This is a genomic window from Pseudomonas grandcourensis (assembly GCF_039909015.1).
In the GTDB taxonomy this organism is placed as follows: domain Bacteria; phylum Pseudomonadota; class Gammaproteobacteria; order Pseudomonadales; family Pseudomonadaceae; genus Aquipseudomonas; species Aquipseudomonas grandcourensis.
Window position 1 is genome coordinate 1 of sequence record NZ_CP150919.1, and the last position, 57,671, is coordinate 57,671.

The 57,671-nt window shown below is 53.3% G+C and carries 42 protein-coding genes and 4 pseudogenes (1 of these 46 running past the window's edge); 31 read left to right on the forward strand and 15 right to left on the reverse strand.

What is annotated here, in order from left to right:
- The 9 genes from dnaA (at position 1) to AABM52_RS00045 (ending at position 18,258) form a co-directional block, all read left to right on the forward strand.
- Positions 1-1,521, forward strand: a complete 1,521-nt coding sequence (gene dnaA, locus AABM52_RS00005; protein WP_046038773.1) for a chromosomal replication initiator protein DnaA — start codon at positions 1-3, stop codon at positions 1,519-1,521.
- Positions 1,522-1,560: 39 nt separating this feature from the next.
- Positions 1,561-2,664, forward strand: coding sequence for a DNA polymerase III subunit beta (gene dnaN, locus AABM52_RS00010; protein ID WP_007969885.1), 1,104 nt, complete (start codon positions 1,561-1,563; stop codon positions 2,662-2,664).
- 20 nt (positions 2,665-2,684) lie between these two features.
- The gene (recF, locus tag AABM52_RS00015) at positions 2,685-3,788 is read left to right on the forward strand and encodes a DNA replication/repair protein RecF (RefSeq protein WP_347909847.1); all 1,104 of its coding nucleotides are present in this window, start codon (positions 2,685-2,687) and stop codon (positions 3,786-3,788) included.
- Between the two features lie 5 nt (positions 3,789-3,793).
- Complete coding sequence (gene gyrB, locus AABM52_RS00020) at positions 3,794-6,211, forward strand: DNA topoisomerase (ATP-hydrolyzing) subunit B (protein ID WP_347909848.1); 2,418 nt, start codon at positions 3,794-3,796, stop codon at positions 6,209-6,211.
- Positions 6,212-6,763: 552 nt separating this feature from the next.
- Positions 6,764-10,300, forward strand: a complete 3,537-nt coding sequence (locus tag AABM52_RS00025) for a helicase-related protein (protein WP_347912710.1) — start codon at positions 6,764-6,766, stop codon at positions 10,298-10,300.
- A gap of 10 nt (positions 10,301-10,310) precedes the next feature.
- Entirely contained in the window at positions 10,311-10,772 is a 462-nt protein-coding gene (locus tag AABM52_RS00030; RefSeq protein WP_347912711.1) for a retron system putative HNH endonuclease, read from the forward strand.
- 17 nt (positions 10,773-10,789) lie between these two features.
- Complete coding sequence (locus AABM52_RS00035; protein ID WP_347909849.1) at positions 10,790-13,687, forward strand: DUF1156 domain-containing protein; 2,898 nt, start codon at positions 10,790-10,792, stop codon at positions 13,685-13,687.
- A gap of 15 nt (positions 13,688-13,702) precedes the next feature.
- Positions 13,703-15,421: a DUF262 domain-containing protein gene (locus AABM52_RS00040; protein WP_347909850.1), complete on the forward strand. Its 1,719-nt coding sequence runs from the start codon at positions 13,703-13,705 to the stop codon at positions 15,419-15,421.
- Positions 15,418-18,258: a DUF499 domain-containing protein gene (locus tag AABM52_RS00045; RefSeq protein ID WP_347909851.1), complete on the forward strand. Its 2,841-nt coding sequence runs from the start codon at positions 15,418-15,420 to the stop codon at positions 18,256-18,258. Before AABM52_RS00040 ends, AABM52_RS00045 begins: the two co-directional genes overlap by 4 nt.
- Before the next feature lie 79 nt (positions 18,259-18,337).
- Here AABM52_RS00045 and AABM52_RS00050 read toward each other — a convergent pair whose 3' ends face one another.
- The 3 genes and pseudogenes from AABM52_RS00050 to AABM52_RS00060 all read right to left on the reverse strand — a co-directional run bounded on the left by AABM52_RS00050 (position 18,338) and on the right by AABM52_RS00060 (position 20,155).
- The gene (locus tag AABM52_RS00050; RefSeq protein ID WP_347912712.1) at positions 18,338-18,640 is read right to left on the reverse strand and encodes a hypothetical protein; all 303 of its coding nucleotides are present in this window, start codon (positions 18,638-18,640) and stop codon (positions 18,338-18,340) included.
- 164 nt (positions 18,641-18,804) lie between these two features.
- Positions 18,805-19,039, reverse strand: a pseudogene (locus AABM52_RS00055) (hypothetical protein).
- Between the two features lie 168 nt (positions 19,040-19,207).
- Entirely contained in the window at positions 19,208-20,155 is a 948-nt protein-coding gene (locus AABM52_RS00060) for a hypothetical protein (RefSeq protein ID WP_347909852.1), read from the reverse strand.
- A 301-nt stretch (positions 20,156-20,456) separates the two neighbouring features.
- On the opposite strand from AABM52_RS00060, the gene AABM52_RS00065 reads away from it, so the two are divergent.
- The 3 genes from AABM52_RS00065 (at position 20,457) to AABM52_RS00075 (ending at position 23,158) form a co-directional block, all read left to right on the forward strand.
- Positions 20,457-20,600, forward strand: coding sequence for a hypothetical protein (locus AABM52_RS00065; protein ID WP_347909853.1), 144 nt, complete (start codon positions 20,457-20,459; stop codon positions 20,598-20,600).
- A gap of 50 nt (positions 20,601-20,650) precedes the next feature.
- Positions 20,651-22,627: a hypothetical protein gene (locus AABM52_RS00070; protein ID WP_347909854.1), complete on the forward strand. Its 1,977-nt coding sequence runs from the start codon at positions 20,651-20,653 to the stop codon at positions 22,625-22,627.
- Between the two features lie 177 nt (positions 22,628-22,804).
- On the forward strand, positions 22,805-23,158 hold the full coding sequence (locus tag AABM52_RS00075) for a hypothetical protein (protein WP_347909855.1): 354 nt from the start codon (positions 22,805-22,807) through the stop codon (positions 23,156-23,158).
- A 247-nt stretch (positions 23,159-23,405) separates the two neighbouring features.
- Here AABM52_RS00075 and AABM52_RS00080 read toward each other — a convergent pair whose 3' ends face one another.
- The 4 genes from AABM52_RS00080 to AABM52_RS00095 are packed head-to-tail and all read right to left on the reverse strand — an operon-like array spanning position 23,406 to position 25,520.
- Positions 23,406-23,744 (reverse strand): hypothetical protein, encoded by a 339-nt coding sequence (locus AABM52_RS00080; protein WP_347909856.1) that lies wholly within the window; start codon positions 23,742-23,744, stop codon positions 23,406-23,408.
- The gene (locus AABM52_RS00085; RefSeq protein ID WP_347909857.1) at positions 23,741-24,529 is read right to left on the reverse strand and encodes a hypothetical protein; all 789 of its coding nucleotides are present in this window, start codon (positions 24,527-24,529) and stop codon (positions 23,741-23,743) included. The genes AABM52_RS00080 and AABM52_RS00085 overlap by 4 nt, the downstream gene beginning before the upstream one ends.
- 3 nt (positions 24,530-24,532) lie before the next feature.
- Positions 24,533-24,877: a hypothetical protein gene (locus AABM52_RS00090; protein ID WP_347909858.1), complete on the reverse strand. Its 345-nt coding sequence runs from the start codon at positions 24,875-24,877 to the stop codon at positions 24,533-24,535.
- Between the two features lie 10 nt (positions 24,878-24,887).
- Complete coding sequence (locus AABM52_RS00095; RefSeq protein WP_347909859.1) at positions 24,888-25,520, reverse strand: hypothetical protein; 633 nt, start codon at positions 25,518-25,520, stop codon at positions 24,888-24,890.
- Between the two features lie 513 nt (positions 25,521-26,033).
- On the opposite strand from AABM52_RS00095, the gene AABM52_RS00100 reads away from it, so the two are divergent.
- Both AABM52_RS00100 and AABM52_RS00105 read left to right on the forward strand, forming a co-directional pair.
- Positions 26,034-26,735, forward strand: a complete 702-nt coding sequence (locus AABM52_RS00100; RefSeq protein ID WP_347909860.1) for a hypothetical protein — start codon at positions 26,034-26,036, stop codon at positions 26,733-26,735.
- Positions 26,725-27,726: a hypothetical protein gene (locus tag AABM52_RS00105; protein WP_347909861.1), complete on the forward strand. Its 1,002-nt coding sequence runs from the start codon at positions 26,725-26,727 to the stop codon at positions 27,724-27,726. The genes AABM52_RS00100 and AABM52_RS00105 overlap by 11 nt, the downstream gene beginning before the upstream one ends.
- 88 nt (positions 27,727-27,814) lie before the next feature.
- Here AABM52_RS00105 and AABM52_RS00110 read toward each other — a convergent pair whose 3' ends face one another.
- From AABM52_RS00110 to AABM52_RS00125, 4 genes and pseudogenes are all read right to left on the reverse strand, one after another.
- Positions 27,815-28,006: a plasmid partitioning protein RepB C-terminal domain-containing protein gene (locus AABM52_RS00110; RefSeq protein ID WP_347909862.1), complete on the reverse strand. Its 192-nt coding sequence runs from the start codon at positions 28,004-28,006 to the stop codon at positions 27,815-27,817.
- Positions 28,007-28,051: 45 nt separating this feature from the next.
- Positions 28,052-28,576: pseudogene (locus tag AABM52_RS00115) on the reverse strand (reverse transcriptase domain-containing protein); the annotation flags it as partial.
- Positions 28,577-28,608: 32 nt separating this feature from the next.
- A complete protein-coding gene (locus AABM52_RS00120) occupies positions 28,609-29,016 on the reverse strand; it encodes a hypothetical protein (RefSeq protein ID WP_347909863.1) in 408 nt (135 codons plus the stop codon).
- 10 nt (positions 29,017-29,026) lie between these two features.
- Positions 29,027-31,123, reverse strand: coding sequence for an ADP-ribosylglycohydrolase family protein (locus AABM52_RS00125; protein WP_347909865.1), 2,097 nt, complete (start codon positions 31,121-31,123; stop codon positions 29,027-29,029).
- Here AABM52_RS00125 and AABM52_RS00130 point away from each other — a divergent pair.
- The gene (locus AABM52_RS00130) at positions 31,122-31,337 is read left to right on the forward strand and encodes a hypothetical protein (RefSeq protein WP_347909866.1); all 216 of its coding nucleotides are present in this window, start codon (positions 31,122-31,124) and stop codon (positions 31,335-31,337) included. The two genes, AABM52_RS00125 and AABM52_RS00130, sit on opposite strands and share 2 nt — an antisense overlap.
- Positions 31,338-31,419: 82 nt before the next feature.
- Here the strand turns inward: AABM52_RS00130 and AABM52_RS00135 are convergent, their stop codons facing one another.
- The gene (locus AABM52_RS00135; RefSeq protein ID WP_347907057.1) at positions 31,420-32,958 is read right to left on the reverse strand and encodes an IS3 family transposase; all 1,539 of its coding nucleotides are present in this window, start codon (positions 32,956-32,958) and stop codon (positions 31,420-31,422) included.
- A gap of 523 nt (positions 32,959-33,481) precedes the next feature.
- On the opposite strand from AABM52_RS00135, the gene AABM52_RS00140 reads away from it, so the two are divergent.
- The 4 genes from AABM52_RS00140 to AABM52_RS00155 all read left to right on the forward strand — a co-directional run bounded on the left by AABM52_RS00140 (position 33,482) and on the right by AABM52_RS00155 (position 37,999).
- Entirely contained in the window at positions 33,482-35,392 is a 1,911-nt protein-coding gene (locus AABM52_RS00140; protein WP_347909867.1) for an AAA family ATPase, read from the forward strand.
- A 355-nt stretch (positions 35,393-35,747) separates the two neighbouring features.
- Positions 35,748-36,869, forward strand: coding sequence for a helix-turn-helix transcriptional regulator (locus AABM52_RS00145; RefSeq protein ID WP_347912713.1), 1,122 nt, complete (start codon positions 35,748-35,750; stop codon positions 36,867-36,869).
- Positions 36,866-37,465 carry a hypothetical protein gene (locus tag AABM52_RS00150; RefSeq protein ID WP_347909868.1) on the forward strand — a complete coding sequence of 200 codons (600 nt, stop codon included), beginning with the start codon at positions 36,866-36,868 and terminating at the stop codon, positions 37,463-37,465. Before AABM52_RS00145 ends, AABM52_RS00150 begins: the two co-directional genes overlap by 4 nt.
- Positions 37,466-37,609: 144 nt before the next feature.
- Positions 37,610-37,999: an antitoxin Xre/MbcA/ParS toxin-binding domain-containing protein gene (locus tag AABM52_RS00155; protein WP_347909869.1), complete on the forward strand. Its 390-nt coding sequence runs from the start codon at positions 37,610-37,612 to the stop codon at positions 37,997-37,999.
- Positions 38,000-38,492: 493 nt separating this feature from the next.
- Here AABM52_RS00155 and AABM52_RS00160 read toward each other — a convergent pair whose 3' ends face one another.
- Entirely contained in the window at positions 38,493-40,781 is a 2,289-nt protein-coding gene (locus tag AABM52_RS00160; RefSeq protein ID WP_347909870.1) for a DUF262 domain-containing protein, read from the reverse strand.
- A 275-nt stretch (positions 40,782-41,056) separates the two neighbouring features.
- Positions 41,057-42,016 (reverse strand): hypothetical protein, encoded by a 960-nt coding sequence (locus tag AABM52_RS00165; protein WP_347909871.1) that lies wholly within the window; start codon positions 42,014-42,016, stop codon positions 41,057-41,059.
- Between the two features lie 321 nt (positions 42,017-42,337).
- On the opposite strand from AABM52_RS00165, the gene AABM52_RS00170 reads away from it, so the two are divergent.
- The 11 genes and pseudogenes from AABM52_RS00170 to AABM52_RS00215 all read left to right on the forward strand — a co-directional run bounded on the left by AABM52_RS00170 (position 42,338) and on the right by AABM52_RS00215 (position 56,258).
- Positions 42,338-43,060, forward strand: a complete 723-nt coding sequence (locus AABM52_RS00170) for a TnsA endonuclease N-terminal domain-containing protein (RefSeq protein ID WP_347909872.1) — start codon at positions 42,338-42,340, stop codon at positions 43,058-43,060.
- A complete protein-coding gene (locus tag AABM52_RS00175) occupies positions 43,057-44,988 on the forward strand; it encodes a Mu transposase C-terminal domain-containing protein (protein WP_347909873.1) in 1,932 nt (643 codons plus the stop codon). The genes AABM52_RS00170 and AABM52_RS00175 overlap by 4 nt, the downstream gene beginning before the upstream one ends.
- Positions 44,985-45,947, forward strand: a complete 963-nt coding sequence (locus tag AABM52_RS00180; RefSeq protein ID WP_347909874.1) for a TniB family NTP-binding protein — start codon at positions 44,985-44,987, stop codon at positions 45,945-45,947. The genes AABM52_RS00175 and AABM52_RS00180 overlap by 4 nt, the downstream gene beginning before the upstream one ends.
- Positions 45,944-47,839, forward strand: a complete 1,896-nt coding sequence (locus AABM52_RS00185; protein ID WP_347909875.1) for a TniQ family protein — start codon at positions 45,944-45,946, stop codon at positions 47,837-47,839. Before AABM52_RS00180 ends, AABM52_RS00185 begins: the two co-directional genes overlap by 4 nt.
- 603 nt (positions 47,840-48,442) lie before the next feature.
- Positions 48,443-48,841, forward strand: coding sequence for a hypothetical protein (locus AABM52_RS00190; RefSeq protein WP_347909877.1), 399 nt, complete (start codon positions 48,443-48,445; stop codon positions 48,839-48,841).
- Between the two features lie 422 nt (positions 48,842-49,263).
- On the forward strand, positions 49,264-49,998 hold the full coding sequence (locus AABM52_RS00195) for a metallophosphoesterase (RefSeq protein ID WP_347909878.1): 735 nt from the start codon (positions 49,264-49,266) through the stop codon (positions 49,996-49,998).
- 370 nt (positions 49,999-50,368) lie between these two features.
- Positions 50,369-50,734, forward strand: coding sequence for an antitoxin Xre/MbcA/ParS toxin-binding domain-containing protein (locus AABM52_RS30540; protein WP_367576101.1), 366 nt, complete (start codon positions 50,369-50,371; stop codon positions 50,732-50,734).
- 58 nt (positions 50,735-50,792) lie between these two features.
- Positions 50,793-51,251 (forward strand): annotated as a pseudogene (locus AABM52_RS00200) (transposase); the annotation flags it as partial.
- A 140-nt stretch (positions 51,252-51,391) separates the two neighbouring features.
- Positions 51,392-52,387, forward strand: a complete 996-nt coding sequence (locus tag AABM52_RS00205) for a GTPase (protein WP_347909879.1) — start codon at positions 51,392-51,394, stop codon at positions 52,385-52,387.
- Between the two features lie 50 nt (positions 52,388-52,437).
- Positions 52,438-53,076: a GTPase gene (locus AABM52_RS00210; RefSeq protein WP_347909880.1), complete on the forward strand. Its 639-nt coding sequence runs from the start codon at positions 52,438-52,440 to the stop codon at positions 53,074-53,076.
- A gap of 809 nt (positions 53,077-53,885) precedes the next feature.
- Entirely contained in the window at positions 53,886-56,258 is a 2,373-nt protein-coding gene (locus AABM52_RS00215) for a DEAD/DEAH box helicase family protein (protein WP_347909881.1), read from the forward strand.
- A gap of 406 nt (positions 56,259-56,664) precedes the next feature.
- On the opposite strand, the gene AABM52_RS00220 is transcribed toward AABM52_RS00215, so the two are convergent.
- Positions 56,665-57,381: a response regulator transcription factor gene (locus AABM52_RS00220; protein WP_347909882.1), complete on the reverse strand. Its 717-nt coding sequence runs from the start codon at positions 57,379-57,381 to the stop codon at positions 56,665-56,667.
- 170 nt (positions 57,382-57,551) lie between these two features.
- Between AABM52_RS00220 and AABM52_RS00225 the strand changes: the two are divergent.
- Positions 57,552-57,671 (forward strand): annotated as a pseudogene (locus AABM52_RS00225) (sensor histidine kinase) (it continues 1,417 nt past the right edge of the window).

The following is a 57,671-nucleotide window of genomic DNA, read 5'->3' on the forward strand; positions in this document are numbered from 1 at the left end:
GTGTCAGTGGAACTTTGGCAGCAGTGCGTGGAGCTTTTGCGCGATGAGCTGCCTGCCCAACAATTCAACACTTGGATCCGTCCACTACAGGTCGAAGCCGAAGGCGACGAGTTGCGTGTCTATGCGCCCAATCGTTTTGTTCTGGACTGGGTCAACGAAAAGTATCTGGGGCGTGTTCTCGAATTGCTTGATGAGCACGGCAATGGCATGGCGCCTGCGCTTTCCCTATTAATAGGCAGCAAACGCAGTTCGGCACCCCGTGCCGCGCCCAATGCTCCCTTGGCTGCTGCGGCTTCCCAGGCCCAGGCTGCTCAAGCGCCCGCCAGTCCGCCGCCAGCACCAGCTGCCGCGTCGACCAAGCGTGCGACGCAAAAAGTGGCTGAGGTCACCGAGGAAGAACCTTCCCGTGACAGCTTCGACCCAATGGCCGGTGCCAGTTCGCAACAGGCACCTGTGCGCGCCGAGCAACGCACCGTGCAGGTCGAAGGTGCGCTCAAGCACACCAGTTACCTGAACCGCACCTTTACCTTTGAGAATTTCGTCGAAGGTAAATCCAACCAGTTGGCGCGCGCCGCCGCCTGGCAGGTGGCAGACAACCCCAAGCACGGTTACAACCCGCTCTTCCTTTATGGTGGCGTCGGCCTGGGTAAAACCCACTTGATGCATGCTGTGGGTAACCATCTGTTAAAGAAGAACCCGAATGCCAAGGTGGTGTACCTGCATTCCGAGCGTTTCGTGGCCGACATGGTCAAGGCCCTGCAACTGAACGCGATCAACGAGTTCAAACGCTTCTACCGTTCGGTGGATGCGTTGCTGATCGATGACATTCAGTTCTTCGCCCGCAAGGAACGTTCCCAGGAAGAGTTTTTCCACACCTTCAACGCCCTGCTCGAAGGTGGACAGCAGGTCATTCTCACCAGTGACCGCTACCCGAAAGAAATCGAAGGGCTTGAAGAGCGCCTCAAATCCCGCTTTGGCTGGGGCCTGACCGTAGCGGTCGAGCCGCCGGAGCTGGAAACCCGCGTGGCGATCCTGATGAAGAAGGCCGATCAGGCCAAAGTCGAGCTGCCTCACGACGCCGCGTTCTTCATTGCCCAACGCATTCGCTCCAACGTCCGTGAGCTGGAAGGCGCGCTCAAGCGCGTGATCGCCCACTCGCACTTCATGGGCCGCGATATCACCATCGAGCTGATTCGCGAATCCCTTAAGGACTTGTTGGCGTTGCAGGATAAACTGGTATCTGTGGATAACATTCAGCGCACTGTCGCCGAGTACTACAAGATCAAGATCTCCGACTTGCTGTCCAAACGCCGTTCGCGTTCGGTCGCTCGTCCGCGTCAGGTCGCCATGGCGTTGTCCAAGGAACTGACCAACCACAGCCTGCCGGAAATCGGCGATGTGTTTGGCGGTCGCGACCATACAACGGTCTTGCACGCGTGCCGCAAGATCAACGAACTTAAGGAATCCGACGCGGACATCCGCGAGGACTACAAGAACCTGCTGCGTACGCTGACCACTTGATGAACACCAGCGCAGCTTATTAAGGCAAGGGACTAGACCATGCATTTCACCATTCAACGCGAAGCCCTGTTGAAACCCCTGCAACTGGTCGCAGGCGTCGTCGAACGCCGACAGACCTTGCCGGTACTTTCCAACGTGCTGCTGGTTGTCGAAGGCCAGCAATTGTCGCTGACCGGTACCGACCTGGAAGTCGAGCTGGTCGGTCGTGTTCAACTCGAAGAGCCGGCGGATCCGGGTTCCATCACTGTGCCGGCGCGCAAGCTGATGGACATCTGCAAAAGCCTGCCGAACGATGCGCTGATCGACATCAAGGTCGACGAGCAGAAGCTTGTGGTCAAGGCTGGCCGTAGCCGCTTCACCCTGTCGACACTGCCGGCCAACGACTTCCCTACCGTGGAAGAAGGCCCGGGTTCGCTGACCTGCAGCCTGGAGCAAAGCAAGCTGCGTCGTCTGATTGAACGCACCAGCTTCGCCATGGCCCAACAGGACGTGCGTTACTACCTCAACGGCATGCTGCTGGAAGTTTCCGCTGGCGTGATCCGCGCCGTGGCCACCGACGGTCACCGTCTGGCCATGTGCTCGATGCAGGCCGATATCGGTCAGCCGGATCGTCACCAGGTCATCGTGCCGCGCAAAGGTATCCTCGAACTGGCACGCCTGCTCACCGAACCGGACGGCAATGTCAGCATCGTGCTGGGTCAGCACCACATCCGCGCCACCACCGGCGAGTTCACCTTCACTTCGAAGCTGGTCGACGGCAAATTCCCGGACTACGAGCGTGTTCTGCCTAAAGGTGGCGACAAGCTGGTACTTGGCGATCGCCAGGCTCTGCGCGAAGCGTTCAGCCGTACCGCGATTCTGTCCAACGAGAAGTACCGTGGTATCCGTCTGCAACTGGCCAGCGGTCAGCTGAAGATCCAGGCGAATAACCCGGAGCAGGAAGAAGCGGAAGAAGAAGTGGGCGTTGAATACAACGGCGGCTCTCTGGAAATCGGCTTCAACGTGAGCTACCTGCTTGACGTGCTGGGCGTGATGACTACCGAGCAGGTTCGTCTGATCCTGTCCGACTCCAACAGCAGCGCGCTGGTGCAGGAATCGGATAACGACGACTCTGCCTACGTTGTCATGCCGATGCGTCTGTAATCATGCTCAGCAGAAGCTAGATGTCATTAAGTCGCGTCTCGGTCACCGCGGTGCGCAATCTGCACCCGGTGACCTTCTCCCCCTCCCCCCGCATCAATATTCTTTACGGCGCCAACGGCAGCGGCAAAACCAGTGTTCTGGAAGCCATCCATCTGCTGGGGCTTGCCCGTTCGTTTCGCAGCACCCGTCTGTTGCCGGTCATTCAGTACGAACAGCTGGCGTGCACGGTCTTTGGCCAGGTTGAACTGGGGGAGGGTGGGCATAGCGCTTTGGGCATCTCACGGGATCGACAAGGCGAATTCCAGATCCGTATCGATGGGCAGAATGCGCGCAGCGCCGCGCAACTGGCCGAGATCTTGCCGCTGCAACTGATCAATCCGGACAGCTTTCGATTGCTGGAAGGTGCGCCGAAGATTCGCCGACAGTTTCTCGACTGGGGTGTGTTCCACGTGGAACCGCGCTTCATGTCAACCTGGCAGCGCTTGCAGAAGGCCCTGCGCCAGAGAAACTCTTGGCTGCGACATGGTACACTTGACGCCGTTTCGCAAGCGGTTTGGGACAGGGAACTGTGCCAGGCCAGCGCTGAAATTGATGAATACCGCCGCGCTTATATCAAAGCCTTGAAACCAGTCTTTGAACAAACCTTGAGCGATCTGGTTGAGCTTGAAGGCTTGACGCTCAGCTATTACCGCGGCTGGGACAAGGACCGCGAACTGAGTGCTGTGCTCGCCGGGTCTCTTCAGCGGGACCAGCAAATGGGGCATACCCAGGCCGGACCACAACGTGCTGATTTGCGTCTCAGACTGGGCGCGCACAACGCCGCGGACATCTTGTCCCGTGGCCAGCAGAAGTTGGTGGTTTGCGCATTGCGGATTGCCCAAGGGCACTTGGTCAGCCAGGCTCGACGCGGTCAGTGTATTTATCTGGTGGATGACTTGCCGTCCGAACTGGACGAGCACCACCGTCGCGCGCTTTGCCGCTTGTTGGAAGACTTACGCTGCCAGGTCTTTATCACCTGTGTAGATCACGAATTATTGAGGGAAGGCTGGCAGACGGAAACGCCAGTCGCTCTGTTCCACGTGGAACAGGGCCGTATCACCCAGACCCACGACCATCGGGAGTGAAGGCATTGAGCGAAGAAAATACGTACGACTCAACGAGCATTAAAGTGCTGAAAGGCCTGGATGCCGTACGCAAACGTCCCGGTATGTACATTGGTGACACCGACGATGGCAGCGGTCTGCACCACATGGTGTTCGAAGTGGTCGATAACTCGATCGACGAAGCTCTCGCCGGCCACTGCGACGACATCAGCATCATCATTCACCCGGATGAGTCCATCACCGTTCGTGACAACGGTCGTGGCATCCCGGTAGACGTGCACAAAGAAGAAGGTGTTTCGGCAGCCGAGGTCATCATGACCGTACTGCATGCCGGCGGTAAGTTCGACGACAACTCCTACAAAGTATCCGGTGGTCTGCACGGTGTAGGTGTGTCGGTGGTGAACGCACTGTCCAAAGAACTGGTCTTGACCGTTCGTCGCAGCGGCAAAATCTGGGAACAGACTTACGTCCACGGTGTTCCACAAGAGCCGATGAAAATCGTTGGTGAGAGTGAAACCACCGGCACCCAGATTCACTTCAAGCCATCGGCCGATACGTTCAAGAACATCCACTTCAGCTGGGACATCCTGGCCAAGCGGATTCGTGAACTGTCCTTCCTCAACTCCGGTGTCGGCATCGTCCTCAAGGATGAGCGCAGCGGCAAGGAAGAGTTGTTCAAGTACGAAGGCGGCCTGCGAGCGTTCGTTGAATACCTGAACACCAACAAGACTGCGGTCAACCAGGTGTTTCACTTCAACATTCAGCGCGAAGACGGCATCGGTGTGGAAATCGCCCTGCAGTGGAACGACAGCTTCAACGAGAACCTGTTGTGTTTCACCAACAACATTCCACAGCGCGACGGCGGTACTCACCTGGTGGGTTTCCGTTCCGCGCTGACGCGTAACCTGAACACCTACATCGAAGCAGAAGGCCTGGCGAAGAAGCACAAAGTCGCCACCACCGGTGACGATGCCCGCGAAGGCCTGACCGCGATCATTTCGGTGAAAGTACCGGATCCGAAGTTCAGCTCCCAGACCAAAGACAAGCTGGTTTCTTCCGAAGTGAAGACCGCGGTCGAACAGGAAATGGGCAAGTACTTCTCCGACTTCCTGCTGGAAAACCCGAACGAAGCCAAGCTGGTCGTCGGCAAGATGATCGACGCGGCCCGTGCCCGTGAAGCGGCGCGTAAGGCCCGTGAAATGACCCGTCGTAAAGGCGCGCTGGATATCGCCGGCCTGCCGGGCAAACTGGCTGACTGCCAGGAAAAAGACCCTGCCCTTTCCGAACTGTACCTCGTGGAAGGTGACTCTGCTGGCGGCTCCGCCAAGCAGGGACGTAACCGTCGGACCCAGGCCATCCTGCCGCTGAAGGGCAAGATCCTGAACGTCGAGAAGGCGCGCTTCGACAAGATGATCTCTTCGCAAGAAGTGGGCACCTTGATCACCGCGCTGGGCTGCGGCATTGGCCGCGACGAGTACAACATCGACAAGCTGCGTTACCACAACATCATCATCATGACCGATGCTGACGTCGACGGTTCGCACATCCGTACCCTGCTGCTGACCTTCTTCTTCCGTCAGTTGCCTGAGCTGATCGAACGCGGCTACATCTACATCGCTCAGCCACCGCTGTACAAGGTCAAGAAAGGCAAGCAAGAGCAATACATCAAAGACGACGAGGCCATGGAAGAGTACATGACGCAGTCGGCCCTGGAAGATGCGAGCCTGCACCTGAACGAAGAAGCACCTGGCATCTCCGGTGAAGCGCTTGAGCGTCTGGTGAATGACTTCCGTCTGGTGATGAAGACCCTCAAGCGTCTGTCGCGCCTGTACCCACAGGAGCTGACCGAGCACTTCATCTACCTGCCAGCGGTGAGCATGGAGCAACTGTCCGATCACGCAGCGATGCAGGATTGGCTGGCTCAGTACGAAGTTCGCTTGCGCACCGTAGAGAAGTCCGGCCTGGTTTACAAAGCCAGCCTGCGTGAAGATCGTGAACGTAACGTCTGGCTGCCAGAGGTCGAACTGATCTCCCACGGCCTGTCGAACTACGTCACCTTCAACCGCGACTTCTTCGGCAGTAACGATTACAAGACTGTCGTTTCGCTAGGCGCTCAACTGAGCACCCTGCTGGACGACGGCGCGTACATCCAGCGTGGCGAGCGCAAGAAGCCGGTGACCGAGTTCAAGGAAGCCCTTGAATGGCTGATGGCTGAAAGCACCAAGCGTCACACCATCCAGCGATACAAAGGTCTGGGCGAAATGAACCCGGATCAGCTGTGGGAGACCACCATGGACCCAAGCCAGCGCCGGATGCTCAAAGTGACCATCGAAGACGCCATTGGCGCGGATCAGATCTTCAACACCCTGATGGGTGATGCGGTCGAACCTCGTCGTGACTTCATCGAAAGCAACGCCCTGGCGGTGTCCAACCTGGACTTCTGATTCCTGTCGACGGGCGCACTAAATGTCGCACTTGAGCGGAATTAGTGTCGCATCCTAAGACTTGAGAGCCCCGGCGAATGCCGGGGTTTTTCTTTATAGAGTCTAAGTTTGGACAGGGCCCCTGCTTATCAAAAGCTAGAGAGACGCCAGGCTCTGGGCGCTTTTCGGAGGATTTGATGGGTGAGGTGATGGAACATGGTTGTGGTTTCATCGAAACCAACCGCATTATTGCTTGGCTGCTTGGCTGCTTGGCTGCTTGGCTGCTTGGCTGCTTGGCTGCTTGGCTGCTGTAGGTGGGCAAAGTTAATCACCACATCGGCCAAAATTAAACGGTTCGGTCAAAGTTAATCGTCGCCTAGGTTTAAAACAAACCCCCGGTAGATCATCATCTGTCGGGGGGGGGCTTTTTATAATCCAATTCTGGGCATATAGCCTATTTAGAAATATGCTCAATGAGAAAGCTCATGCAGTCAGCTGGCAGCTGTTAAAATTCCAGAACCTGCGGGGATGAGCAGCCTGACCCTGAATGCACGGACGTTGAAAGGATTGCCGATGCTGAAACTTGAAGACATCAAAAAAGACACACAAGTAATTGGCATTCAGACCAACGAGATCGTGCGTATCGTTACTGTCGAGCCTGTTGGCGATAACGCCATTACCGTCTATTTCAAGGACAGTCAGGGCCGTCTGGGCGAGCAGATGTTGTTTCGTTCGGATGAGCTGCGTCTTGAGCTTGCACAGGCAGGTAAACCTTGGGCGTTTGATGCACAGGGTTCTGACTTTAAGCTTGCTCTCGAAGCCTGGCGCATTCAGCTGGCGTATTTATTTGATCCGATGATGGCGGTGCATACCTCTAACGTCGATCCGCTACCGCACCAGATATCTGCTGTTTACGAGTCCATGCTTCCTCGCCAGCCGCTACGTTTCGTTCTGGCCGATGATCCTGGTGCCGGTAAGACCATCATGGCTGGTCTGTTGATTCGCGAGCTACTGATGCGTGCGGATGCTCGACGTATTCTTGTGGTCTCGCCTGGCTCGCTAACTGAACAATGGCAGGATGAACTGCTAGAAAAATTCGGCGTTAAATTTGAGGTGTTCAGCCGTGAGAAGCAGGAGCAATGTGCTTCTGGCAATTACTTCGAAGAAAGTAATTTACTCATTGCTCGCCTCGACCAACTGTCTCGCAATGAGGACTACCAGCAGAAACTCAAGAATACGGAGTGGGATCTGATCATCGTTGACGAGGCCCATAAGCTTTCTGCCAATTACTTCGGAAACAAGGTTAACAAGACCAAGCGCTTCGAACTCGGCGAGCTTCTGGGCTCCATTACGCGTCATTTTTTGTTGATGACGGCCACGCCGCATAATGGCAAAGAAGAAGACTTTCAGATATGGCTGTCGCTTCTCGATGGAGACCGCTTTTACGGAAAGTTCCGCGAGGGCGCACACAAGGTCGATGTTTCCGACATGATGCGCCGCATGGTTAAGGAGGATTTGTACAAGTTTGACGGTACGAAGCTGTTTCCTGAACGCTTTGCCTATACCGCTAACTACCAACTATCAGACCTGGAAGCGGCGCTGTATCACGACGTTACGGACTACGTTCGCAACGAAATGAACCGTGCAGATCGTCTCGACGGCAAGCACAAAAACAACGTTGGGTTTGCTCTTACACAATTGCAGCGACGGCTAGCTTCTAGCCCTGCGGCTATCTATCAGTCTCTGCTTCGTCGGCGCAAACGGCTCGAGGCGCGCTTAGACGAAGCCAAGCTTATGGCTCGCGGACAGAGCATTAGTTCGTCGATGGGCGATTACCTGGTAAAAAAACAGATCGACGTTCCGGATAATATCGACGACCTCGAAGAAGAGCTTAGCGCTGACGAATATGAGATATACGCTGAGCAGCTGGTCGACCAGGCCACAGCTGCGGAGACTATTCCTGAACTAGAGGCTGAGATTTCCATCTTGGCTCACCTCGCTCGTCAGGCGCAGGTACTGGTAGAGTCTCGCAATGATAAAAAGTGGGAAGAGCTTTCATACCTTCTGCAAGACGCTCCAGAGATGTTCACTAGCAATAGTACGCGGCGCAAGCTAATCATTTTTACCGAGCACCGTGACACGCTAAATTATTTGATCGAGCGCATTGGCGCCATGCTTGGCCAACCCGAGGCGGTGGTTACCATTCACGGCGGCACTAATCGTGATGCTCGACGCCAAGTGCAGGAAGAGTTTCGCAATAACCCTAACGTACAGGTGTTGATTGCTACGGATGCTGCTGGTGAAGGCGTCAACTTGCAGAACGCTAACCTTATGGTCAACTACGACCTACCGTGGAACCCTAATCGCCTAGAGCAGCGCTTTGGTCGTATTCACCGCATCGGTCAGACTGAGGTTTGCCATCTATGGAATATCGTCGCCAATGAAACTCGAGAAGGCGAAGTGTTCCAGAAGCTATTCGACAAACTTGAAATCGAAAAGAAAGCTCTCGGCGGTAAAGTGTTTGATGTGCTCGGCGAAGCTTTTGACAACGTCTCACTCAAAGAGTTGCTGATTCAAGCCATTCGCTATGGAGATTCGCCTGAAGTGCGCGCCAAGCTTACTCAAGTGATTGAGGGCGCACTGGATACCGAGCACCTAAAAGAAATTCTTAGTCGTAACGCTTTGGTCGAGCAGCACATGAGCCTGACTGATCTGTATGCAGTCAAGGAAGAGATGGAAAAGGCTGAAGCACGCAAGCTTCAACCCTACTTCATCCGTGCCTTTTTCACTGAAGCGTTCACCACTCTGGGGGGCGAAATGCGCCCACGGGAAACGGGTCGCTATGAAATTCGTCACGTGCCTGCAGCCCTGCGCGAGCGTGACAGAGTGATTGGTGAAACACGTACACCAGTGCTCAAGCAGTACGAACGCATCTGCTTTGAAAAGCAGCATGTTCGTCTGCACGGCAAGTCCATGGCTGACCTTATTCATCCTGGCCATCCGTTGATGATGGCGAGTACCGATTTGATTCTCTCGGCCCATCGCAGCAAGCTCAAGCAGGGCACGGTGATGGTTGATCCAAATGACGACAGCACAAGTCCGAAAGTCTTGTTCATGGTTGATCACAGCGTGCGAGAAAATCTGTCTCAAGGCGGCGTACAAACCAAAGTTGTTTCCCGCCGTCTGCAATTTGTCGTCATTGATCAGCACGGCAATGCTATTCATGCAGGCTGGGCTCCGCACCTGGATCTGCAGCCGATAGACCAAGCCGATTTGAAGCTGGTCGGTGATGTGCTCAATGCTCCCTGGATTACTCAAAACCTCGAAGCTATGGCTCTGAACCATGCTTCAGAACATCTGGTGCCAGAGCACTATCAAGAGGTTAAGTTTCGCCTTGAACGTCAGGCTGACAAGATCCTATCGGCGGTTAACGAGCGACTGGTCAAAGAGATCAACTACTGGTCGGATCGTTTCATCAAGCTGAGCGACGATGTCAGTGCGGGCAAGCAGCCACGCATGCAGCCGGAAAATGCCCGCCGCCGGGTTGATGAACTCACGGCTCGCCTCAGCCAGCGCAAGCATGAACTGGAGGCCATGAAGAACGTGGTATCCAGTACCCCTGTTGTTTTGGGTGGAGCTTTAATTATTCCGGCTGGATTGCTAGCTCAACGCAAAGGGGACAATACTTTCTGTGCCGACGCTGAAGCCCGCTCGCGTATTGAATGGGCAGCTATGCATGCAGTCATTGCCGCCGAGCAGGCGTTGGGTCACACGATCAAAGATGTCTCTGCGCAAAAGTGTGGCTGGGACATTACTGCTCGCCCCGCAGTGTTGAGCGACGGCAGCATCAAGGATGATCGTCATATCGAGGTAAAGGGTCGAGTCAAAGGCTCGACCACTGTTACTGTTACCAAGAACGAAATATTCTCCAGCTTCAACCAAGGCGAAAAATACATACTGGCGATTGTTTTGGTCGATGGCGATCAGGTCGACGGGCCTCACTACATCAAGTACCCATTCAAGACTGAACCTGAATTTGGTGTGGCCAGCGTCAACTACGACCTGCAAGAACTGCTGATCCGAGCAATTAAACCGGAGGCAAGTTTGTGACACTGAGCAAATTGCGTTTGGAAAGCTACATTTCCGCCATCGCGGTCGTTACCCACAAGGCACTTTCGATTGGGTCAATCTGTTCAGCTCCTGTAACCGTGCTGAGAGTTGCGGGAAGCACAAGGATAAATGCGGCTATACCCCCGCATACCTCATCAAGCCGGATGTTGATGAGCCGGATGACTATTTCGTATTTGTCAGTGACGGCACCATAGTGCCTCGCGCCGATTTAAGTCTAGCCCAGCAGCGGGCCACCGAAATACTGCCCATCTTCAATATTGATGCGCAAAATTGCGGTCTGTGCCATATGTGCTGTTTTGCTATTACTGGCTATCTACAAACCGCTGACGAGCTACGCGAGCTGGCTGAGCACTCCACCGAATCCGATTGGTTGCCGTTACTATATAGCGAGCTGGTAGCCAATGCCCATTTGCCTTTTGCCACTGCTAATCGTCACGCCTTTGTTGGTTGATAGCAGTTAGGAAGCCCATGTATCCCATCAAAACCCCGAAAAAACTGATCGAAGTCGCTCTACCGCTCGATGTCATCAACACAGCTTGCGCCCGTGAAAAGTCCATTCGTCACGGCCATCCTAGTACTATGCATCTATGGTGGGCTCGGCGGCCACTGGCTGCGGCTCGTGCCGTCATTTTTGCGCAGATGGTTAATGATCCGGGTGGTGAGCGTGGTTATTACGCCGGTATGACCAAAGCGCAGGCACAGATCGAGCGCGAGCGATTGTTCAAAATTATCGAAGATTTGGTTCTGTGGGAAAATACTAACAACGAAGAGGTACTTGAACGGGCTCGTGCGGAAATCAGAAAAAGCTGGCGTGAAACCTGTGAGCTGAACAAGAGCCATCCTCAGGCAGCCGATCTGTTCAACCCGGAAAAACTTCCGGGTTTCCATGATCCTTTTGCCGGAGGTGGAGCTATACCATTGGAAGCCCAGCGCCTCGGTTTGGAAAGTTACGCGTCCGACCTTAATCCTGTGGCAGTAACCATCAACAAGGCGATGATCGAGATTCCACCGAAGTTCGCCGGACAACCTCCTATAGGGCCTGAAATTGCTGCGAACAAGGGCAGCAAGAAGAGGGCTACTCGCGATGTTTTCGAGGACTGGTCGGGCACCAGAGGTCTAGCCGAAGATGTTCGTCGTTATGGAGCTTGGATGCGTGAGCAGGCGCAGCAGCGTATTGGTCAGCTGTATCCCCCCATAGAGGTGAGCGCTGAAATGGTCGCCGAACGCCCCGAACTGGCTCTTTACCAAGACGAAAAGCTTACTGTGATTGCCTGGCTTTGGGCTCGTACCGTTCGCAGTCCTAACCCTGCTTTCAATCATTCCGAAGTGCCACTTGTCTCAACATTTGTTCTTTCTAGCAAGACTGGAAAGGAGGTCTATGTTGAGCCTGTTATTGATGGTGATAACTATCAATTTACCATCAAAGCAGGTGTGCCTCCCGAGTCTGCAACGAACGGAACTAAGCTGTCACGCGGTGCAAATTTTCAATGTTTGCTTTCAGACACGCCTATTGAGCCGAAATATATCTATAGCGAAGCTAAGGCTGGGCGTATGGGTGAGCAATTAATGGCAATAGTCGCGGAAGGTAGTCGCGGTCGAGTGTATCTGGCACCGACTGCGGAGCAAGAAGTAATCGCTCGGCAGGCACAGCCGGAATGGAGACCAAACGTAGAAATGCCTGAGAATCCACGCTGGTTCTCTCCACCAAACTATGGCCTGACAACCTATGGTGATTTATTTACTCCACGTCAGCTGGTCGCTCTAAACACTTTCTCTGATCTGGTGCATGAGGCCATTGCCCGCGTGCAAGATGATGCGCTAAATATTGGTATGGCTGACGATGGCTTAGAGCTTGATAAGGGAGGTTCGGGGGCAGTTGCGTATGCACAAGCAGTGGGGGTTTACTTGGCGTTGGCAGCAGACAGAATGACTGACTCTCATTCGTCATTGGTATCTTGGACAAATCAACGAGAAACGTTACGTAATACATTTGGCAGGCAAGCACTTCCAATGGTATGGGATTTTGCAGAGGCAAATCCATTTTCAGATTCAACAGGGAACTTTACGGGCTCCCTAACTTGGGTTGAGAAAGCGATTGATAGCTTCCCTGCCTGCCCTGCTGGGTTTGTCAAGCAGTTTGATGCGCAATCCCAGAAAATCAGTGCTGATAAGGTAATTTCAACTGATCCCCCCTACTACGACAACATTGGTTATGCCGATTTGTCTGACTTTTTCTATGTTTGGTTGAGGAGGACACTGCGGCCTATTTTCCCAGGTCTGTATGCCACTCTTGCGGTGCCCAAAGCGGAGGAGTTGGTCGCAACTCCCTACCGCCATGGAAACAAAGACAAGGCCGAAGCTTTTTTTCTCGATGGCATGACTGCCGCAATGCACAACCTTGCCGAGCAGGGCCATCCCGGCTACCCAGTGACTATTTACTATGCTTTCAAGCAAGCGGAAACCAAAAGTGAAGCAGGAACTCACAGCACAGGCTGGGAAACTTTTCTTGCCGCAGTGTTGAAGGCCGGTTTTGCCTTAAGTGGGACTTGGCCTATGCGTACAGAGCGTGGAGGACGCACGATTAGTGCAGGTACAAATACCTTGGCTTCTAGCATCATTCTAGTTTGTCGCAGGCGAGCTACTGATGCACCGACCATCTCCCGCCGCGAGTTTATACGGGAGCTTAACGCCACCCTGCCTGGAGCCCTCCTAGATATGACTCGTGGCGGCGTGAACTCTCCTGTGGCGCCTGTGGACTTATCACAAGCCATCATTGGCCCAGGCATGGAGGTGTTCAGTAAATACAGCGCAGTCATGGAGGCGGACGGTACGGCTATGAGTGTGCGCAGCGCCTTGCAACTGATCAACCGCTTTCTTGGTGAAGATGACTTCGACCACGATACTCAGTTCTGTCTTGCTTGGTTCGAACAGCACGGTTGGGCCGAAGGCACGTATGGCGACGCCGATGTATTGGCCCGCGCCAAGGGAACAAGTGTCGGCGGCTTGGTCGGTGCTGGCGTAGTGGAAAGTGGTGGCGGCGATTTGCGTCTTTTGAAATGGGCTGAGATGCCACGTGACTGGTCACCAGAAACTGACAGCCGCGTACCAGTTTGGGAAGCCTTGCACCAGATGATCCGCGCCCTCAACCAAGATGACGAAGCAGCTGCCGGTGCCTTGTTGGCGCGTATGCCTGACAAAACTGCTGACCTTATTGCGCTGACTTACCGCCTCTACACGCTATGCGAGCGCCAAGGTTGGGCTGAAGAGGCTCGCGCCTATAACGAACTGCAAGGCGCATGGATCGGCATCGAACAAGCCTCCCATGAAACAGGCCACGTCGGTACTCAAGGGCAGATGGATATCTGATCAAGGAATTGGATTATGCAAAATAAGAAGCTGTCGATCCGAAAAATAGTTTCTTACCTCAATGACTCCGAGTCCGAGGGTGGTGGATTTTGGTTGCCGAACATCCAGCGGCCTTTCGTTTGGGGTGAGGAACAGCTTAGCCGTCTGTTCGACTCCATCATGCGGGAGTACCCCATCAGCACTCTGCTGGTGTGGAAAACCCGTGAAGAGGTCAAACACCGCAAGTTCATCGACAACTATCACCGCGATATCAAACTGACTGATTATCGGGTGCCCGATAACACCCGCTCAAAGATGATGGTGCTGGATGGCCAGCAGCGCCTACAAAGCTTGTTCATCGGTCTGAAAGGCAGCTACAGCGGACGAGAGCTTTATTTTGACGTGCTTAGCGGTGGTGACATGGCGGCACCTGAAGACATACGTTTTCGCTTCGCCTTTAAGGAGAAAGGCAGTGCTAGATGGCCTTGGGTGCGCTTCAAGGACATGGTGTTTATCAACAACAAACTTGACCTTCAGATCGTGCAGGAGCTAGCCAAACTCGCCCCTGACGAGTTGACGACGGATGATCAAATTACCTTGCAACTCAATGTCGGACGGGTACGTAAGGAGTTTGTCAACGATGACAATATTACCTTTCAGGAGTTGGATGGAGTCGACAATCCGGATGCCTACCGGGTGGATGACATCGTCGAAATATTCATTCGAGCCAACTCCGGTGGCACCAAGCTGGGTAAGTCTGATCTGCTGTTCTCGCTGCTGACCTCTAGTTGGGATGAGGCGGATGGTGAGATTGAGTCCCTGCTGGAAGATCTCAATCAAGGAGGGTTCGATTTTGATCGTGACTTTGTACTCAAGTGCTGCCTGACCGTTCTCAACAAGGGCGCACGCTATGAGGTAGAGAAGTTCCGCGATGGCAAAACTAAGGAGGAGATCATTGCCCAGTGGCAGGTAATCGCTGATTCCATCAAGGATGTTCGTGACCTTGTGGTTGCCAAGACCTATATCCGTAGCGACAAGGCCCTGCCCTCCTATCTAGCACTAATCCCGCTAATTTATTTTCGCTATCAGTACCCTGAAAAGTTCAAGGCCAAGCCTGGGCTTGCAGAATACTTACTCCGTTCGCTTGTCAGTGGTGCCTTTGGCGGTAACCCTGACCAGCTAATCGACAAATTGGTACGTAACATCCAAGAGCAGAATGACTTCGTCACCAGCGAGGTATTTGGTGTGATCCGAGCCGATGGTCGTAGCCTGGAAATTACCCCTGAAGTGATCTTCAACCAGTATTACGGGTCGCGCTCACTGCACCTATTTTTCAACCTGTGGTATCGCGACTTCAACTACGCCCCCGCTTTAGGAGCCAATGGCCCTCAGGTCGATCACATCTTCCCGCAAGTCCTGTTGAAGTCAGTCAAGGACATCAATCCAGACAGCGGCAAGCGTAATATCTTGCATTACCGCGCAGAGCACAGGGATCAGATTGCCAACTGCATGTTGCTGACAGCGGATGAAAACGGGTTCAACGGCAAGTGTGCAATTTCGCCACATGAATGGTTTGACCGAAGCCGGTTCAATAGCGATCAAGAGCATGCGCAGTATTTAGACATGCACTTAATACCAAAAGATGAAGCACTCTGGCAACTCGATAATTATGGGGCTTTTATCGACGCCCGTAAGCAACTGATTCAGGAAAAATTCAGCTATATGCTGCGTACTGCTCAGGGAGACCATGTATGAACCTCAAGCCTTGGCGCGTGATCGCCGAACCCCATGAAGACGTGCGTAGTGGCACCTTTATTCAAGCTGAGTTTGCCGCTGATATCACCCGAGTGCATACTGGCTCGGCGACCTCTGAATATCAGAACCCAACGCTGTTCTTCGAGCGCACCTTTATCACTGAAGGCATGAAGCTGTTGCTGGACTCAGTGATCAAGCGTCTTTCTGGCAAGGGCGGCGATCCAGTAATCCAGTTGCAAACCGCTTTCGGCGGGGGTAAGACTCATACCATGCTGGCGGTCTATCACTTGGCCAGTGGCAAGGTGCCCACCAGTGAGATGCAGGGTATTGGCGATATTCTTAATCGCGCAGGGGTCACCGAGCTGGCTCCTGCACGTATTGCCGTGCTTGATGGCATCCAGGCTTCGCCGAACCAACCGGTTAAGCGTGGCTCGATCAGTGTTCACACGTTGTGGGGCAATTTGGCCTGGCAGCTGGGTGGTGAAGAGGGTTATGCACTGGTGGCCGAGGCTGACCTTTCGGGCACTTCGCCGGGCAAAACGGTGCTGGAGAACTTGCTGGCGCGTTTTGCACCTTGTGTGATCCTGGTCGACGAATTGGTGGCCTACGTTCGTCAGTTCGAGGAAGGAAAAACCCTCACAGGGGGTAGTTTCGACACCAACTTGAGCTTTATCCAAGCGTTGACTGAGGCGCTGAAGGCCGTGCCAACAGCTGTGATGTTGGCGTCGCTACCTGAGTCGGAAAAGGAAGCGGGTAGTCAGCGCGGCGTGCGAGCTTTGGAAGCGTTATCGCACTACTTTGGCCGCGTGCAGGCATTGTGGAAACCTGTGGGCACCGAGGAGGCGTTTGAGATCGTTAGACGCCGGTTGTTCAGTAATATCAGCGACAAACTAGCGGCTGAGGCCGTGTGCCGCAGCTTTGCTGATTATTACATCGCCAATGGCAATGATTTCCCGGCGGAAACTCAGAAAAATAGCTATTACGAGCGGTTGTTGCATGCTTATCCAATCCACCCCGAGGTCTTCGACCGTCTATATGAGGACTGGTCATCACTGGAAAATTTCCAGCGAACCCGTGGCGTGCTGAAGTTAATGGCCAAGATCATCTTCAGCCTGTGGAAGGACGGCAACAACGATCCATTGATCATGCCTGGTAGTTTGCCATTAGCCGATTCAGACTCACGCAATGAGGTCACCTACTACCTGCCTGCCGGCTGGGATCCAGTGGTTGAGCGCGACATCGATGGCCCTCGTGCAGAAACCACTGCGATTGAAAACCACAATGCTCGTCTTGGCAGCGTGCAAGCTTGCCGCCGCGCTGCGCGCACTATATTCCTGGGTAGCGCTCCGACCACTGCTAATCAGACAGTGCGTGGTATTGAGCTGGAGCGGATTCTGCTTGGCGCGGCGCAGCCCGGTCAGCCTGTGGGTCTGTTCAAGGATGCTTTGCGCAGCCTAGCGGACAAACTTCACTATCTGAATAGCGCCAATAACCGTTACTGGTTCGATACTCGGCCTAATCTGCGCCGTGAAATGGAAGAGCGTAAAAAGCGCTACAAGGATAAAGAGAATGTCTTTCCCGCTATCCGTAAGCGTGTGCAGGAAAGCTTTGCCAGCGGTGTGTTTGGTGGCATTCATGTCTTCACCGACAGCGTGGATGTGCCAGATGACTTTCAACTGCGGTTAGTGGTGCTGGCTCCTGATTACGGTTACAGCAAGAGCGGGCCTAGCCTGGCCATTGGCAAGGCTGCTGAAATTCTAAAGAGTCGTGGCGAGCAGCCACGTCAGAAACAGAATCGATTGGTGTTTCTTGCCGCCGATAGCGACAGTGTTAGTCGTTTGAAAGATCAGGTGCGCTCGCTGCTAGCGTGGGAGTCCATCGTCAACGATTACAAAGAAAATCGCATCACCCTAGATAACCTGATGGCGAAGAATGCCTCCGCCAGTTTTGATCAGGCTAGCGATGGTCTGAAGCGGATGATCCGAGAGACCTACAAATGGTTGTTGGCGCCAATGCAGACTGTCTTGCCTGGAAAGGGGTTGTCGGATGTGCAGTGGGAACACTTTCCGGTTAATGCTGGGGCTGCCAACCTTTCCACGGAAATAGAGCGACTACTTAAGGAAAACGAGCTGCTAATTACCGAATGGGCGCCATACCATCTCGCGCACATGCTGAAGAGCTGGTTTTGGAAGGAAGATGCCAAGGAAGTCGGGGCATTGGATGTCTTTCAGAAGACTTGCTGTTATCTGTATTTACCGCGTCTACGCGATGACACAGTGTTTGTCCGCACCCTTAGTACAGGCGTAGAAAGTCGCGATTTCTTTGCCATTGCTCAGGGTAAGGATGGTGAGCGTTATCTGGGTTTTGTTTTCGGCAAGACATCCTCGGTGTTTCTGGATGCCACGCATCTTCTGATTGAGCCCACAACTGCCAGCGCCTACGCCGATGCGTTGCGAGCGAAGGAAGACGCAGAACGGGCTAAACGTGAACAAGTTGTGGATGCGACACCTGACACCTCAAGATCAAGTGGGGATAGCGGAGTCACAGGGGGAACTCAAGGTTCGGGTGGAGGTCAGGTAGATCCGGTAGCTGAGATTAAGAAAGCTTTGGTGACTCAGTTTTATGCCTCGGCTGACCTCGATCCTGTGAAGGCAAAAATGGATTTTGCTTTGCTTGTGGATGAGGTCATTCAGCAGTTCACTGCCAGGCTGGGAGTCGATGTGAAGATATCAATTGAGATTCAGGCCACCAGCAAGACGGGCTTCGATGATGGACTACAACGCGCCATCAAAGAGAATTGCAACGTGCTGAAGTTCAAGTCGGCGGAGTTTGAATAGCTAATTGAATAGCTTTCCCTTAGAAGCCCCGCGAGCATAAAGCAGCGGGGCTTTTTATGTCTGGCGTAGATGGTCGGGGCTACAGCCAGTGAGCAGGCACTTCGATAGAATAATTTTTCGCTACTGTTTGCAGTGTGGCGAGGATCTCAGCATGCCGAGTTTGATCCGCAGCTTCCCAGCTCGAACGGCGATCAAGCAATGGTTTGAGCAGATTCAGGTTATACATGCCCAGTCTGTAAAAATTGCCCCAGCTGGGGATGCCGAATAAATTGTAAATAACTACATTGGAGTCGCGCTCGCTCGCTAGCCGGCATTCTCCTGTGAGCTTTTGTTTAGCTTCTTCAGCTTCATCGCGGTCTTCGTAAGTGTTGAGGAGCTTCATAGGTACTAGCGGTAATGTGAGTGGAGGGCGATTTTGCCTGTGCTTCAAGGCCACTGTCATGTGGAGATTTCCACGATTGCCTTGGGGATTATGGGTGCGTTGTCGCCCATGAGCTTTGTCACAGTTGCACGATAGAGAAGAACCATGCCAAGGCTTTTTGGATGCTAGTGGCTAGACGGGTTCGCCGGACTCATCATACTGAGCGTCATTGTTTTGATGCGTTGCTCGTTACAGAAGCGACCAACAGCAGTCAGGGATCGCCATACCCAAACAGGCTCACGTCGCGAGCGGATTGGCAGCCATTTGGCGTCGAGCCGCAGTCCCTGATTGCTCCAAACTCCGGCGCCGCCCGGTCTCGACCAGCGCGACCAAGGTGTCCTGCTCGATGGTTGTGCGCATACGCCGCCCTCCATTCTCCCGTCATTCCCCCCCTTCTGGTATAGCGCAACCACACAACTTGGCGACCAGGTTGGCCCTTCAGCTTCACCAGGCTGTGGATAACTGTGCGGGGCGATTCACCATAACGGCCAATTCCGCGCAGCTCGGTCGATGAGCGGGTGGGCGGGCTTAGGTGTTGTCCTTCTTTTCTTGCGCCTTCCTGAAGGCAAGGGCCATCGTCGTCTTGGCAGGAGGTGGCGGGGGGAGGCGGTTTGGCTGACGGCTGAGGGCGCTCGGGCGTTTGCTCGACTGCGCCGCGACGGTGGAATGGGCGCCGCTCGTTTGGGCTTTCTTCGCCTGAATCCGCTGATTTAGGTCACTTCGCGCATCCGCTAGCAGCAGGAAGGCGGTGAGGGTGATCGGCACACCATGGGGCAGAAGGATCGACAGCTGCTGGCTGGTGTCGGGGTTGGCTTTAACCTGGGCCAGGCTTTTCTCAGAAAATGCCTGAGTGTGCAGATGGTGTTCGACTAGCCGCTGGATGTAGAGGCAAAGGGGCTGGTGATCCAAGATGCCCGTGATCTTGAGAAAATCTTTGTCAATGCCGGTGATCGTCTCGATGGCGAACGGCTGCCAGCCTGAACGTTGCCAAGCATAGCTGGCAGCTTCGGTGCTGGCGCTCGGGGCAGAAGCGAGTTGTTCGGGGCGGCTGGCGTTGTCTGTACGCGGGTGGAAGTCTTTGTCGATGCCAATGCTCGACTCGATAGCGGCCGGCTGCCAGCCGGAAGGTTGCCGAGCATAGCTGGCCGCTTCGGTGGGGACGCTCGGGGCAGAAGCGAGTCTTCCGGGGCGGCTGGTGTTGTCTGTACACGGGTGCTTGGGCCAAGGCGGGCCGAGCTCGTCGAAGAAGACCCGGCCACCACTGGGCGATTGGTAAAAGAATACCGCCGCGCCGCACACGGGGCAGCTGGCATTGGGATTGACGTAGCTGTCGTATGTGCTCGTCAGCGCACGTGGCCACCAGCCTTGCGCAGCGGGCACGAAATCGGAAAAGGTCGAATGCCCCGAATGCCCCGAGTGTCCTTCCCCGCCCCAGCCGCAGGTACAGTTTTTTGAATGATTCCATGCGTTGCACATAAACACCTCGTTGTGGCCGTGGTGGCTAAACGCCTTTATCTTTCAGTACGTCTCAGCGTAGCAGCCCGTTGCGCGTTATTTGGTGCTCAGATCCGATAAGTGACGGGGGTTGAGTTGACGACAACTCAGGAAAGTCTGGAACGCTGTGGTTCACCTGATCTCGCTCCGTGAGCACCAGGCCAATAGCTCGAAGGCTTACCCTCCTCTACTGCATGTTTTGAAACTTTGGTACAAAAAAATGCTTTTCTGCACGGAGTGCATTTTTAGGCTGGTGTCTCCAACCACCCAAAGGAGCTTCACCATGAGCCAGCAAGACCTTCACACCAACCAGTCAAACCCGAACAACCCAGCCCACCAGGCTGCCCTAAACAATCGCGCCAACCAGCTGAACCCGAACAACCCGGCGTATCACAGCAGTCGCCAGGGTGGGAAAAAAGGCAAGTAACCCGCGTGTCGTGGCCGGGGATCGGATCCCCGGCCTTCAAGGAGAGAGTGATGGCGAGAACAGCTGAATCGAATGGCGTGAAAGAGACCCTGCTACGCCTGTTTGGGCATGACGATGATCGCAGCTTGCTTGCCAAGCTCGCTCGCATGGAACCGCTCAAGAAGCATCGGATCGACCCGGATAAGAACTCGAATGTGTTCAAGCGCTCGCTGGCGTGTGACAACCTGATCAAGAACCTGCTGGCGCTGGATGCGGTGTTCAATAGTCAGGATCTGGTCTGTGAGCTGGCCGAGGGCAAGGTGTCGCCAGAGGAGCTTCACCGAGAGATCGAACGCGCCAGAACGCGTCTGGAGCAGAAGCTGCGCGCCTATAGTTATTGGGCCGAGCGACTGAACTCGCTGGAGGTGGTGCTCAGGGAGCAGCCGTCGCTGGATAGCTTTGCTCTGGAAGACCGGCTGTCGGTGGATGGTCAAGGGAGTGCTGAGGGCACGCCCTACGCGCTGCGGGCGGTGCAACTGTTGGAAAAGATTGAGGAGCAAGGTCGTCGCTCGTTGCTTAGCCCGGATCAGCTCAACGAGAAGGCTTGGGCGCTCTTTCGATTGGGGCTGTCCGATCAGGCGGTGGCGGCGGCTCAGCAAGTCGTCGAGGCGGATGCCGAGCACTCTGAAGCCTGGATGCTACTGGCGATTCACAGCATCAACGAGAAACGTTCCGCCGATCAGGAGGTAGCGCGTTATGAGTTCCAGCGGGAGGAAGCCGACCCTGCATCTTCCCATGAGCGCTGGGCTGACGAGATGCGGGACATGGCGGACGAGCGGCGTAGCAAGGCCCTGAATGACCATCGCTCCGTGGTGTTTCCGGCCTTGCTCTACTGGCCACGAGACCAAGAAAGCCCGCATCGACGTTATCGGTATGGCGAAAATTACGAGCAAATCCGTAACTGGTGCATTGACTGGCTATTTGCCCTCACTCAACCCGATACCCGGTGCCTGTCGACCGGTGAGGACTGGCGGCGCGCCAGTGAAGCACAAAGACTGGTTCCATCAATTTCCTGGAAGGAAAACCCACAGAAGCATTACGACCGATGGGGGGGAGAGGCTGGCAGCGCCCGTCTCCTTTCAGACGTGGAAATCCAGGTGGCCGCGCGGATCTGCACGGAATGGGATGAACTCTCGGCGAGGTATCCGTACACCCCTCCGGACTTTTACTTCTTCCAGAAAGGTTGGTGGAAGTCGAATAATCATTTCACCAAGCTCAAGTTGCTGCATGTCCGCTTTGTGCTCGGGTTGCCAGGCTACGAGCTGGCGCGACAGAGTTTTCTTAAGGATTTGCGCGCAGTAGCGAGGTGGGATGTGTTGTCGACGATCCTGCACCAGCCAGCGCTCCTTCATGCGCTGGCCTTGCACTGTGCCGCCTCGGGGCTGGATGAGTTGAGGTGTTGTTTCGGGGACATGGTGGATACGGTGGCCAAGGAGCAGCAGGAAAAGTTTTCGTTGCTGAAAGCCAACCTGCTGCGCCGGGCTTATCACCAAGCCTTTGCTCGGGCTGAGTTTTCTCAGTGTCTGAACGTGGCGAGGGAAGCCCAGCTCTTCCTGGAACAGGGGCCAGGTTTTGAGCCGCGAGAATTGGGCATGGATGAAAGCCAGAGCAATACCCTCGGCTTGAAACACTGGAAATACCTGGAGCTGCGGGCCGCCATCGAGGTCGCGGCCGAATCGGTGGCGGCCCAGCAGGCCCTGCTGTCGGTGGCGCAACCGGTGCGCTATTTTGCCGACGAGGCGGCCTACCTGATTCAGGAAGTCGTGGATTTTGAATTTGGCGAGGAGTGCTATGTTGCGCCTTACGGCGAGTCGATTCTCACCAGCGGCCAGTGGTTGCAGTCGGTGGAAGCGCTACTCCGCGCAGGCGTCTATACCGACCCGGAGACGGAGTCTCGCGCACGGGAGCTGATGACGCAGTTGGCCCCGCTGGTGGAGGAGAACAGCGACGTGTGGAGTGTTCAGGACGAACTGGACGCTGGGGGCTGACCAGACGACGCCAGTGCCACTGACGTGGTGGCGGGCGCAACCCGGCAGGGCCGGCTCTGGTCGCTCAGAGGTAGGGGTGGTAACGCCCAACCCGGTCACCTCAGGAAGCACTCTGCTTTTCTTGGGCGTTGTAAACCGCCAGGGACATCGCAGTGCTGGAATCAACTGATCATCAGCATGGCGCGCCTGGCCGTTGAGCGGCTGCGCGATCAGGAAGCCCGCGCCCTGAAGGATGCCGAACAGCAACAACAGCGCGCGGCGCTGTCGGCGCAAAAAGCCTTGCAGGAGGCTGAACGCGCTCGGCTACTCCAACTGGAGGACGACGCTGACGCCTGGCGGCGGGCCACGGTGCTACGCGAGTACCTTGATGCGTTTGAGCAAGCCACTTTGCTACGCGGCGGATTGAATGCCGAGCAACTCATTTACCTACAGTGGGCGAGAGCCAAAGCCGACTGGCTGGATCCGCTGATCAACAGGGTGGATGCGCTGCTGGATCTGCAGATGGAACCACTCAGCCCCAATCGCGGGTAGCTGATGGTCAGTGCACATTCGAACGCACTCCGCAGCCGCCATAAGATCGTCGGAGGGGTTTTCTGATGTTATTCGCGTGCGTGGAGAGAGCAACGGGCCTCCTTTATGCCAGGAAAATCGAGGCCCATTCGATTTAGCCTAGAGACGACCTGTGACGTATTTGTGAGGGGGGGGCGACCATTTGTCAGTTGTTGAAAGGACGTGCGAATTTTACAACGAGCCGAATGGCGACGTTGAATAGCTTGAGTTAGCTGACCTGTCCGTACCAGTGCAGAAAGTTTTGAAAGGACGCAGTGTCTTCAAACTTCCAATAGTGAACTTTTCGTCCGATCTGAAGAGTTGGGCAATTCTTGCCATTCAGGTTGGAGTTGCGAGGTTCATGTGCTTCGTACTGCCGTATGGGGGACGTTGGTGCTCCAGCCAAAGGAACGTCCTGGCTCCAACAATAGATGGCTTGCTGAGTGCGATGGAGTGCGAGCTCTCGTCCTAGTCTGGTGGAAAACCCGGCAATGTATTTCGATGGTGGGGCAATGCGGGCGTATTCCAGCTCGCAGAGGACTTCAGCTTGTTGGGCAATCGTGGTCATCTCGCTATCTCCATGGCCTTCAGGTTGTGGATTTTTTCTTTGAGCTGGGCTTTGGCATGATTCAGCACACCAGGATTGGTCTTCATGGACAGGGTCTCTCGGGACTTTGTGCCTAAGAAATAGCTGATCCTTTCCGCATTGGCGCCCGAGGGATGTGGCAACCCGTCCAGCAACTGCGCTGGTTTCAGCAGCCCGTTGTTCTGAAGACGCTTAAATACTTCAGCGACTTTCGGGCCGAGTGGGACATAGATGCATGTCCTGCCAAGTGCACGAACTTCCTCGGCCAGATGGGTATCAACCTGCTGGCGCAATGAACTGCGGCTGAGCATCGCAGGGCTGCCATTGTAGTTTTTGCCATCGACGAAGACCGGGTAACGAAGGGCCGAGGTGTAATGAACCAAATGCTGGTGGGTATCGAACAGGCGAGCACAGCTGTTGATGTCCAGTAACAGGTGGAGTCCGATGTGATCCAGCATGGCAATCAGATTGTTTCTCATCGGGCCGGAGAAGCTAGCAGTTTCCTTGGCACGACGTTTCGCCTCTTCAAGGCTCGCACCGGCATTCAGTTGCTTACGAGCTTCGGACAAAGCGTCCATCGCTTGCTGGTATCCAGGAGTGATTCCGCAGATTGTGACGCGGGCCTCAGTATTGATGTAATCAAACGGGGAGTAGAAGGTTTCGAGGTTGCCTTCTGATGCCAACAGAAAATCTTTGGGCAGCGGGTGGCCAGAGAGGTTGAAGGATGGATCAGTTAGCAGGGGGCTGAATTTTTCAAAGTAGCTCACGGTTCATTCCTCTGTTCTGTGGTGAATGCGGCGGGCTGCGGGATTGAGGGGTGTGCCACGCCGGATCCGTCTGTGCGGTTTCTTTGGCTTCAACCGTTCATCGCGATAGCCCAAGGTGATGACGTTGTCGTCGGCCACGACTGCAAAGATGCCACGGCTACGTTGCGCCAGCGTTTGGTGATCGGGGCCGACTTCATGAATCAATTGCTCAAAGCCCGCACGGTCAAAGAAATAGACGTTTACACCTTTGTTGCGGCCGACCTTTCCATAGGTCAGCAACCAGTCCAGTTGGTCTTGGTTGATGCCCCTTTGCTGGCTTCGCTGTGCTGCATGCTTGGTCAAATGCATGACGAACACCTCAGACAAAAACGCTGGGATTGAAGTTGCGGCGGCCTTTCAGCCAGCGCAACGCTTCATGCGAATCCACCACAGTGCGGGTACCCTGTTTGCGGGTGGGCAATCGATCCGGTGCCGTCGGTTGGGTGGCGTTACGAACAGATTTCTCGTTCATTTGAGCCAAGACAGCCACTTCAGAAAGGGTCAGATAACCACACTCCTCCCCCTGTAGGACTGTGGGCAGCGCTTTGTGAGCTGCCTTGCCCAAGGTGTCCAGATCGAGACGCGCCCTGATGGCCCCCAGTTTGAAGAGCTTCTCTAGACCCAGTGGCAATGAGTCGGTGCTATGGAATTCCTCATTCCAGCGGGCTTGGTTGATAAAGGAAGCGAAATCCAGCCAGTTATCGTCCTGAATGCCGAGGTTCGTTGTATTTAGGCGGCCGTTCACTGCGTAGTCGTAGCAGCTATTTGCAATGTCGATGAAATGACCGGCCCCGCCTAACACCTTATCCAAAGCTTCAGCATCGCAGCGGTATCTTTCAGCCTCAGCCTTTAAGTGGCCTAGATAGGCCGCCGTGACCTCCCTGGAGATGTCCTCTGGAGAAATCTTGGTTTCGGGTTGAACGTGATTACAGAAGAGGTCTTCGAGTCGCATATGTTCCACTCCGGTTGGAATGATTCATAGACTAGCGATATAAAGTTCCATCGTCAATGGAATATTCCATGCGATTTGGAATTTTGTTGTCGATAGCAATCTGGGCCTCCGTGTGACCCCTTCACCGTACCCAAGGTGTGAGGAACCGACCAGATGTGCAGAACTGGCCGTAAAGGCCTGCACCGAGCTCTTGGTGGTCGGCAAAATTTGGGGCGTTCCGAATTTCATGGCAACCGCATTTTATCAGTCGCTCTCTTGCAGTATCTCTGTTCGTTGGAGTTATCGATGCTTCAGTCGAACAGGAGACACCCTGTGATTCTCTCGTAGCAGATCGCGCTTGATCCGTCAGAGAATCAATCCTCCTACGCTCCTACGCTCCTACGCTGGCACAGGTACAACACTGTGCCAGCTGAAACTGATAGGCAATGTGCCACTAAAAAATGCCGAGGCCGCGTATTATCAACAGCTGAAAAAGTGACTCTTCGAAATTTCCCAGGATCAGAGTACCTGCGAATGGATCGTACACAACATTTGACAACCCGCCGCAATCTCCTCAACTGGCGAGATCGCTGGCTGGAAAAGGTTGATACCCAACTCAGCAGAGAACTCAGCGCGCTGAAGTTAAATTTGGACGACCAGATTGAAGGGATTGGCATCACGGCGGTCATATTCAATGATGACTTTATCAAGAAAAAGCTTCATCCGATCCTGGCGGAATGGCTCACCATGCAGCGCTCAAGCCTGATGCAGTCAGCAACCAAAGAACTGTTGGAGGTCTGTGATAAGGCTGTCGAAGCTCAGTCCATCGATAGCCAGCTGAAAAATTTGAACACTCCCCAAAAGCTGTTGGACATTGCAACTGCAGGTCTTTCTACCGCTGCCGTTATCGCAGCCATACCGGCAGCGGCGGGTGCCTCCACTGCTACAGTATCGGTTGGCGGTTTTCTGGGCCTGTTGGGTGTCACCACCACTGTGGTATCTATGCCGGCAGTCGTAGTCGGCACCGCCGTTGTTGCCACGGCTGGCATATTCGCTCGCCATCGAATCAAGAAAGTGAAAACCAACACACAACGGCGGCTGAAAGAAGACATGGCCGCTCAGCTTCAGGAAAAGGTTCTGTTTAATCGGGATGGAACTTCACTCAATCAAGTTTTGCAGGGGGGCATCGAAAGCACCGCCAGCAAACTGCTTAAGGAGCTAAGCCATGTTGAATAGCATTCCTTTTTCTATCCCGGCGCAATTTGCCGAAGGTTTGACTGATGGAAGCATCATCCGTATTGGCACCGTGCTGAAGGACGGGGCAAGCGGGCAAATCGTCGCTCATCTTCAGGAAACCGGGTTTGCCCAACAACTACTCAGTAATGCTCTGCCGATGTACGCATCACCACAGTCGTTTGCAGCAGCACAAGCTGCGAATCTGGTTTCATCAGGTCTTTCCAATATCCAGTTACACCAACTCAAGGGTATGGTCGAGGGGCTTCAGCTGCTGCAGTATTCGAACATTGGTGTTGCAGTCGCCGGGCTAGGTGTCAGCGTGCTCGGTTTCATGCTGATCAACAAGAAGCTGAAGGAGTTGGAGGTGTCGATCTCCGATCTGTCTGGCAAGATGAGTCGTTACTTCCAAGATCTGTACGAGCGCGAAATGCGCCAGCGTTTTTCCAACATTTACGTACTGTTTGAGCGTTCAGATCAAATCCAGCATCTGAAAAATCCAGTTAGAGAATGGATTGGTCTTGAAGAAAAGCTCGCCTTTGAAAGTGGTTTTCTACGCACAGAAATTGGTCATCATCTGATCCAGGGTCGTTTCAATCCCGAATGGTTCAATCTGCTGACAACCACTCTTCTACTTTGTAATGCAACGCGCATTCATTGCCTTCTGCAGGGCAACGAAATGGCTGTGGCACAACATGCCTCGAAGGTCATCGCTAACACATACACCGAGCTGTTTGATGGCATCAGTCAGAGTCGTCTGGCCAATGGGATGATGCCAGAGGGAGTCGGTGAAGCCGGACAGGAACTGCTCGCTTACCAAGCCAATCAGAAAAAGGCGAAAACCATCGTCGCAGGACTCCGGGAGGTTACTGACTCAGCCTTGAGTAAACCGTTGCTTATCGAGCATCTAATCGACAAAGGTATCAGCGGCAGTGATTTCATAGCTCAGATCCATTCACAGAACCAGCACCCCATAGTCCTGTTGACTCCATAGTCTGCCAGAGGAATGGCAGCCGGTTTTAATGTGTTGGGAGCTATGAAGCATTCCGGGGGCATTGGAGGTTTAACGATGAATACCATTTTCAAGCAACTGCGTCTGATTCGTCGGCTGCCCACGGCAGCTCTGTCAGCTCTGCGATGGGCTGGAACTCTTTAAGGTACTCAGGTTGGTGCTTGGCCAACCATCGGACAACAGCTGTATTGGTAAGAAGCTTGGTTAGGTAATCTTTGATGACAGTAAGATGCAGTACGGCAGGGCCATAATCGTCTTCCACTGTTTAGATCTGCATCTGGAAGGCGGCAAGTTCACGCTCCAAGCGGGCGTAGCGCACAACGATCACATCGCCACGGGCATGTCGCTCGCGCCACTGCCTTGCTCTTCGATCCAGCACGTAGTGAAGATAGATATGCGCTAGCAACGGCGATATCACTGCACCTTGGGGAGTTCCCTTGGTCGCAGCCGTCCTACGGCCATCCTCTATTACATCCACCAGAAACCATTTGCAGAGAAGTCCGAGCAGGCGCCGGTCTGCAATCCGGTGTCCCAGAAACATCAGCATCCATTCATGGTCGATCTCATCAAAGAACGACGTGATATCCGCATCCAATATCCAGTTCACCTTCTGGCCCTTCAGCGCGACCGTCAACGCATCCAGTTCATCATGCTGGCTGCGTCCCGGCCGAAACCCGTACGAGAATTCCAGAAAGTCCTCTTCATAGATCGCATTCAGAACGGTAACGACCGCCAGCTGTACGATCTTATCCTCCAGAGAGGCAATGCCCAGCGGACGCTGCCTGCCGTCGGCTTTGGGGATATAGACCCGCCGCGACGGCGTTGCCCGATAGCCTGGGCAGCCATGGATTCATCCCGCGCCGCTCAGTGCGTAAAACCCTCAAATAGCTGACCGTAAGCAGCGGCAGTTGCCAGCAGCGCCTTGTCCATGTTGGCGAAAATTCCTTGAATCTTGTCCCAGTCTAGCTGGGGTACAAGGTGCTCTTCGAGCCCAACCGATGCCACCTCGCAAGCCTCATTGGCTTCATGCAAAAAACTCTGCAGAAGCTTGTGCAAACCAGCCTTCCCGTGCCCTTCAATGCCACCGGCCTGACAGACCAAAGTGCAGCTTTCTGCCTTTGGCTCATTTATTTGCTGCCACAGTAACTGAGTGACTTGCAGCAGGTAGGCCTCTCCATGGTGATAGAGAGCCATCAAACCATGTGCACGACCGACTTCATCGGCGAAGTTGAAGGTGTTGGGCAAAGGATAATCTGGCTCATCTTCGATCAATTGATCGCTCTTATCGATCCCATTCCGCGTCCGAGTCGTCCTGCTCATACGGCAGCGGCGGTGGGAACGGAAATGGCTCACCGACACTCATGGGGATACCTCGTGAGAGATCCACGTCGCCATCCGCTATTAGATATGGGAAACGCCCCTTGCGGACTTCGCCGAGCAAGGTGGTGAGCCAACCCGCATAAGGCCAGTCTTGGCCTTGGCCGGCACGTGCCAGCTCCGGGAACTGTCGCAGGAATTGTTGCGCCATTTCGCCAATGGTGAGGGACTGCACCCCTTCCCACTCGAACGCCCGCCATCCTGAACCACTCGAATAGCGAGCAATCAAGCGTTCATTGGTGCCTCGGGGCGGGCGGATTGCTGAGCTGAAGTTTTCAGCAGGAGCCCATTCCAGGCGCCAGTAACCTGAAGGAGACAGGTAGGGAAAGATGCGAATTTTCTGAAAGCCACGCACATGCAACTCATGAGACATTTCGACCATGCGGATGCAGGCGGCCTCGTCTTCGTTGATGGTGCCTTTCGGCGGGTAGCTTTGGATGGTGTCGACTGGTACTGACCAATCCTTGGCCTGTGCCACAAGCACCAGAATGTCATCCAACACATCCAGGCGACGAATCCAGTCATGGGGGATATCGGTAATGCCGTAGCGAGCCCCCCATAACTGACCGGTAATTGAGGCGGTGGAGTCGCTGTCACCATCATGATTGCTAGCGCGGATGATGGCGTCCTGGAAATTGCGCGCCGAGAGGTAGCAATACATCGCAATGGCTAAGGCTTCATCACCCACCCAACCTTGGCCGAGTAAGCGAATAGCCTGCCGGGGGTTGTAGCGCAGTTTACGGGCGAGCTTCAGCGCGAGCAGATAACGTTCAGTACCTGCCGTGACGCCATACACATGATCCCACTCGCTGGCGTCGTCGAAGCCTCCCCGAACAGCCCAGTAATTGCCCATACCTTGGATTAAGTTGGCCACTATGCGCGGCAGGATCCCTGCTGGGGCCCAGCCGTCGGGATGACCGTGGGTTAGCGCGCCAGCACGTGCGCCAAGATCAAACAGATCAAGTCCTTTTAGAAAGCCGATGGGCGCGGTGCGCATCACCGCACCACAGCCTTTAGAATCATTTATCTTGTGCTCGATGCTACCCATTCCACCGGCTTTCAGGGCCGATAAGCAGGTATTACCAGGGGCTCGTCGAGTCCGCAGGGCTAGAGATCGGGCGAGCTGTCCCGCCAGCCCTTTTCTAGGAGCCTTGCTGCTTTGGGTATCCAGCCAATCAAGATAGGCGCGTCGGATTTCATCGAGCCAATCCTGGGGATCTAAGCTTTCGCCTTTGCTGGCAAAGCGCAGCATGCCTTCCAGGGTGAACAGTGTCATCTGGGTATCGTCACTGACGATGAGTCGACCATTCTGGTATGTAGGCTGGGTGAGCCCTTGCTTGCCGTACTTGGACTGGATGGTTTCCAGAGAGTCGAACTCGACCGCATAGCCGAAAGCATCGCCTACTGCTCCGCCGAGCAGACAGCCCAGAAGGCGATCCAGCCAAGCATCATTCCCGGCGGGTTCAGTGGTGAGAACATAGTTTTCTTGCTGCCGGGTTTGGATCGCGCCAGGGCGTGCCTGTCGAACGTTATCTATCGCTGCTTTGGGCTGTGCCCCCAGTTCGACCAACAGACGTGCAGCCACCATTCCTGTGCGACCCAGACCTCCTCGGCAGTGCACCAGGATATGTTGGCCGCTGCGCAAGAGCTGCCGGAGGCGCAGTCCTGCATAGAGCCAGTAGCGTTCAAACTCCGTGTCTGGAACATCGACGTCCAGAATCGGCAGGTGGAACCACTGCATACCCCGGGCTTCGACTTCCGTGCCAAGATGACCAACCGCTACTTCCTCGAGCTCCTGTTGGGGCATCAGAGTGACAACTGCAGTAGCGCCCCAGGACTTAATCAGATCCAGATCCAGCGCTAGCTCACGTTGGACGTTGCCGGATGAGGCGTTGGTTTGCTGCTTGCCAGGGCAGATAGTCATGCCTATACGCCCGCTAGTGTAGGGTGTCTCAACTGAGCCGATGATTAACGGGTGGCTGTGGCTGGTCAGGATGGTCATGCGGGTAAATTCCTTTCAAGCGTGCTGGCGCGCTGTACTGATCCAGCAGGCAAGATACGTGCTCACGGTAAAAGCAGCCATCATGGACATCCGTATAGGTACAGTTTTGGTGCTGATTGGGCTGGGGCAGAGCAGTAAAACTCAGTATTTCAGGTCAAAAAAGCAAGTGAACAAGATGCCGTTGCCTGAGAGGTTTTGGCCGGACGATTACTGATGACGGAAGGCTGCTAAGGTAGAGGCTGTTGGCGCTGATTGAAAACTGACCCAGGGGGGATGCGGACAAAAACTTGGACTGGTTATGCCGCGAAGCCCAGGCTTTCACGATACTCAATGGGACTGAGCGCGCCGAGGGAAATCTTGATTCGTTTTTCGTTGTACCAGCGAATGTATGAATCCAAGGCCTGAATGAACTGCTCGATGCTCGTTGACTGCCAGTTGCGAGGATAGAACAGCTCCGTTTTCAGTCGGCCGAAGAAACCTTCACAAGCCGCGTTGTCAGGTGAGCAGCCTTTGCGCGACATCGAACGAATCAGCTTCGCATCAGCGATGCGCGATAGCCAGCCGGGCCAGCGGTAGTGAGCGCCACGATCGGAGTGAACAACAGGCCGTTTATCGTTGCTGGCCACCGTTTCGACAGCGGCATCCAGCATCGTGTTCACAAGCTCGCCGTCGGGACGCGTGCCGATCGACCAACTGATTACCTTCCCATCGAAGCAGTCGATCATGGGGGACAGGTACACCTTGCCGGCTGGGATCTGGAACTCCGAGATGTCGGTCAGCCATTTCTCATTCGGAGCTAGGGCCGTGAAGTCGCGGTTGAGGAGGTTTTCCGGCGCCGGACTGATCTCCCCGAGGTAGGAACCGTATCGACGCCGTTTCGGCTTGGCGACGACTAGGCACTCCTGCTTCATCAAGCGCTGCACCACCTTCTCTGAAAGGCGCACACGCTGCCTGCTCAACGAAGCTCGCATCCGACGGTAGCCATAGCAACGATGATTGCGCTCGAATATGTCCGCCATGGCACGACGCGCTTCGGTGTACTTTTCCGCGACCTGCATTCGGGCTCGATGATAGAAATAGGAGCTTCGGGCCAAGCCCAACGCGTCAAGCAGCTCTAGCAAGGAGTACCTCTGCCTTAGGGCATCAGCCAGCAATGTCTTCTCCCGATTGGTCAGGACTTGCCGGTTGATGCCCGTCTCTTTTTTTATGAGTTCATTCGCCCTCATCAACAGGTCATGTTCAAGCTGCAAACGGCGAACATCGAGCTGGAGAGATTCGAGTTGCCGCTGCAACTCCTCTCGTTCCGGTGACGATGAGGGTTCAAGCCGACACTTCATGGATGGGGATACCTCTGGGCCGAGTAGCTGGTTTTTCCAGTTGTACAAGGTCGGCCTGCACACGCCCAGCTTTTGAGCCAGGGCTTTCGCACTTTCTTTTCGCGTGCACAGCGCGATGACCGCTGCCTGCTTCACCGCTGGCGGCCGGGCTAACCCGTCTGAACGACCGACAATACGCGTATGCAACTCGGGGTGCATTTCGTAAATCCAGGCACGCAACGAATCCCGCGCGGGGTAGCCCAACGCCTTGATGGTAGCGGCGATGTTGCGACCGTATTCGAGATAGTGCCCGACAGCCTTTTCCCTTTGGGCCAGTGAGTACTTCGACTTCGAGTTCTCGTAGCCACGCGGCAGGTCGAGGCATCGCTCATACTCTGCGTGCCAGCTCTTCAAAGAGTTCTTCGTCGGGTAGCCCAACTGACGAATAGTTGCCCCGGTTCGCTTGCCCAGTTTGATGTAGAGCTTGACCGCTCGGATACGGTCTTCGTATGAGTACATGAACTACCTCCAGGTAGTCCAAGATTTCCGCCGCATCCCCAGGGCGGATTGCTAATTTTGTATCTGCAATTGTGGGTAAGCTTCGCAGCAGCGTGGTGATGAAACGGTGTATGCAGACCCCACCGCATGCAGTCATGCGCAGGGCATCCACGGAGCAAATTGGACATGAAACGACTTCTGGATGCAGTCGATGGCTATCGGAATGGATCATTGGCCAGAGCTGATCGCGCAGTTTTCAATGAGGGGCGTTTTACTCATGGCTTCTTCGCCCGGTGAAAGAGCGTCGCTTATGTGAGTTGCGCAAAAAACATACTCCCTCTATGTCGGTTGCACTGCGCTTCGCATAAGGCAGACGCTTTGTTTGCAATTGACGTAATCTTGAGGTCGTGCCTGCATAAAGAGGCCTTGCGTACCACATGCTATTCACGTCAGCGGATTGTTTAGATCAGTGAATGTAAAACCACGAGGACGATGAGCAACAACCTCTGCTTCTTAACCGAAAAAATGGAATGGCGAACTCAAAATGGCTGAGGTATACCCTGATTTTGAAAATATACATCGGTTAAAGGTCAAACCCACAGAGGGAGAGTTGCACATATTAGAGTATCTGTCTGCGAATCTCGGGTCTGAATATGAGATCTACTTCCAGCCTTTTTTAAACGGTGATATGCCTGATATTATCGTCATGAGAAAAAAGTGTGGTGCTTTAATCATAGAAGTGAAAGATTGGAACTTGTCTGCGTACCGTGTAGATGCGGATAATAAGTGGAGAGTGAATAACAATAATCAATTCATAAGATCCCCCGCGCAACAAGCATTTGGCTACAAAAACAATATATTTAACTTGCATGTAAGCAGTCTGGCGGAAAGGTATGCGCTGGATAAAAGATTTTACAGCACAATAAAAGCTTTTGTTTATTTTCATGATGCCACCAAAAAAGAAATATCAAGTATATATGCTTCTGCTGAAGCTGAGTTGTCCGAAAAAAAGAAAGCCTTGAACTATCAATACAAAAACAATGAGGTTCAAGATGTGCAGTACGACAAAAAAATGGACTATCTGACAAATAAGTCGAGGCAGATCAGTCGAGATAGAGGGATGTCTATTAGCAGGGACAGCCTTTCAAAGTTGCTTAATGAAATAAGAACTGAAAATTTGCTATTTTTAGACGAGGCCTATGACGAACTTAAACGCTACCTCAAGCCGCCCTATCATGTTATGGAACAAGGAATTGACATAGCTTACAGTTCCCTGCAATCCAGGCTCTCAATCAGCCAGCCAGGCTTTCAAAAGATGAAGGGTGTGGCCGGCTCTGGAAAAACAACCATATTGGCGAAAAGAGCGGTAAACGCGCACAAGAGACACGATGATAAAGTACTGATTTTAACGTTCAATAAGACATTAAAGAGCTATATTCGCGACAAGATAAGTGATGTCCGGGAGGGGTTCTCTTGGGGGGTATTTAATATCTCAAATTATCATTCTCTGATTGCCTTGGAGATGAATAAGTGTGGGCTGTTGATACAAGCGCCACAGGGAAAAGAGCTGAGCTCGAAGTACTTCGATGATCTGTTTTCAAATGAGGATGTATTTCAAGATCATGAAGAAAGGATCTATAAGTACAAAACTATATTGGTCGATGAGGTGCAAGATTACGAGCAGCAGTGGATTAAAATAATCCGGAGGTATTTTTTAGATGAAGATGGCGAAATGGTTTTATTTGGTGATGATAGCCAGAATATATATGGTCGTGACTTAAGTAGTAAGAATCCGGCACTGGTTCAGGGGTTTGGTCGTTGGGAGAGGCTTACTAGGTCTTTTAGATCATCTGCTGACTCGAAGTTGACGCTTGTTTCAAAAAAGTTCCAGGAGCAATATCTTTTAGAAAAGTATGACATTGATCTGGTTTTAACGGAGCCTCAACAAGGAATGCTCGCCTTTGATCTTGTTGAACGGCACGAATTTGACGGTGTCAGCAGTGCCTTTTCCATTTTTGACACGATTCAGAGGCGTATTAAAAGTAATTCAATGCATCCCAATGATGTATGCATAGTCTCAACCAATATTGCGATACTGAGAAAACTGGATCAAAGGTTTAGATTGGAGCTAAACGAAAAAACACAAACAACATTTGAAAGTGAAGAGGAACACTTAGAAATACTAGAACTGCCTGAAAATGAAAAAGAGGCTGCCAGAAAGCTTATCAGAGACAGTCGTAAGTTTTCATTTAATTTAAACAGCGGTCTGGTCAAGCTGTCTACGCTTCAGAGCTTTAAGGGTTTAGAGACGCAAACGGCCATCTATATTTTGATGAGCGATGATAACGAGGAAGCAGTGTATACCGGAATAACAAGGGCCAAGAAAAACCTTATCCTGTTCCTTCAGAAAGGAAATAAATATGCCGATTTCTTTTATGCTGAAGTCAGGAGCTGAGCAGTGTTGAAAATGAGATCACGCCATCACGCTTTTGTTCTGCGACCGCTTATCTGTTTTGCAATCACGCCACATGCGTGCGCTGAAATTCCCAGCAAAATGCTTGCGAAGGGAGAGCCGGTTTTTTCATTAGTTCCAGTCGCATCGTTCTCTTTTATGTATTCCCCCGAGATTTTCGTGGCTGCATAAACGTCCAATTACGCGTACGAGCGGCGGCTGGTTTTGCCTCCCTGTCGTTGGGTGCAGGCGACAGCGCCTCAAGCGCATGTTGGTTTTGATCACCGTCGCGTGAGTAAAACTTGATCAAACTTGATCAAACTTGATTTTGATCGAGCGAGGCACTACATTGGGCACTATGCAAAATACCCTACATACCGAGTCGCTCCGCGCGGCCCTCGTTCAGCGTGGCTGGACACAAAAAGACCTGGCAGACCAGTTGGGGGTGTCGGCGCAGTCCGTCACCAACTGGTTCAAAGGTAAGGACTTTCCTCGTCCGGACAAGCTGCTCAAGCTGGCCACAACACTGCACCTTTCATTTTCACAGTTGGTCGCACCGCCTCCGGATCAGCCCGTGGTGGCGTTCCGCAAGAAAGCGGGCACCAAAACCACCGATGAACACATTCTCAAAGCGCTGGGCATCGGCGGATTGCTCAAGCCCCTCGTCGATTTTTTGCCGAAGTTGCCAACCTTACGGACCCAGATTTCGTCGCCTTCCACCAGCTATGCGCGTTTGCAGAGCGATGCGTCCCAAGTACGCAATAAGCTGGGCTTGGGTGAGCGCAGTGTGCTGGGCTATGAAGCGCTGATCGCCGAATTCAAGGCGTGTGGAGCCGTGCTCGTGCCCGTCCTTTGGGGGCAAAAGCAGCAACACAAGAATGCGATGCACATTCTATTGCCAGCGTCTGATGTCACCTTCGTGTTCGTCAACCTGGATACCAAGCTGGAAGACTTCAAGTTCTGGATGGCTCACGAGTTAGCGCATGTCTACACCCCCGAACTGGCGGGGAGTGACGCGGGGGAGGATTTTGCAGATGCCTTTGCCGGTGCCCTGCTGTTTCCTGAGGCTTGTGCTCAGCTCGCGTATGCCGAAGCGGTGCAGGCGTCTAACGCAACTGGGGAGGTGAATGTCCTTCAGCAGCATGCCCGGCATCACCAAATTTCACTGAACACGGTGTTCCAACAAGCGCAGGGCTATGCAAGGGAAAACCAGCTGCCATCGTTGCGGGTGATTGAAACAACAATCCATAAAGTGCGAAACAGCTCAGAACCCCAGCTGGTCAGCACGCTTCTGTTTGATCCGATTCCACCCAAACCCGCGCAATACCTTGGCGCTGCGTCGAATGTGTTTCAGTCGGAGTTCTTCCTGGCGCTGAAACGCATGATTCGCGAACATGGAACGGGCCCGTCGTATGTACAGCAAATCATGGACGTGTCTCTCAGCGACGCCACCGCGTTACATGGCGAGCTGGCACGTTGAATGCGGCGTCCACGCTTGTCTTGTTGGATACCAATGCGTATCTAAGGCTGGCGAAGCGTGTACGACCAATGCTCGGTGTGGCGTTTGGGCAGAAAAACTACGTTCTGACCATTCTGAAAGATGTCGAGGACGAAGTGCATCGCAGTGGTGCGCTGAAGTTCAAGTTTCCTTGGTTTGATGGTGCGGATCTTGCCGCTGAGCGGCTGGCAAAGCAGGTACGCCTCAGCACCGATGAAAAAGGCCAGCTAGAGGCTGCCCAAAGCGTGCTGCGGGGATGGGTAATAGCGGATCCGGCGGCCTACACCACCGGCGGGCGCTCGCCGCCCTCCTCGACAGACTGCCGTGTGCTCGCGTTTGGTCAAATACGAGACGCCATTGTGGTCACGGATGACTTGGGCATGCACCAGCTCGCTCAAGATTTCGGCATCGCTGTCTGGCATGGCCACGAGCTGCTCAAGAAGATGCTCACGGCCAAGCGGATAACCAATGAAGAAGTCAAAAGTATCTTCGAAGCGCTGGAGCTCAACGGCGACCTGACGGAGACGTGGCGTCAGGCGAAACACACCACCTTTCTCAAGCTATTCGGTAAGGGCTAGGGGTGGATGTCTTCGTGATGTCTCCCATTGTGGTGGACTAGACTGGGTGGGAGACATCCTAAGGGGAATCCCTTGCCTAAGCCCCCCAGGCCCGCTGACCCGTGCCCCGCCGCTGCTGCATACTCCGCCTATACGGTGTGGCAGGTGCTTGAACTGCCAGTACGCGGGAGCGAACTGATTGAGGCGGTGAACAGGGGCTTACCGTGCGCGATGCTTCAACGCCTCGCCGCTTGGCTAGTTATCCCCTTGGCGGCAGGACTGCAATGTGTGGGTATCTCACCGTCGACCTGGCGGCGGCGCGTTCAAGCCGGGTGTTTAAGCGTTCAAGAGAGTGACCGGCTCTATCGCTTCGTGTCGGTACTTGATCGGGCGATTGAGCTCTTTGAGGGCGATAAGGCAGCGGCTTATGCTTGGCTCCGACGACCCCAGCGAGGATTGGCCGGCGACAGTGCCATCGACTTGCTCGTGACTTCCGTTGGAACTGAAGCGATCCGCGAGCTGATCGGACGGCTAGAGCATGGCGTAACGCCATAGCGGGATCAACGTGAGCCATGTCTCGGATAGTGGCGCTGGCCGGGCTGGCCCCACACCCGGAGTGGTTTTCTGCTGTTCATCAAGCAAAGTCCAGTCGGCTCGCTAACCGTAGAAAATGTGAAACAAAATGTGCAGCAGGCTATTGAATAATGCAGAAAATCGCCCGCGCTACAAGGGTTTCGTTCTTTTCGATTATGTGAAGGCAACCATGTTTTTTGAACCCACATGGGGACGATGACGGTGGTTGCGTAGTTGCATCGACTTGACCCTCATTTGCATTCCGCCTGACCAGCAGTTGCATTCGTATTGTCTAGTGAAACACCTTCAAAGCCACTTAAAGTTAGGTGGACACCATCGCCTCAAGCGACGGCGTCAGGAAGGTGTATTGTCCGAGCGGTTACGGTCAGTTTTCAATCAGCGCCGAAAGACCGGGAGCCTCACGCGGGTATCCGAGCGAGGTGTATTACCCGATAAAGCGCAGCCAAATTTTTGCTTATTGGCTGTCAACGGCCTCGGTTACATCTAACCAAACGCTGAACCCTGGCTCCTCATAAACGCGCCTGTACAGCTCAAAGGCGCGCTGTTCAACGGCCCGCTCAAATGCTTTGGCGCGATCAAGATTCCAGAATCGATTGTCCTTTCCGGGAGGTGGGAGGCATTCCGCCCAAAGATCTTGATGCTGGGGATTGATAGCGCTTGCTTCTAATAGTTCGGCTGCTGTTGCCTGCCGATCAGCAAGCGCTCCGAGAGCTTCTTCCGTGGTCTCGGCTATTAATCGAAGCTTTCGGGCAGGCGACGCAGCACCGTCGCTGCGGTTGTCACTGCTGCCCCAGACCCGGATGTTCCCGATGCTGTTGCCGATGACGCCTGCTTGTTCGCAATAATCGATAAAGCGCGCGCCGGGCTTCGCACCTGTCCATCCGCTCCAATCATTAGCGGGAAGGATATGGTCGTAATCGTAAGGCGTATCTTCATCGCGTCTGGCAATGGGGTCACCCGGCAGCCTTGCCACATAGCTACGTTGCAGCCAGAGCAGGATCGAATGTCGGTGATTCCATGGCGCATGCCATCGCCGCCAGAATTCGCACAGCAGACGATCCGCCGTGTCATCTGGCTTGGGAAAAAACCGTGACTCTCCACGGGCTTTTGCTGAGCTGAGATTGGCGGGCGTATCTGTCAGTTCGGGGCGTTGACTCAGGGTAGCCGGGCTGTGTAACGCATGGCCCGCAGAGGCTTGGACTATGGCCTTCATAATCTTTTGGCCCGTATCGTCTTCGTGTGAGGTGTGCTCAGCGATGATTCGGTAAGCCACAAGGCTGGCTTTGTTTTGATCATGTACGCAAAGCCACCAGTACAACACCAAGCGTAAAACATCACGGCGCCTCGCCTCATCACGTGGTATTCCGTGTGTCTCTAGATAGCCAGCCTGAGACAGCCGCAGCAGCACCTGTACCAGTTGGCGAGAAAGACATGGCAAGGCATGGCGTGGCAGACCTGGATCCGCGCCATTGCGGTATTCAAGGCATTGCAGGGTAAGGTCGAACCACCTTTTCATTTGGTTTTCAGTGAGCAGCGGCAGCAGCGAATCCAGAAAACCTTCACGCTTGATTAGACGATGGAATTGCTCTTTGCTCGGGTTTACCGGGTCGGTGCGCTGTTCTTTTTCACCGGGACTCCATGCCGCAGCAGCCAGGCGCAGTGCGCTCATGGCTAGACCGGTAGGACTCATCAGGCTGGCAACGCTTGCCTGGTCAGATCCTCCACGATGCCCGTGCAGTCGTGTGACCATTTCATGCACTTCAGGGCGTAGGTGCTTGAGGATCGCGTACACGTAATCATGGTCAGAAAGGGGTGTGGCATTGGAGCCGATACGCTTGAACAGTAGTGCCAAGGGCGGCTCGGTGGTGTCGTGGAACTCTGTAGTAAATAGTCGGTTGTTCAGGCGTATGAGCGGGATCTGAGCAGCATGAATCCGCTCCAGACCAGTTGCGAGCTCGTCGATGCGTTGCTCAACCAGGGTTTGATGTTTGGTTCCCAGTGAGGCCCAGATGCTCGTTGAATCAATTGAAGGCGCCTTCTGGGCTTTCAGATGCTCCAGTACTTTGTGCCTCCAGACCTGCGCATCATTGAACTCATGCCACCACTGCATCAGATCGCGCAGATCCAGAGGCAGCGATGGCTGGTTACACCAAGGCCGAGTGCCTTGAAAGTCGGGAAGTTGATAGCTTTGCGTTTTAGCTGATTCAGGTTGCGTTGTCAGCCATTCGGTCTGAGCCTTGCGTCTCTCGGCCAAAGACAATTTTGAATTGGGGTTGTCGCGGGCAAAGCCAAAAGGCTGGTTTCGGGTGGTGACACGCATACGAAAGTGCTCGCCGCTGCGCGGCGTATCCGCAAAGTCCACCCATAGACGATGTGAGATAGGGGTGCCTGCGGGTAGGGGCCAACCTGCTAGCATGGCGAGAGTGCGCTGCTGTCCGTCGACCAGGCCCAAGCTGCCGCCAGCTGCTTCTATCGCGGCGGTTTGTCCAGTCAGCGGTATGCTTTTAACGTTTTTGCCCAGTTCGCTGACCAGCAACGCACCAATAGGTAGTCCCTGTAACAGGGTGTCCCATAGTTCGAAAATTTGCGCGGGCTTCCAGACAAAACCGCGTTGAATCATGGGCAGAGAGACTTGCCACTCTTGAGCCTTGTTACCAGCTGCCCAGTCGAGCCATTGGCGGAGGGTCACTACACGGATGTTTTGTTGTTCGTCAGCGGGATTAAAGAAAATCAAAGCTCTCACGTCCTGTGTCATTTTCTGAAGGCAGCTTTAAGGCGTGTCAGAGCGCCTATTACGTGTGGATTCCACGGCCACTTGGACAGGCAGTCGGATCCAAGCGAGGCAGGTTTGTGCTGTAGCTTTCGTAGTGCTGGCGCACATGTTTTCCGAATAAGTGACGGGTTGTAGGCTGCAAAGGGCCCACATGGCATGCCATCGCGGCGGCTGGCACTGAATCTTTCTTGACGGTGGCGATTTCTCCGCGCAGGACTACTGAACGAAAAAACATCATTATGAGTTTAATCGTTCGACTGATTGGCCGAGGTGCCGGCTGCTCTAAAACCATCAATCTCGAGCGAATCAGCGTTGTAAATATCCTTTCCCCACCATGAACAATCCGACTCGATAGATCCCCCTAATTCCGTATCGCGGGTAAACGCTATCTTTCTGGAGCCAATGTAATCAAGGGCAATGAGCGCGGGCTCCTCTGGATTGCAGATTGCCAAATGCAACCAGTCACCTTTATCAAACGCTCCACCAAACTGGAAAGCTATATACGCCAGCATTTCATAGGTTGGGGTGCTTTCGGGAAAAATGAACCAGATATTCGGGGTCACTTCCCGTCGCGCACATGCCAAGTCGTACAGTTCGAATGCAATCGCCAACGGCTGTTTCGAAGCCCCACCCACACGAGGGAAAATGGCGGCGAATGGTTGATCATCGCGTGTCACAACGAAGGCTGGGGAGGTGTACTGGCGCGCCTTGGATTGTTTGTAAATCCGTCCACCAGCCGCACCAAAAAACGCCGGGCCGGCTTTGGCAATTGCATCCGCACACTGGCGCTCATGTTGACTGGTGATTTTGCGTGTGTTGTCTCGGCCAATCACCGCCTGTGCCATGGGGTTAACTGCTTTGAGTTGGCTAAATAGCTCCTCCAACTCCGGCAACGTTATCTGGTTGGCAATGACAGCTTTCAGGTGCTTCTTGGCAGTGTCTGCCGAGAGGCGCGCAATTTTTTCCAGGGTTTCGACCTGGACATAGCTACACAGAATCGCCTCGGCAGAGAGGTTGTTCATCTCGCTGTCGAGGAAACGGCCCGCCTTCATCACGCGAGCAAAGGATTGGTCTTTCATGCCCAACTTTTCAGCATGCTTCCGCGTGACCTCTGCCCGACTGTGTCCTGCGGCAAGCCCACTCAACAAATCTTCCGTGGCTTCACGGTAGGCCTGAAACCAGGCCGTATTAACCTTCCGTCCCATCCTGATCCTCAGCCCCTTCACTCCGGAAGGTGGCGCTATACGCCTTGAAATTGTTGCTAGAACCTAATCTATCTTGACAGGGACGGTCAACCTTGGGTATACCTTTAATAGATGCTGGTTTACCATCAATTTGAGGCTAAGTGAGATGCTACGTGAAAACGCTGGACGTTGCCTGCGATGTAGCTCGAGGCGCCCACCTAGGTACTTGATGTCACGCCTAGGTGAAACCTTGTGCCATGAGGTTCCTAAAGGGTTCTGTCATCGCTGCTTTCGCAACGGGTTCCAGGGCATGAACTCAGTCAATGGAGAGTGAAGAAAAGCATGAAGCGAAGTTTTGAGTCCGAGGCAGTTGCTCGGGACGTCTCGAGAAGGGTCAAGCGAGGTAATCGCTGCCATGTCTTCAGCTCAGTGAAAAATCCGGGCCAGACCATCGCGGCAGAAAGCTTTTTAGAGCGTGACATAGGCTTTTTGATTGAGCTTGATCCGCGCATCCTGCGTTTCCTTGAGCAGCCGTTCACGCTGGAACTGAATACCGGTCAGGAACTGCCCTCGCGCAAGGCTTTCGTTCCCCGACCAGGGATTACACCTTGCTTCTACACACCTGATTTTCTCTGTCAGTTAGCTGATGGGGTGCGCGTTGTAATTGAAGTGAAGTCGACGGCACTGCTCGACAAGGAGCTCGATAAGTTAAGGAGAGCAAAGGACGTTCTGGAGAGCCTGGGCTACCGCTTCACCATTCTCACCGAGAACGATTTGAACCCTCAGCTCTTGTCGAATATCCAGTACCTGAAATGCGTCTCAGCACCCTACCTTCAAGATGAGCTGCCCAGTGTCCTTGATACCCTGAGTACGGCGGCTACTGAGCGCGAATGCTGGACGGCTAAAGATCTGGCTCGGACAACCCGGATGGGATCGTTTGGCATTGCCATCGCCGTGTTTCACGGAATATTCCATGCAGACCTCAACCACGATTTGTTTGCGCCGGATACCCAGTTGTTCGCATCGCTTGGCGATCTCTCGCATCTGCAGGTGTTGCCCCTATGAACGCTCTTAAGGTTGATTCGCTTGTTAGGTCTGGCGACTCACTGATGCGGGTTACTGCGGTCAAACCCCAACATACGCAAGTGATATTGGAAGGCGCGTCGGGGGAAACCCTGATCTATCAGTTCGACGACTTCAATAATAAGGTGGCTCGCGGTGAGTTATGTCCAATTTTTGAGGAAAGCGCAGCCAACGCTCAACTGCCGGTTCGCTCACTCACTCAACATGAACGGCAGGTTTTGGATAGTCGCCTGAACATGGTCAATGAGGTGAAAAAACTTCAGACGCAAGGCTGTTCTTGGAAGGATATAAATGACCACCTTCTCACGCTCTTTGGCAGCAATACGCCCTCGGTGCGGACAATTCAACGTTGGCTTGAACGAGCAAATCTAAGCGTGGGTGTTGAGGCGTTGGCCCCTTATTTTTCAAATCGAGGGCGGCTACCGACGTGCCTGAATATCGATATCAGTAACGTCATCGTTGACGAGCTGGAAAAATGGTATATATCGACTGATCGTTTCAAAGCCGGCCAAATTACCCTGGCAATTAATGTTCGACTACGCGCCAAATGTGAGGAGTTAGGCATTCAATTTACGGGGGTTTCCAGGCGTACGATTACACGCTATATCGCAAGTTTTGCTATGTCGGATTTAGCGCGTGGACGTCTTGATCCTCGAACGCTACGTCAGGCGCTCAAAGGTGCCTTTAGTTACCTAAGTGTCGAGCGTCCGTACCAACGAGTTGAATTGGATGCAACGCCGTTAGATATATTTGCGGTTGATAGCCTTCGAAAAATAATCGGAAAGCCAACGCTTTATTTGGTTGTTGATTGCGCCACAAGGTGTGTTATTGGTATCCATTTGACGATTCAGTCGGAAAGTCAGATTGGACTGCTGAGAACGCTTACTTCAATGTTCGAGCCCAAAGACAAAGCTTACATGGAGAGGTATAACTTAGAACGCTCATTGCCGGCACCGAGTATGTTTAATTGTCTGGTTGTCGATAATTCGGCTGCTCACCATGGTGATGCGATGAGGCGTGCTGTCGTGTATTTGGGAGCGCTCGTTGAGTTTACTCAAGCGAGAGCGCCACAGCAAAAACCGTTTGTGGAAAGAAAGTTTGGTACGCTTAAAACTGGCCTGATTGAGATGCTTTGTGGTGCAACAAAATCTCAAGAACCACTGGAAGACGAGGCGTTGGGGCGCGCCATGCGTGACGCTTGTTATACGCTTGAGGAACTGGAAGGGCTGATAATTAGGTGGGTCGCAGAAGTGTACATGGATAGACCGATTGAAAGCCTCAATCAGCGTTTTGGTCATCCTTGTTCACCACGGAGGGCGATGCAATTATTAACTGAAAAATACCCGCTGTTGCCTCCACCAACGCCACAGGCCTTTGAACGAGCTTGCCTTAACTTTAGTTCGAAGCCGGTGCGGTTAACCGAAGACGGCGTGCGGTTTGGTGGGTTCCAATTTAATAGTGATGCTCTGTATGAACTGTTCATGGCCTCTTCGGTTAAATCTTGGGTCGAGGTCAGAAGTCATCCGTTGGATGTCTCGAAAGTGTATGTGGTAGATCCTCGAGACCAAAAAAGGTTGGTGATGGCTGACAATAAACTTACAGGGTTGCCGGTAATGAGCTTTGAAACGGCAAAAGCTATCCGTAAGAGTCATTACAAATCAGACGCTGAGTTGAGTGCGGAGGACTATGTGCAGTCCCATGTTAAATTAATGGAAGATGTTTATCAAAGTAACCAGTCGAAAAAACTGTCGATTAAAAGGAGTGCTGTAAGGACACTCGAGAAACAAGATGCGTCTCGTACAATTTCACGGAGTACGCACGTTGAAGCCGTTATGCCTGATCCTGTTGAAGGCCAAGCATTGCCTGAGTTGGCGCCAGTTGCGACTCGCAAAAAAGGAGCCCGGCCATGAAATTTCTGTCCGCTCAGGAGGTGCTGATGCATGCACACTTTTCTGCAGCATATGATCGGGCGCATCAGGTTGTGGCGAGAGGGCTTGAGGGCGAGAATCTGATCCTGATGATGCTGGCCCCTACTCGAACGGGGAAGAGCGAGCTGATCAGGCTGCTGCAAGCTGATCATCCATCCTTCACATCGGAGGGACGTAGATCCATTCCAGTTTTACGGGTGGCAACGCCAGTCAATCCCACCCGTAAGTCCTTGCCTGAAGCTATGTTGGCTTCCTTGGATCCGCGTAAATATGGACGTGGCTCGGCGGAGCAACTGACTCAGCGCGCTTGCGGGCTAATCGAGCTCGCAGGCACGCGTGTCGTCATTTTTGATGAAATCCAACACTTTATTGAGCGGCCCTCACGCGCGTTGGCGCGCGAGGTGGCTGACTGGTTGAAGCTCCTTAGCGAGGAGATGGGGTTGACCATCCTCATGCTCGGTTTGCCGTCCGCCCGAGCGATATTTGCGGGCAATGAGCAACTCCGAGATCGTGCCGAAGCAGTGCATTATCTCTACCCGTATCGGTGGAATGACCCACAAGAGCGAGCGCTGTTCCAAAACTGTGTGTTAACCCTGTGCGGGGCTCTGACACAAGCTGGCTGGCACGTCCCAGATGTTAAGAGCCTGGATTTCATCCGCCGCCTGTACGCATCCACTCAGGGGCGTATCGGCATGCTGATCAAACTGTTCTGTGCGGCTGAAGCCAATGCAAAGGCGCTTCGATTGGATCTCTCGACGTTCTCCGGTGCTTACGCGAAAAGCATTGGTACCGGGCTTATAGATTGCAATCCGTTTGACCCAGGTTCGCAACTGGATGACAGCGTGTTGGTACAAGCTTATGTGAAAGTCCTAACAGAAGCACAGATGCCATTACCCAAAGCCTCCCTGATCGGGTTACAGGCTGGGAGGGGCTGGTCATGACGTTGATGATTGTTTTAAGTCCCCATGAACAGGAAACCTTGCATGGCTACCTGATGCGCCTGGCATCTGGGAACCTATTGCCATCAGTAGACTCATTGCTCAAGCCTACTCGAATCAAACCTCGGCAAGCTTATACGCTTGTGCAACTCGAAAAAATCGCCGCTGAATTCGGTCTGAATTTGGGGGCCTTGACTATTCGTAACCCTGCACCTGGGCATACCGAGCCGCTCCTGAACCAACGCTTTCAGAGAGCTCTGTCGAGTCCTGTCTGTCCTCTGTGCTTGGGAGCGCAGCCTTACCTGAAAATGGCCTGGTCACATGACTTGCTAACGGCTTGCACAGAGCATGGCACTCGGCTGATTGACCAGTGTCCGAATTGCTCAACGCCTCTTTCGCTTCAGAGAGGCAAAGTGGATCTATGTGAAAACTGTGGTTTTCATTTGGCGTGTGCCCCGTCAGTGCCAGCTGACGAAAGCGAGTTGGCGATTTCGGCGCTGCTGTCTTCGACCGTGCATCCTGCCAGACGTCTGTTGCCTGGTGAGCTTGGCCACGGGCAAGCGCCCTCTACTATTGGTGAGTTTCTTTGCTTTCTGGCGGCCCACATTCAGCCGGGCGCAGAGGGCCAGGAAAAATCGCGGAAGGTTCCCAAACCCACTTCGCTGCAAGAGTCGCGTGCGGTTGTGGATAGATTATGGATGGTGCTTGGGATCTGGCCACAAACTCTGCAGCAGTTAGTCATCGCCAATATCGAAAGCGGCACCGGGCCGGGATTGAAGAAGCGCCTTGGAAGCTGGTACGGCATGCTTCACAAGGAGTTCGCGGATCCGGCTTATAGTTTTTTTCGTGAGGAGCTTACGTCGATCATCGTCCAAAACTTCGACGGACATATCAATCTGCGGCTCCGTACTCTCAGCCCCGCCACACAGGACGAAAAAGCTTGGTTATCGGCAGCAGAAGCCGCGCGGTTTCTGGGGGGTGGCGAGCAAATTCTTGCCACTTTGGTGATTAATAGCGAGATCGAAGGGCGTGTGCATGTCGTAGGAAAAAATCGCTACGTCGCGGTCGAGAGAACCGTAATCGAACAACTGGCTTCGGTACGAAGAGCCCACTTGTCAGCGACCGACGCCCGCAAACGTCTCGGTGTGTCCAAAGTCTTTTTTGAGCGTTTCATTCAAGCTGGAGCGCTCAAGCGTCTCGCCAAAGTTGACCGACCACCCCTTGTGACTGGGGAATACCGCCTTGAGGATGTGGATGCCGTAATCAGTTTATTGATCAAGCAGACCTTGCACATTGCGATTCCGCCTGAGCAGACGGTGGGTATCCTGGATATTTCCGGAAAGCATGGTGTTTCAAACGACCGAGTTTGTTCGATCCTGCAAGATATTCTTCATGGTGTATTGAGACCTGTCGCGTTGGTCTCTGGGATGCCCGGTATTTCCGGTTTACGTTTCAACCGCCGCGATATTCACGAGCGGCTGGATGAAGTGCAACGTGATCCCGTACTGCTGATCACCGACCTGGTGCGTATCTCTGGTTGGAAGCATGAGTCCATTAAGGCCTGGATTGAGGGGGGATTTCTAAAGGCCGTGCAGGAGAAACGCGGCACGCGCTTAGTCACGGTAATCCCTGTCTCTTCCTTGATTCGCTTCATGTCGCAGTACGCGGTGCTCGCTGACCTTGCCCGGCGCGCCAATAGCAAATCCAATTGGATACTTGAGTCGTTACGTCCCGCCAAGATTCACGCAGCGGTAGCGCCAGTGACAGGCACAGGCGTCACGCGTGGAGTTCTGCTTAGCGTGGACGAGTTGCTGAAAGGGGCTCAGCTGAGAACACTGCCCCTATTTGCTGATATTGCCGATGCGTTTTGTGCCGCTCCATCGCAAGCCGCTTGAGGACATCGAAAATGAGGCCATGCAGTCGGTACCTTGAGCTCAGGCTTGCTGCAGCAATGCGTCATCCTTTTAACGCCGTAGCAACCGCTTTGCTGACGCAGGTCGAAATTATCTCATGCTGCGCTATCGGAGTTGTGCATCGGCATGTTTTAGCTGGAGGAGGCATGTTTGAAGACGGGCACCGTATCCGAACTTCAGATATCTGCAAGGTGGAGAACGACGGGCTGTATTGGGCACTTTGTACGGTCAGTGGCAGCCGATATGTGATTGTCACATTCAAACGGCCTGGAGGACGGAGGTCATTGAATGATTTTTTGAAAGTGCTTACAGGTGGTTTTTACCCCACACCGAGGCGACTTCAATAGCCCTCCAAGGGGAGAGAATTGATGAGGGACTCACTATGCAGAGCAATGGCATGGGCATGAACTCATAAAGGTACTGCTGGTTGATCGATAGCAGGCACCTCCACAACATTTGTAAATGTGAGTTTTTCCCTGCGGTTGGTGCTAACAGACTTCATCTAATCGATGTTCGAAAAAACAGTGAGGCTCGTTCAATTATGCGCGCGCCTTCGATATCCCAGTTAGTCGATGGAGGTGTGTAATGCAAGAACTCAACGCGATTGTTGACCTACTCCATGGAGAGGGTACGACGATGCTCGGGCACGAGTTGTCCGATGAAGATGCTGTTGCACGAGTTCGCGAGCAGTTTCCACGCCAGCCTTTCTGCTTGGTGCGTCACTGGATTTGGATCGACCTTGTTCTACCGGATATGGTGCGAGACGAATTTGAACAAATGGGCCAGCAAGCGGTGATGCTTTTTGCCCACCAGGTTGTATTGGATAGCCGTGGCCGGTTCTGTTCTGGCAGTTGGGTGCGTAGTACACCTTTGGTGGCATTTAGCGATGGCTGTTTTTTTCAAACGGTCAACACAGTTTATGTGTTGCTTGGTCATGGCGTACGCAAGAGCGCTGAGCTTTCAACCATGATCAAAATTTTCTAACCACGGAGTCCAGTCGCTCCTCCTCCCCCAGGCTTCTCTTTTGGGTGATGCCGATGATGGATTCAACTCGGAGCGACACTGACATCTGTGGGCGTAACACGAGAGTGCCGGTATTTGGCGAGCAGTTCAGCATCCTTCAGGCCTCATGGGGATACGGGGCTGAGCACGAGGGTGTGCTATCGCGTGCACTTTTGTGAGTTCAGTTTTCCAGCACTTTAATTGCGCTTCAACGTGAGCACCAGCTCATCAGCATTTCGATGATGAGTGCCCTGCTGATGACCAAGTGTTTGGCCGTGTGGGGCTCGATGACTTTCGGGGGCAGTCCTAAGGGCAGATGCTTCGACGTTATGGGAGGCCGGCTTTTCGGATGCTTTGGATCTTTAGTTGTAGCGCTTTTTTAGCTAATCATGGGAGATATGCCGATGCGTATTCACCTACTGTCAGATTTGCACCATGAGTTCCGCCCTTTTGTGCCAGAAGTGGTGGATGCCGACGTAGTCATCTTGGCGGGTGACATTGATGTCAAAGCGCGCGGCGTGGCATGGGCCAAGCAAGCCTTTTCCTGCCCGGTACTCTATGTGCCAGGCAATCATGAGTTTTACGGTGGGCACCTGAACAACACCCTGCTGAAGATGAGGCTGGCAAGCGATGAGCGGGTACGGGTTCTTGATCGCGATGAGGTCATCATCGGTGGTGTGCGTTTTCTCGGTGCAACGATGTGGACAGATTTTACCGCGACGGGAAACCAATCTGTGGCGTCCATGCAGGCACAGCACGCGATGAATGATTTTCGGCAGATCCGCACCGATAACTATCGGCGCATTCGCCCGGTCGACTTGGTCGAGCAGTCTGTCAAAACACGTGATTGGCTTTGTTCAAAGATGGCTGAGCCGCACGAAGGGCTTACAGTGATGATCACGCACCATGCGCCGACGTTGCTCTCACTGGCGGGGATTTCGCACGCAGGAACCCACCTGGATGCAGCATATGCAAATCCTTGGGAAGACCTCATGAGTGATTCGATAGCCCTATGGGTGCATGGTCATTCTCATGCTGCTGTTGACTACAACATTGCGGGTACACGGGTGGTTTGCAATCCAAGGGGGTATCCGGGTCAAGATACGGGGTTCATTTCCAGTCTTGTGATCACCCTCTAGGCCTGTTGCCGTTTCATATGGGTAGAGGTTGTAGTGGGGAAACTGTACTGCTGACTATAAGCCGCTTTCGGGTTTGGAATCGCCGAATCTAATGCGGCTCTCATGGGCGAGCAAGGTACGATGCTTCATGCGGGCTTAAGGTGGGAAAGACCGTTTGTCGTTGGCATTGCCGAGGGGTGTGGACATCTGGGGCAATGTGCACAACCCCCAACATTGCTGCAAGGACGATGGAGCCGTTCAGGGGTGGAGTGATTCGGAAGGATCCATTCAGAACATTAAAGGATCAATTCAGTCATCGGTCAGAAGAGGCCAACATGGTCGATGGAGATGACTTGATAAACTCGTTCATCACAGACCAGATTGGTGGAGCATGAAATCAGTCGCATCTGACGCTGAGATCGCTGTACTTGGAAAAGCGTTTGTTCGAGCCGGCGAAGGGCTGGGGCTTGATGACACTGAGTTATCAGCTGTCTTAGACGTGCATGTTTCCACGATGCTGCTACTACGCCATGGACATGAACGGCTTCAACCGGGCACCGAAGCGTGGAGCCGAGCCCTGCTTTTGGTTGAGTTGTATCAGTCATTGCTCGCGGTGGTAGGCAATGAGCGAAATGCTAGAAGCTGGCTAAGCAGCGAGAACCATGGTCTGTGTAGTCGTCCACGCGATCTCATCGCATTCCGAACAGGGCTCGAGCAGGTTGTCAAATATCTGGCCGCTGCTCGCTCGCTCATCTAACACGTCCGCTTAAGCCAGTCAGGTGTTCATCCGTAGATGATCAGTAAGGTAGTTCCTCGGGTTGTACGAAGTTGAGCGCCAGGCGCGGGACATGAGCGATGAGGATCGCTGGCGAATACGCCAGGAAAAGGCAGCACCGATAATCGAAGCGTTCCACGAATGGATGTTGGCCCAGCGAGATCTAGTGCCCAATGGATCAGCGACGGCCAAAGCTCTGGATTACAGCCTTAAACGCTGGGTAGCGCTGAGGCGCTACCTCGACGACGGGGCTGTGCCCATCGACATTAATTAAGTAGAGAACCAGATCAGGCCATGGGCTCTTGGGCGCTCGAGCTGGCTGTTTGCTGGATCACTACTCAGCGGAAAACGGGCGGCGGCGATCATGAGCCTGATCCAGACTGCGCGCATGAACGGACATGATCCGTATGCTTATCTGAAGGATGTTTTAACTCGTCTGCCGACGCAGCGGGCAAGTGAGATTGATCAACTGCTGCCGCATCAGTGGATGTCGGCCTGAGTCACGCAAGGTGACTTCGGCGGACGCTTACGCTGGAGTGGAATTGCGGTTCAGTTATGAATCCATTGCGAGCCGAAATTAGTGCTGTTAAATTGGATTTTTCACGCCGGATTGGCCAAGTGCCATTATAGGGATTTAGTATGAGTCAGAACGATAAGATCTTTGAAAACCTTGAAAGAGAAATTGCCAGCTCTTCAGATATTGACGAGTCGACGAAAAATAAGTTGTTGCAGAATGTCCTTGCGCTGAAAAGTCAAAAGCTAAACATTATGATTACTGGCGCTACGGGCGCTGGGAAAAGCTCTACTATCAATGCCCTGTTTAATACCGATATAGCAAAAGTCGGGACAGGAGTTGATCCTGAAACGATGGATATTACGCGTTACGAGCTTAATAATCTCGTTCTGTGGGATAGCCCTGGTCTGGGCGATGGCAAGGAAAAAGATAATCTCCATGCTAAGAATATTATTGCGAAGCTCAATGAGCTGGATTCAAAGAGTCGGCCATTAATTGATTTGGTGCTTGTTATTGTTGATGGCAGTACTAGGGATTTGGGAACGTCTTACGAGCTAATTAATAGCGTGATTATCCCTAATCTGGGTGCCAATCCAAGCAGTAGAATACTGGTGGGCATTAACCAAGCGGATAACGCTCGAAAAGGGCGTGATACTTGGGACTATGATTTGAATAAACCAACTCCTGAAACTGAGGCGTTTCTTCAGGATAAGGTGCGATCTGTAAATGCTAGGATCAAAGAGGCTACAAATGTAGATGTCGAACCCGTATTTTATGCGGCGGGGTATAAGGAAGGTAATGAGGCACAAAATCCTTATAACCTATCAAAGCTTCTATATATGATTGTCAATAAAGTACCGAAGGCTAAGCGAGCGGTGCTTGCTAACGACAATATCTCGAAAAAAGAAGAGATGTGGACGGATAATGATGATATCAAAAATTATAATGTTGAAATAAAGAAAAGCTTAATGGAGTCGATTGTAGATACGGCTTCGGTGGGAGTTGATCTTGGTCGTAATGTTGGTAAGCTTTTTGGTAAAACGGGCGAGGCTATAGGTGGAGTCATCGGCGGTGTCGCTGGTGCTGCTGTGGGGTTATTCAAAAGTCTGTTTGGTTTTTAGTTATGTACCTTGACTATAAACTCTCGGAGTTTTCCGGGAGAATAAATCGGATGGGTATCCGGCCTTTGGATGTCATGCTTACCGGCAGTACTGGGGCGGGGAAGTCGAGTACGATAAATGCATTGTTTTCTGAGTCGGTAGCAAAGGTTGGTAAGGGTGTTGATCCTGAGACTATGGACTTGGATTGGTATAGCGTACATGATTATCTACGGGTCTGGGATACGCCAGGTTTGGGCGATGGGATTGCGAGTGATAAACAACACTCAAAAAAAATTATAGATCTTTTGTACAAGGCTTATTCTAGAGATGGTGTGAGTTTTGGATTTGTGGACTTGGCCTTAGTCATAGTTGATGGATCAAGTCGAGACTTAGGTACAGCGTATAAGCTGATAAATGAGATTCTAATTCCAAATTTTCAGGCTGATAGAATAATTGTTGCGATCAATCAGGCAGATGTAGCTATGAAGGGGCGCCATTGGAATCTCTTCACCAATGCACCTGATGATGAGGCTAGAAATTTTTTGGATGAAAAAGCGCTATCAGTTAAAAACAGAGTTGCCGAGGCTACTGGGGTTAAGATAAAGACGCCTATCTGTTACTCTGCCGAATATGGATACAATGTTTCCGCTTTAATGGATGCGCTTATAGAAGCAGTTCCTGAAAAAAGGCGAACTCTTAAGGCCGCTTGATATTATTGTGGTTTTCTATAGTTATATGGAAAACCACTTTTCATGACTATTGAATCTAAAGTTTGATATTCATATTTCTTTTCTATTAGCGTGCTGTTACTTGAGATGCTTTGCGCTTTCAGCTGCGCAATACCCGCTCGTCGGGTCTTGTTAAATGCTTCCTCTTACTATCTTTTCGCTCCAAACATATAAGATCGGTCGCGCATTTCGTAATGCTAGGAAGGTGGTTGGTAATCGAGCGTTCCAATGCGCGTACGGAGCCGAAACTGCCATGCGTAAAAATACGGAATGTCGGTTAAAGCCACTTAGCCATGTTCATCCAGGACGTTACGCTAAACTGATCGTTCTAGCGTTACGGGCAGAGCTTGGCGCAACCCTCCACGCAGTCAAACCGTTGATGAAGTTGACGATTACCAATGAGGAGGCCATGAGGAATTGGCTGACTGGCGCCAGCGACCCGAGAGTGAGTATCTTGCTGTCTTGATTCAGCATTCAGATTTTGCCCTGATCACCTTTCTACTTCATGGCGAACCGAAAGCCTGTATTGGCTATGTAGTGGTCTGCCTTCGTTGAGGGAAAGCCCTTGAAGGCCAAGGCCGGAGAGGGGAATGATGCCTGCCTGAGCTAGCCAAAATGGTTATGGCTTGACGGTAAGTTTTGCTATGCAGAGCTTGTGCTCGTTGGTTAGGTTAATGAATGGGTTCCCTACCAGCAGCGTTTGTGACTAGAAATGCCGCGTTGGGATGCCTTGGAAGGGGGCTCGCGGAACTGAAGGCTCCCGTATTTCCATAGGTTCTGGATGAAGCCCTATGACAGACTCTGATCTTTTGGTGAGGTTGCGGGCTGAAAATGCTCGGCTGATTGCGTTACTGGAAGCTAATTCTATTGATTGGCGCCCGGTTGGCCAGCCGATAAAAATTCAAGCATCTTCGGTTGGGCTGCGTACGCAGCAACTTGACACCGATGCCAAGCTCGCGCTCTTTCAACGCTTGTTCCGAGGCCGAATCGACGTCTTTCCGATTCGCTGGGAGAGCAAGCTCGGTAAGTCAGGCTACTCCCCTGCTTGTGCCAACGAGTGGCGTCCAGGTATTTGTCATAAACCGCGAATTAAGTGTGGCGATTGTAGCCATCGCCAGCTGATACCACTGACCAACGAAGTGCTTTATAGACATCTCGCGGGCGAAGTCGTTATTGGCGTTTACCCTTTGCTGCTTGATGACACCTGCCATTTTCTTGCCGTGGACTTTGACGAGGCCGAGTGGCGCAAGGACGTGCTTGCTTTTGCCCAGTCCTGCCGCGAGCTGGGAGTACCCGTGGCTTTGGAGGTTTCTCGTTCGGGTAATGGTGCGCATGCATGGGTTTTCTTCGCGAAGAATGTCCAGGCTCAGGAGGCACGGCGACTGGGGACGGCAATCATCAGTCATACCTGCGCTCGCACTCGGCAATTAAAACTGAGTTCCTATGACCGACTCTTTCCTAATCAGGACAGAATGCCCAAAGGTGGTTTCGGCAACCTGATTGCCCTACCCCTGCAGAAAAAGGCCCGTGAGCAGGGCGGTAGTGTATTTGTGGATGATGCACTTGAGCCTTATTTCGACCAATGGGCCTTTCTAGCCAGTATCCAACCAATGCCAATACAGGATATCGAGCCGACTATCGTACGCGCCATTGGGCACAGCCACCCGCTGGATGTCACCTTCGTCGCAGAAGAAGACCAGCAGGAGCCTTGGAAGACAAAACCGAACTCGCAGAAGTTGTCCTGCCCGTTGCCGAAGTCGCTGACGGTCACGCTGGCTAACCTGGCCTACTTCGAAAAATCTGAATTACCACAACCATTGGCTAACCGGTTGATCAGGTTGGCAGCGTTTCAGAACCCGGAGTTTTACAAGGCTCAGGCAATGCGTCTGCCTGTTTGGAACAAACCTCGGATCATTGGTTGCGCAGAAAACTTCCCCAAGCACATCGCCTTGCCTCGTGGTTGCCTGGATGCCGCCATGGAACTATTGAGCGAGAACGGTATAGCGCTCATTGTCCACGATGAGCGCTTCGTAGGAGAGCCACTAGACCTCAACTTTACCGGCACCTTGCGACAGGATCAGCAGACTGCTGTGGATGTGATGCTTGAACATGATGCTGGCATTTTGTGTGCACCGACTGCGTTCGGCAAAACGGTGGCCGCCGCCGCGCTGATCGCGCGACGAGGCGTTAATACGTTGGTGTTGGTGCATCGCACCGAGTTACTCCGGCAATGGCAGGAGCGTTTGCAGGCTTTTCTTGGTGTCGATAAACGCATCGTCGGCACCATTGGCGGTGGAAAAGCCAAACCGACCGGAGTCATTGATATTGCCGTGATGCAGTCATTGTCACGCCAGGGCGAGGTTAGCGAAGTGGTGAAGAAGTATGGGCAGATTATCGTCGACGAGTGCCATCACCTGTCGGCATTTTCGTTCGAGGCGATCCTGAAGAGCGCCCCCGCTAAATATTTGCTCGGCCTGACCGCAACCCCGATCCGTCGTGATGGGCAGCAGCCCATAATATTCATGCAGTGTGGGCCGATTCGACACACGGCAAGCAGGCCGGAAAGCGCACCGCATGATTTGATGGTGGAAACTCGTTTGCTACCAAACCAGATCAATCTGTTCGAGGGTGCGGGTATTCAGGAGGTGTTCCGGTATCTCGCCAACGATGCCGGGCGCACGGAAAGAATCATTTCTGAAGTGGAAGCGGCCTTCACCCAAGGTCGTAAGGTTTTAGTGTTAACAGAACGAACTGATCATGTGAGCGTCATTGAAGCGGCATTGACCGGGCGTGTGCAGAATCTATTCACCCTGCATGGGCGGATGTCGAAAAAGCAGCGTTCAGCGCTTATGACAGAGCTGGAGGCGCTAACACCAGAGGTACCTCGGGTATTGCTGGCCACAGGCAAGCTGGTGGGTGAAGGCTTTGATCATCCTCCGTTGGACACATTGGTACTGGCAATGCCGATCTCCTGGAAAGGCACACTTCAGCAGTACGCAGGACGACTGCACCGGGAGCATGCGAGCAAAGCCGACGTGCGCATCATCGATTTCATTGACGCTGGACATCCTGCATTGCTGCGGATGTGGGATAAGCGCCAGAGTGGGTATAGAGCAATGGGTTACCGATTGGCAGATGCTTCCGATTCGATGGAGCTATTTTGAGCTGAGTGAGGTGCGATGCTTCATGCGGGTTTAAGGTGGGACAGACCGTTTGTCGTTGGTGACGCAGGAGGGTGTTCTCAGTAGATGATCAATGAAGTAGTCTGATAAAGTTGACATGTTGTCAAAACCGCTTAAATTATCAGTACTCAGTTATGTACTGTTGGTATTTAAAACACGTTCACGACTCTCGTATTAACTAGAGTTCGGTTGCGACATTTATTCCGGCCAAAGTGCTAGGAAATGACATTTATTATGAATCAAATACGACAATATTTATGCCAAATATGATCGTAAGTCATTGATTTGTCAGTGATTTGGCATGACATTTAATGTGCCCATCGACAATTCCGGTCGATGCCAACGAAAAGGCCAACGCATTGCGTTGGCCTTTTTTAATGCCTGCGTTTCACTCGCGCGCCCCCGCCACACTCTCCAACCGATACCCATACCCATAAATCGTCAGCAACTGCCAACCGCGATCCGCCGTCAGCCCAAGCTTGTTGCGCAGGCGATAGATGTGGGTGTCCAGCGGCCGGGACGACGACATCTCTTCATGGGGCCAGAATCGTTCGTACAGGTAATCCCGCGACAGCGGTCGGCCGAGGTTGCTGAACAGGCAATGCGCCAGGCGGTATTCGCGTTCGGTCATGACGATCGGTTTGCCGTCGCGAGTGATGGTCAGTTCGGCATCATCGAAAACCAGGTCATTGAAGCTCAATCCTTCGGCCGCCGCTCGCTGCTGGCCATGCCGGCGCAGGACCGCACCAACACGGGCTTTCAGTTCATTGGGGCGGAACGGTTTGCTGACGTAGTCATCGGCGCCGGCATTCAGGGCCTGAACGATATCGCTTTCGCCGTCGCGACTGGTCAGCATGATTGCCGCGGGCGGCGCTTCCATGTGTTCGCGGGTCCAGAGCAGCAATGACAAGCCCGTGAGGTCGGGCAGTTGCCAGTCGAGTATCAGCAGGTCGAAAGTTTCCCTACGCAGTTGGCGCAACAGGTCTTCACCCCGTTCGAAGCTGTACAGCGACCACGGCTGCTCTCCGGCTTCGGCCATCTGTTGCAGGGTTTGTTCGACCCGTCGCAGTTCGGCGGGCTCATCGTCCAGTATCGCAACGCGCATACAGGGTGATTCCTTGTCGCTTGGGCAGCTCTTTATCGACGATAGCGGCTCAATCGATACAGCGAAAGCAAGCGGCCCGCCGTTGGTCGTGGCGTCCGCTATGATTCTTTGAGTCGAAACCTCAGGCGTAGGAATCATGAAACCGTTTACCCCGCCCTGCCCTGTTGGCCATGTTTGACCAACGCCGCCATGAAAGCCGAGGGCCCAGCCAGGTACAGCGATTGTTTCGGCAATTGGTGCGAGAGTGGTTGTGGATAAGTCTCGTGCTGTTGCCGCTGACGACGTTGCTG

Excerpts from the sequence above, each read along its gene's own strand:
- AABM52_RS30540 (WP_367576101.1), top strand. The coding sequence starts at position 50,369 with ATGAAATCAGTCGCATCTGACGCTGAGATCGCTGTACTTGGAAAAGCG.
- AABM52_RS00180 (WP_347909874.1), top strand. The coding sequence starts at position 44,985 with ATGAAATTTCTGTCCGCTCAGGAGGTGCTGATGCATGCACACTTTTCT.
- AABM52_RS00165 (WP_347909871.1), bottom strand. The coding sequence starts at position 42,016 with ATGGGACGGAAGGTTAATACGGCCTGGTTTCAGGCCTACCGTGAAGCC.
- AABM52_RS00205 (WP_347909879.1), top strand. The coding sequence starts at position 51,392 with ATGAGTCAGAACGATAAGATCTTTGAAAACCTTGAAAGAGAAATTGCC.
- AABM52_RS00040 (WP_347909850.1), top strand. The coding sequence starts at position 13,703 with ATGCAAAATAAGAAGCTGTCGATCCGAAAAATAGTTTCTTACCTCAAT.
- AABM52_RS00070 (WP_347909854.1), top strand. The coding sequence starts at position 20,651 with ATGGCGAGAACAGCTGAATCGAATGGCGTGAAAGAGACCCTGCTACGC.
- AABM52_RS00130 (WP_347909866.1), top strand. The coding sequence starts at position 31,122 with ATGCGGGTAAATTCCTTTCAAGCGTGCTGGCGCGCTGTACTGATCCAG.
- AABM52_RS00075 (WP_347909855.1), top strand. The coding sequence starts at position 22,805 with ATGGCGCGCCTGGCCGTTGAGCGGCTGCGCGATCAGGAAGCCCGCGCC.
- AABM52_RS00195 (WP_347909878.1), top strand. The coding sequence starts at position 49,264 with ATGCGTATTCACCTACTGTCAGATTTGCACCATGAGTTCCGCCCTTTT.
- AABM52_RS00095 (WP_347909859.1), bottom strand. The coding sequence starts at position 25,520 with ATGCGACTCGAAGACCTCTTCTGTAATCACGTTCAACCCGAAACCAAG.
- AABM52_RS00125 (WP_347909865.1), bottom strand. The coding sequence starts at position 31,123 with ATGACCATCCTGACCAGCCACAGCCACCCGTTAATCATCGGCTCAGTT.
- AABM52_RS00210 (WP_347909880.1), top strand. The coding sequence starts at position 52,438 with ATGGGTATCCGGCCTTTGGATGTCATGCTTACCGGCAGTACTGGGGCG.
- AABM52_RS00035 (WP_347909849.1), top strand. The coding sequence starts at position 10,790 with ATGTATCCCATCAAAACCCCGAAAAAACTGATCGAAGTCGCTCTACCG.
- AABM52_RS00175 (WP_347909873.1), top strand. The coding sequence starts at position 43,057 with ATGAACGCTCTTAAGGTTGATTCGCTTGTTAGGTCTGGCGACTCACTG.
- AABM52_RS00140 (WP_347909867.1), top strand. The coding sequence starts at position 33,482 with ATGGCTGAGGTATACCCTGATTTTGAAAATATACATCGGTTAAAGGTC.
- AABM52_RS00025 (WP_347912710.1), top strand. The coding sequence starts at position 6,764 with ATGCTGAAACTTGAAGACATCAAAAAAGACACACAAGTAATTGGCATT.
- AABM52_RS00170 (WP_347909872.1), top strand. The coding sequence starts at position 42,338 with ATGAAGCGAAGTTTTGAGTCCGAGGCAGTTGCTCGGGACGTCTCGAGA.
- AABM52_RS00065 (WP_347909853.1), top strand. The coding sequence starts at position 20,457 with ATGAGCCAGCAAGACCTTCACACCAACCAGTCAAACCCGAACAACCCA.
- AABM52_RS00190 (WP_347909877.1), top strand. The coding sequence starts at position 48,443 with ATGCAAGAACTCAACGCGATTGTTGACCTACTCCATGGAGAGGGTACG.
- AABM52_RS00100 (WP_347909860.1), top strand. The coding sequence starts at position 26,034 with ATGGATCGTACACAACATTTGACAACCCGCCGCAATCTCCTCAACTGG.
- AABM52_RS00215 (WP_347909881.1), top strand. The coding sequence starts at position 53,886 with ATGACAGACTCTGATCTTTTGGTGAGGTTGCGGGCTGAAAATGCTCGG.
- AABM52_RS00185 (WP_347909875.1), top strand. The coding sequence starts at position 45,944 with ATGACGTTGATGATTGTTTTAAGTCCCCATGAACAGGAAACCTTGCAT.
- AABM52_RS00080 (WP_347909856.1), bottom strand. The coding sequence starts at position 23,744 with ATGACCACGATTGCCCAACAAGCTGAAGTCCTCTGCGAGCTGGAATAC.
- recF (WP_347909847.1), top strand. The coding sequence starts at position 2,685 with ATGTCATTAAGTCGCGTCTCGGTCACCGCGGTGCGCAATCTGCACCCG.
- AABM52_RS00135 (WP_347907057.1), bottom strand. The coding sequence starts at position 32,958 with ATGTACTCATACGAAGACCGTATCCGAGCGGTCAAGCTCTACATCAAA.
- AABM52_RS00050 (WP_347912712.1), bottom strand. The coding sequence starts at position 18,640 with ATGAAGCTCCTCAACACTTACGAAGACCGCGATGAAGCTGAAGAAGCT.
- AABM52_RS00060 (WP_347909852.1), bottom strand. The coding sequence starts at position 20,155 with ATGTGCAACGCATGGAATCATTCAAAAAACTGTACCTGCGGCTGGGGC.
- AABM52_RS00105 (WP_347909861.1), top strand. The coding sequence starts at position 26,725 with ATGTTGAATAGCATTCCTTTTTCTATCCCGGCGCAATTTGCCGAAGGT.
- AABM52_RS00090 (WP_347909858.1), bottom strand. The coding sequence starts at position 24,877 with ATGCATTTGACCAAGCATGCAGCACAGCGAAGCCAGCAAAGGGGCATC.
- AABM52_RS00045 (WP_347909851.1), top strand. The coding sequence starts at position 15,418 with ATGAACCTCAAGCCTTGGCGCGTGATCGCCGAACCCCATGAAGACGTG.
- AABM52_RS00145 (WP_347912713.1), top strand. The coding sequence starts at position 35,748 with ATGCAAAATACCCTACATACCGAGTCGCTCCGCGCGGCCCTCGTTCAG.
- dnaN (WP_007969885.1), top strand. The coding sequence starts at position 1,561 with ATGCATTTCACCATTCAACGCGAAGCCCTGTTGAAACCCCTGCAACTG.
- AABM52_RS00220 (WP_347909882.1), bottom strand. The coding sequence starts at position 57,381 with ATGCGCGTTGCGATACTGGACGATGAGCCCGCCGAACTGCGACGGGTC.